Here is a 55448-nt window from a genome sequence, read left to right on the forward strand (position 1 = left end):
GACCCGGGTCGGTCATCGTCACCTGCAACGACATCACCGCTACCTGGGTGGCAGCGCACTGCCCCGAAGCCCATGGAGGCTGAACAAGCTCGGTGCCTCACCCACAAGTCTTGACTATTGCTCCGCGATCCAGGGCATTGACACGCGGCCCCACTCGATCCACAGGTATTGACACATACTCTGAACTTGTGGTTCATCCAGACCCTGGTTGGTCGACTGGTCTACCAGTCGACTGTTCCGTCCTTCCGGAGCATCGGTCGGTAGGCCGTTCCGCTCCAGTCACGGTCGTCGTAGTGCGCCATCGCCTGGGTGATGGCGTGGAGCCATGCGGCAAGGCTCGGCCAGCCGACGAAGTAGGCGGAGTCGTCGTGCGGAGCCCGGCCGAGGTGGTTGTGCCACAGGCCGGGACCAGCGTGAATGAAGTGTTCGTCACCGTCGCCGCCGGCGAACGACACCCACGGCATTCCCCACCACGGATCGTCCTGCTGGTCCGGATCGTCGGCATCCCAGATACTCATCCGCATGTCGCGGATCTCGACAATCCTCTCGGTGGAGTACATAGGGCCGCACGGGAGGACCCCGACGGACGAACCGTCGCCGTTGTGACAGAGCAACGACTCCCGTAGATCAGCGGGAATCGGGAATCCGAGCTGCTCCTCCGCTCTGCTGATGGCTTCGGGCGATGCGGGCGGCTGGAGCTCGGCCAGGCTTGCCGGCGCGTGCTCCGCCAGCCAGGCGTCAATGAAGGTCCAGGACTCGGTCACTGAAGCGATCACCGGGCTGATGCCGATGCGTGGAGGCTCGATCATGGGTCATAGCCTCGCAGGACGCTGTGACACAACCACCTACCCCGTGCGGCGGGGTTTGGTGCCGACCTTGTGGTGGGTCGGTCTGCGGTAGGACTCGCCGGTGGCCAGGAGCAGGCCCACGTCGTAGCGGGTCGCGGGGCGGCGGTTCTTCGAGCCGGGTGGGCGGCCGGGGCCGGGCCGGGAGGGTTTCGGCACTGTTGCCGGTGTTGAGGCTTTGGCACGCAGGTGTCGGAACCCACGGCGGACCCGGGCGGGAGTGAGCCTGTTCGGTTCGGTTGGCTTCTCCCAGGGGCGTCGTAGGTCGGTCGCCAGGGGCCGGGCGAGGCGTAGTTGGGTGTGGGCGGCGACCGTGATCCAGGTCCAGCGGTTCGCCGCCTCGGGGTCGCGGAGTTTCGGTGTGGTCAAGCCGAGCGTCTGCTTGATCATTCTGAAGAAGTGCTCGATGTCGAACCGTCGCAGGAAGGTCTGCCAGGCCAGGTCGGTCTCCGCCGGACCGGCTGTCGGTCGTGACCACCACAGCCACAAGGGCTTGGGGTCGCCGCCGCTGGGCAGGTAGTCGACCTGGAGGCGGGTGACGGTGCCCTCGATGACTGGGAGCTTGCCGGGTGGTCCCGCCAGGCGGCGCGCTGCTGGAGTTCGGGGTGGAGCCGGTCCCAGTTCTGGGCATGGGCGGTGCCGTGGCGGGTGGTCTCCACCTTCGTCCCCGCGTCCGGGGCGCCCCAGGTCCGGGAGTCCTTGAAGATGAACTCGCCGCCGTACTTGGGCGGCCGGCCCCCGGCCGGGTTGGCCAGCGCGAACTCCGCGCGGGTCGGTGCCGGGCCGCGCATCACCCGGTCCGAGCGCAGGCGTCCCGGGATCTCGACGGGCAGGTCGCGCAGGAGCCAGGACAGGCGCATCACGTCGTAGCCGGCATCGGTCACGATCCACACCGCGGGGTCGCCAGGCGCCACTGGCCTGCGGCGATCAGGCGCTCGACCAGGTCCCGCACCTGCGAGGCGGTGACCGCGGCGAGGTCGTCGCCCGGCCGCAGCCGGACGGCGTCCAGCGGCGCGACCCACGAGGTTCGGCCCGATTCCAGGGCGACGACCTTCACCGGTCCGTCAGTGCACAGCAGCGCGTCGGCCAGCTCGAACAGCGCATCGCGCCGTCCGGTCAGGCAGTCGTAGAAGTCCCCCCGGAAGCGTGAGAGTTCCGCGAACGGATCGCCTTGCACGCCCTGTTCCATCACAATCACCAAAACGGCGATCGCGTCAAGTCCTGTCCCCTTTGGTCGAGTTCAGGATCACGCGAAGGCCGCACTCGCGTCCCGTGAACACCCGGACGAGTGATCACAGAGTCCGCCTGTTCGAGCCCAGCAGGTGGCCAAGAGCCGACCTGAGCGAATCCGGTGGCGCCGACTGCCTTCAGAGGACAAGACTGCGTTGGTGAACACCCTGCCGCCGGTACCTGGGCCGTCGCCTCTGCCAGTACCGGACCCGCGCGCCCGCGACGCCGTACTCGACTATGCGGGCATGGACGCCCTGGTTGCCGACCTGGTTCTGCCCAGCGAGGCGTCCATGTACGTCATGAGCGCGTTGGAGACCTCTCGCGAGCTCATCCGGCATTCCTACTACCGGTACGAGTTCGCCACCGTCGCCGTCACGCATTCCCTGTTCGCCCTGGAGCATGTCCTCGCCGAGCGGCTGGCTGTCCACCAGCCGCTCCAGGACCTGATCGAGCGGGCCACCGGCGCGGAGCTCATCCCAGCCGAACTCGCCGCCGAACTCGACCGAACCCGAGTGCTGCGCGACAAGCTCGCGCACGGCGCCGCGACAAGTGCCGCCCTCAGTCCGACCAGGGCCATCGACATGGTGCGTGCCGTCTTCGATGCTGTTGGCCTGCTCCTTCGCCCACCGGCTGCGGCAGCAGCGACAGCCGCCGACATGAGCGGAGCAAAGCCTGAAAGCCGACTCGCCCGGCTGTGGGAGGAACACCGACGCGCGCTGTTCCCCACAGGCTTCCGCGGCGTGGACATCGAGGGCGTGGAGTTGATCCTCCTGGACGCCGACGTGGCCGGCCTCGTCCAGCGAGAGCTGGACGGCGGACTCGACAACAACGGCATTGCCACCCTCTGGGCATGCATCGCCGACCTCGACAGAGTCGTGCCCCTGATCAACGAGGAGTACTGCGCCTCCTATTTCACCAGACTTCGAACGGTGGCCAGGCTCACGGCGGCGCGGTACACCCCCATCGCGACCTGACCAACGGGGACGAGTGGACGCAGCTGCCCGGCGCTGCCGTGCGGTTGCCCACGCGGCGCCCAGCCCGGCCGGCCAACGCCACTGCATCTTCTTCCTGGCTCTGTGGCGGACGACTCTTCATGCGGTGGCCGCAGCAGATCAGTCGGACGCGGCGAGCAACTCTTCGATGGCGGCTCGGATGGCTTCGTCCTGGGTGAATCCCTGCCAGCCGCCGTTGCTACAAAGCCGCTGATCGCTGAACAGCACGCCGCGTAGGAGCTGGATGGTGGGCTGGTCGGTGTGACCGGTCCGGGCCAGGTATCGCACGGTGGGGAGCATGACCGGGAGATGGGTTCCCTTGGCCAGTCCCTGCAGGGCCGTCGTCAGGGCCGGGACGCTGGTCTCGGTATCGCCGGTTGTGGCCCAGAGAGCGTGCGCCGCCTCGATACGGGTCCAGGGCTCGGTGTCAGCTGTCAGCGCTCGGAGATGGTGCACGTAACGGCCGGCGTGCGGGCCGAGGTCAGCGATCATGCGCAGGGTAGGGAGCGGGATGCTGACGTCGGCGGCAACACTTCCGAGTGCTTCCAGGGCTGGCCCGGGCTCGCCACCGACCTTCCAGTAGGCCCATGCTGCGAGTTCTGCGTGCGCTTCGCCACTGCTGGATCGGGCCAACAGCAGACCTCGTGCCCCGTTCCCCGCTATTCCGATCCCTGCCAATGCCCTCGCTGCCGCTGTCCAGGTCCGGTCGTCCTCCAGAAGGCCGAGCAGTTGGGGAACCGCTGCCTTCGCGGCGGTTCCCCAGCCCGCCAGCACCTGGCAGAGCCGGTTGAGCACGTGGTGATCCGTGGCGGTATCGAGCTGTTCACGGACGGCAGGTAGGAGCAGGGCGGCGTGGTCTGGAAGGTGGTCAAGGACCTCGTGGAGCGCGGGGAGAACGGGATAGTGCCAGCCGGCAGTAGCGGGATAGCAGACGGACCCCGTAGCGAAGCCCGATCGTGGTTCGGCCATCACCTTGATCAAGGCCGGTATGCAGCGTGGATCGTTCATACGGGCCAACGCCCACAATGCAGCCTCGTTGACGGTCTCCCGCTTCCGGGTGGCCCGGGCGGCGGTGTCGCCGATCAGGGCGGCGACATCGTCGGCGTGGGCGGTGCCGACTGGGCCGAGGCAGGCCAGCAGCTCTGCTGCGCGGAACCGTACTTCGGGTGCGGGATCGTTCAGCCGAGCTCGGAGAGCGGGAAGGAGTTCGGTGCTCGTGGAGCGCCATTGCGCCAGCAAACCGCCTGTCTGGCCCAGGGCTCCGACCCGCTGGTCGACGTCGGGATGGTCCTGCAGGAGCCCGCGGGTGAAGGCGGGGGACGGCTCAGTGAACAACTTCGCGGTCCAGTGGTGGACACCCGTGACACCGGTGTCGACCGAACTGGTGTGGCGCCACAACTCGACGCTCGGGTCGCGAACTGTTTGCAGCAGAAGATCGATTCGTCGTACGGGAAGGTTCGGGTCGGCCGGGGCGAGCGCGTGCACTGCGGCCAGGCGGATCTGCACTTCCGGGGCGTCGAGCAACTCGCGGAGCAGCTCCAGGACCTCGGCACCCTGCGGGCCGGCGGGTTCGCGTCCGGCCGCCCGGCCGAGCGCGAGGACCAGGTCGAGGCGGGTTGCCGGATCAGCCTCCGCCTGCCAGCACCGCACCAGCGCAGACAGTACGACTTCACCGTGGCTGTCGCAGACTCCGAGGATGTGGGCCGCGTCTCGTCGGACCTCCGGGGCGGGGTCGGTGAGAAGGACGAGTACCTCCGGCAGAACCCGTTCCCAGGCCGGCCGCCAGTCGAGGTCGAGGAACCCCTCGGCAACCTGCCCCGCCTCCTCCGCCAGGCTCGACACCAGTTCCAGCGCCACGCGGCGGCTTGAGAGCAGGACGTTCGGATTCGCGGCCAGCCGCACGAGAAACGGCAGCGTGGCCGAAGCAGCTGAGCAGATCCAGCCGCCTTGGTGGAACAGATGGTTGAGGAGCTCGGACACGGCGCGGGCAGCGTCTTCCGGATCCTGCCCGGCGCACCGACGCAACAGGGCGGGCACGTCTTCGGCGGACCCGTAGTTGTGAGTCAGCGTAGCCCAGTCAACTGCTTCCAACCCCTCCCACATGCCTGTGACCCTATCTCTGGGCCCCACGCGCAGGCGACGACTGCTGCTTCGGGCAGCCTCGACACGCACGTGTCAGCCCCCGCTCGACGTATGGAGTTGTGGTCTCCAGCGGCGAGAACCACCGGAGCTGGCTGTCAGCGGCCCGCGGTTGACTGACACCATGGATGACACCACCGACCACCTGCACCGCGTCGACGTCCTGCTGACCCGCCCGGTCCCGGACATCGCCCGGCTGTCGGCCGACGGCGACCTCACCGCCGCTCACCGCCGCCTCGTTGAGGCGCTGCGCCCGCGTTGGGGGTCGTCGCGCAACCTCGCCACCGGCGGCTTCGTCGACCCGACCATCGAGGAGGACAGCGGGCTGCCGCTGGTCGCCCCGTTCGCCGGGCGCCTGGTCGAGCTGTGCGGGTGGGCGGTGGGCGAGCGCTGGATCGGCTGCGGGATCGTCCGGGACATCAACGGCGGTGCGCCGCACCTGGTCGCGGTGACGGCCCACCGGGCCGACCCGGCGACGGCCTGTTTGCTCTCCGAGGACGGGAACGAGGCTGCCGGTCTGCCGGGTGACCGCTGGGTGCGGCGGCTCGCCGTCGCGACGGGCCGGCCGCAGTCTCGGCAGTGGCCGGTCGACTGGTCGTCGGCCGAGGCCAGGCTCGGCACCGCCCTGCCCGCCGACTACCGGCACCTGGCGGAACACTTCGGCCCCGGTACGTTCGCCGGCTTCCTCGACCTGTCCCTGCCCGGCCCCCCGCCCGGCCGCGACGTCCCCTTCCCGCCCTTCCTGTGCCTCGTCGAGCACGCCCGCCGCCTTGCCGAACTCGCCGCCGCCGACCCCGGTATCGCCGACCTCTACCACCCTCACTGGCTCCACCCCGCCCCGGGCGGGCTCCTCCAGTGGGCCGACTCCGTAAAGGCCGACCAGTTCTACTGGCTGACGGAGGACCCGGACCCGAACCGGTGGCCGGTCATCGCCCGCAACGAGGACGGCGACCTCCAGGCGCGGTTCGACGGTTCCACCGCCGAGTTCGTCCACCGGCTTCTCACCGACCACCGGCACCCCTTCTCCATCGCCGAGCTCATCGACCGCCCCGACTTCGAACCGCACGAGCTCCACGAACCCGACGACCCCTTCGACGACCGCCGACTGCCGTAGTAGGGCACGCAGATCTTGAGGTGTTGGGGCCCGAGATCGGTCGCGCGGGAAGAACGGGCGGCCGACGACCGTCTCCGTTGGCGGACCCGTATACCCCGCCACGACAGCAGCGGCCGGTGACAGGCGGCAGTGGTGCGATCCGGGCGCGGCAAAGGCGAGCCGCCGCCCCGCGGTAGAGACGGCGGCCGAACCGGCAAGGTGTGCGGCTGTCTGCGCCGCCTCTGTTCCGTGGTCGCCTGTCGGCGGGGTTGTCGCAGGTGGCGGGCATAATCGCCGACATTGCGAACACCGCACCAGTCGGAGGCCCACTTGTCCTCGCTGTACGACTTCGAGACCTGGGAGCCGCTGCTGCGGCTCCTGCGGACCGCGCACGCGCAGGCACTTGCCGTGCCGGGCGGCCAGGTGTCGGGAAGCATCGGCCGAGGCTCGTACAGCGTGCCCGTGAAGTGGCGGTACCCGCCGCCCGGTCGGGTCATGCTGTTGTCGGACAACCAAGAGGAGCACGACGCGATCGAACGGGTGCGGGACACGCTCGCCGGGGCCGGAGTGACCGACATCGCCTTCACCGTGGAGATCCCTCCGAACGGAGCGACAGTTCTCCGGCTGTTCGATCGCAGCCCGGCGATCGTTCCCGGCATCGGCAGCAGTGTGGGCGCGCTGACCCTGGTCGAGGACGCCGTCCCCGAGCCGTGGCGTCGCCTGCCCGAGCCCGCAACCGGGGCCCGGCCGGCCCCGTCCGTGGACGCGGCACTGCTGGAACGGACACTCCGCGAGCGGATACCCGACGCGATCGGCGCCACCGAGGAGGAGATCGCCGCCGCCGAGGAGAGGCTTGGCCTTTCGCTTCCCGAGGAGGTCAAGGCGCTCTACCGGGTGACGCGCGCACGGTGGGAGGACTGGCAGGACGACTACGAGGCAGAGGAGCGTGTCTTGGGCGCGGTCGGCTTCGAGCTGTGCTCTCTGGAAGACATCGCCGTCGCCGACCTGTCCTACCGTTCGTACTTCCACTGGGAACATGCGGCAACAGGGGCCGTCCTCACGGGACCTGACGACGCCGTACAGGACTTGGTCGGCTCTCCGGGGTGGATCGTTCTCGGCGGCACCGGCGGAGGGGACATGGTCGCCGTCGACCTGACACCCGGCCCCCGCGGCCACCTCGGCCAGGTGATCGTGCTCGACCACGAGCAGAGCATCGGCGCTTCGCTGTGGGCCGAATCGCTCACCGACCTGGTCCTTGGCCCAGAACGGAACTGGTACACCGGACACCGGTGGGACAAGCGGCCGGTCACGGCCATCGTCCACGACGAGAGCATAGGGAGCATCGAGGCCGCTACCCATCCCGCGCTGGAAGTCCTGATGATCGGAGCTTGGAGTGGCGCGCCCCTGAGCCTCGCCCCCGTCGTTGGGCTGCCCCGCCTGCGCACGCTCTGCGCATACCCCGGCACGCTTGCCGACCCGCTGGAGATCGCCGCGCTGACCGGACTGGAGTTCCTCGAACTCGCGCCCGGGGATTGGCGAGTCCTGCTCGACGCCGGAGCAGTCCCGCGCAGCCTTTCGGCTGCCTCCATCCAGACGTTCGGGAGAGAGGACCCGCGGCCCATCATGGCCCTGGCCGACGAGATCCTCGCCCTCTGGGACCGCCCCCTGATCACCGAGACCGTTGTCAACGGTGACCTCGGCCCCTCGTCATAGCCCCACCTGGCCAGCGAAAGCGCCGCTGGCCCCTCACGGCCGTGCGAGGGACCGATGGCGTTTCTGCACAGCAGACAGCCGGTCAGTCGACCGGCCACATCAAGGCCGCTTCCGCAGTGCTGCGGAAGCGGCCTTCAGAGGTCGTGCGGAGGGCGACCGCGGGCAGTTGGCTGGGTGGCGCGAAAGCCTCAGACCGCTGTGGCGAGTGCCCGGGCGGGCTGTGTCTGCTCGTAGGCGTGGCCGACTCGCAGGAGCGTGGGCTCGCCGAGGGGCCGGCCGAGCAGCTGCATGCCGATGGGCATGCCCGCCGCGTCGTGGCCGACCGGAACGGTCAGGGCGGGCACGCCGGTGATGTTGGCGGGGGCGCAGAGGCGTACGTAGGCGTCGGAGACGCTCTCGGCCGTGCCGTCGGGCCAGGTGACCGTCTCCTCGGCGGCCCCGACCGCGGGCATCGGGACGCTCGGGGCGGCGATCACGTCGACCTCCGCCTGCATCCGTGCCCACTCGGCGCGCATGAGCGCGCGGGAGCGCTGAGCGCGCACGTAGTCCCCGGCGCTCATCAACTCGGCTGCCTCCAGCAGGATGCGGACGTCCTCCTGGTACAGCTCGGGGACCGTTCGCAGGCTGCCCTCGTGGTAGGCGCCGGCCTCCGGCACCATCAGGCCCCACTGGGTGGCCTGGATGTAGCGGGTCATCGGGATGTCGACTTCGACGAGCTTTGCGCCCAGGGCTTCCAACTGCCCGATGGCGTGCCGGACCGCAGTCTCCACCTGCGGGTGGACGTTGTCGAAGTAGTAGGTGCGCGGCACGCCGATGCGCAGCCCGGTCAGGTCCGTGCCGGCACCCGGCCGGTAGTCCGCGGCGGGCACGGCCAGCGAGGCGGGGTCGCGCGGATCGTGTCCGGCCAGCGCGGTCAGGACCAGGGCCGCGTCCTCGACGGTGCGGGTGATCGGGCCGACGTGGTCCAGCGACCAGGACAGGGAGGTGACGCCGTGACGGGGGACGAGGCCGTAGGTCGGCTTGAGGCCGACGACCCCGTTGAGCGCGGCGGGCACCCGGATCGACCCGCCGGTGTCGGTGCCCAGGGCGAAGGTCGCGGTGCCCGACGCGACGGCGACCGCTGAGCCGCCGCTCGAGCCGCCGGCGACCCGGCCGCGGTCCCAGGCGTTGCGGGTCTGCGGGGTGGTCAGGCCGAACGCGAATTCGTGGGTGTGGGTCTTGCCGAGCAGGACCGCACCGGCTTCGCGCAGTCGCGCGGCGACCGTGCTGTCCGCCGTCGCGCGGTGGTCGGCACGTACCCGGGAGCTGGCGGTGGTGGCCATCCCGCTGACGTCGATCAGGTCCTTGAGCGCCATCGGGATGCCGTGCAGCGGTCCCCGGTAACAGCCTTGCGCCGCCTCGCGTTCGGCTTCGGCCGCCGCCCGGCGGGCCTGCTCGGAGACGACCGTGACGTAGGCGCCGAGGTGCGGTTCCGCCGTCTCGATGCGGTCGAGGACGGAGTCGACCAGTTCGACGGGGGACAGTCGCCGGGCGCGGATCGCGTCCGCGGCGGCGGCGAGGGAGAGCTCATACGGCTGCATCGTGGTTCTCCTCTGCGGCGCGGTAGGCGGCGGCGGGCGGCACGTCCGCGAAGTCCAGCTCGCGCAGGACCGCGACGACGCTGTGGATGTGATTGGCGACCGCGGCGACCGCGGCGTGGCGCTCGGCGGGCAGCGCGAGGCCGGCGCGGGCGGCCCAGCGGGCGGCCTCCGGTGGGGTGAGTTCGACGGCGGACATGGCTGTTCTCCCTCTCGGTGGAGGTCGGAGTGGTGGGGTGACCGACGCCCGGAAGGCCGGGGACTCGTTCGGCGCCGGCAAAGGCGGCGGCGGCAGCACGGCGGTCCGGGCGGTCCCGCCGCGCGGGAACGCCGGGTGGGAACGCCGGGTGGGAACGCCGGGTGGGAACGCCGGGCGGGGCCGGTCGCGCGGTCAGGCCGCGCGGTCAGGCCGCGGTGGTCCGGATCTCGCTGCCGTGCTCGGTGAGCAGTCGGTAGCGGCCGTTCTCCCGGCGGACGGTGCCGGCCGTGGGCGCCGGGAAGTGGGTGCCCAGGAGCAGTGCTTCGGTGTCCGCCAGGGTGTCGAGCAGCCGGGCGCGGGTGCGGACGGCCTGGGCGGGGTCGATGTCGACGCAGCTGTGCACGTGGGGGTGGGACAGCTGGACCGGGTGGTGGATGCTGTCGCCGGTGATCAGCGCGCGGCGGTCGCTGCCGCGCAGCTCCACGGCGACCTGCCCCGGGGTGTGGCCGGGGGCAGGGATCAGGAAGACGCCCGGCGCCACCTCGTGCCCCTGCTCGGGCACGTCCACGAGGTCGTACTGTCCGGCGTCGTGGACGGGGGTGACGGAGTCGCGGAACATCTGGCGGCGGGCCTCGTCGAGGTCGGTGGCGGCCCAGTGGTTCCATTCGGTGCGGCTGGTGAGGTAGCGGGCGCCCGGGAAGGTGGGGACCCAGTCCTCGCCGACGAGGCGGGTGTTCCAACCGACGTGGTCGGTGTGCAGGTGGGTGGTGATGACCAGGTCCACGGACTCGGGCGGGAAGCCGGCCGTCGCCAGGCGCTCCAGGAAGTCGGTGTCGAGACCATTCCAGGCAGGGTTGGCGCGTGGCTTGGCGTTGCCGATGCCGGTGTCCACGACGATCCGCAGCCCGCCGGCCTCCACCGCGAAGCTGTGGCTCGCCAGGCGGGGGACGTCGGCGTCGGCGAAGTCGGGGCGCAGCCAGGACGCCTCGTCCAGTACCTCCTTGGTGGCGTCCGGCAGCAGCCAGGGTCCGGTCCCGCGCGGCAGTTCGATCTCGTCGACGCGCCGTACGGTGATGTCGCCGAGGCTCCATCCCGTGCTGGTGAAGGGGGCGGCCGGACGGGGTGCGGCGGTGCTCATCGGTGGTCCTTACGTTGTCGGTCGGACGGCGTCCAGGACGGAGGCGTGGAGGCGGGAGGCGTGGAGGCGGAAGGCGTTGCGGCGGCCCAGCACGGGCAGGCCGCGGGGAGGGGACGGCGGGGCCACGACGCTGAGCATGGAGCACCTCTCGCGCCTGAAGCACCTAAAGGCAAACGCTTTGCGTTAGGGAGAGTACGTCCCACGTCATCCAGAACGCAAATTCTTAGCCTTTAGGCGCAGCGGGAGCGGAGCCCGGGCCGATCGCCGCCGCCACGAGGCGGCCGGTGTAGGCCGCGGACAGGTCCGAGGGGCGGAACAGGATGCGGTACATCAGGGGGGCGACGAGGACGTCCAGCAGGGTCTCCACATCGGGCACGGCCTCCCCGCGCCCGGCCGCGCGCACGCCGATGGCCTTCAACTGCTCGACGGCGTAGTCGGAGCAGCGAACCGCATTGCCCTGCTCAGGGTCGCCCAGCAGGGTGTCGCGGACGTACGTGCGGCCCGCCGTAGAGGACATCTCCTCGGCAAACTGCACCGCCCACGCCTCCAGGTCCGCCCGCAGGCTGCCGTGGTCGGCCGGCGGGGCGTCCGGGCGCAACCGCTCGACGGCCACGTCGGACAGCAGTTCCCGCAGGTCCCCCCATCGCCGGTAAACGGTGGACGGCGTCACTCCCGCACGGGCGGCGATCAGCGGCACGGTGAGCGCATCCCGCCCCAGCTCCGCCTCCAGATCACGGACGGCCTGGTGCACGGACTGCTGGACGCGGGCGCTGCGCCCGCCGGGGCGTGTGGTCGCTCGGGCACTCATGCACACAAGCCTAATGCGAAGAAGTCGCGTCTGGGCCGGCCGACCCCCGGAGCCCCGCCCGGCATCCAGACGCCCGGGCCCCGTCCGCACGGGGCCGACAGGGCCCGGGCCGACAGCGCTGCACACCCGGCCCGGGCCAGGCCGCCGAGGACCGCACGGGTAAGGCCGCCGACCGCCTCCCCCGGCGCATCGGCGATGTCGCATCCCGTCGAGTTCTTCACCTCTCCCAAATTAGCGTGCTTGACGCACGCTTTTCCTGCTACAGTCAGAAGCGTGCTCGAAGCACGCATCTATGGTCGATCCAGTGCGGGCCACTCCCGCACCCAACCGAAGGAATCCCCCATGAACCGCACCGACGCCCGCGCCGCCCTCACCGACCTGCTCCTCACCCCGGGCCTCGACCTCGACGAGGCCGCCGACCGGCACTTCGCCCCCGACTACCGCCAGCGCACCGACGGCGACTGGGCCGACCGCACCGAGTTCCTCGCCCACATCGCCCACCTGCGCACGGTCGTCGCCGGCGGCTCGGTCGAGGTGCACGACGAGCTCTCGTCCGGTGACCGCTACGCCGACCGCCACACGATGGAGGTCATCAAGACCGACGGCTCCACCGTCCGCATGGAGGTCTACCTCTTCGCCGAGTTCGCCCCCGACGGCCGCTTCCGCCGCATCGAGGAGACCACCCTCATGCTCGCCGGCGCCGAGCACGACCGGAACCTCGGCAGCGCCCGCTGAGCCACATTGCCCACCTGACGCCACGAGGCGCGCCGCTGTCCCCGCGCATCGGCGCGCCGGCGTCGTGGCGCATCGTCCCACGAGTGAGAGGAAGTGGTTGTCATGCTCGACGTGCTGATCGCCGGGGCCGGCCCGGTGGGGCTCTGGCTTGCCGCGGAGTTGCGGCTGCACGGGGTGGAGGTGGCCGTCGTGGAACGCCGGGCGGCGCCGGACGGACGGTCGCGTGCGGTCGGCATGCAGGCCGGCACGCTGGACACCTTCGCCACCCGGGGCCTCGCGCAGCGGTTCATCGAACGCGGTACCCCGGTGCCGACCGGCCACTTCGGCGCGGCGACCACCCGGCTGGACTTCTCCACGGTCGGGGCGGTGCACCCCTTCATGCTGGCGCTCGGTCAGTCCGTCACCGAGCAGCTCCTGGAGGAGCACGCGGTCGCCGTGGGCGCCCGAGTGGCGCGGGGGGAAGAGGTGGTCTCGCTCACCCAGGAGCCGGACGCCGTCGAGGTGGTGCTCCGGGCCGGCGGCACCCACCGGACCGTGCGGGCCCGCTGGGTGGTCGGCTGTGACGGCACCCGCAGCGCGGTGCGCCAGGCGGCCGGCATCGGCTTCCCCGGTCAGGACACCACCCTGACCGGGTGGCTCGCCGACGTCGAACTCGACGACCCACCCGCCGCGCCGCTCGCCGCCACCGGGCCGGCCGGTTCGTTCCTGGCAGCCCCGATCGGCGACGGCGTCCACCGGCTGGCGGGCCTGTCCACGGCCACCATGCACCACGGCACCGGCGAACCGCTGACCCTGGAAGAGGTGCGCGAGCAGACCCGCGCGCTGCTCGGCCGGGATCTCGGCATCCGCAACCCCCGGTGGCTTTCGCGCTACGGCAACGCCACCCGCCAGGCCGCGCGGTACCGGGCCGGACGCGTGCTGGTGGCCGGGGACGCGGCGCACATGTTCTTCCCGGCCGGTGGGCAGGGCATGAACCTCGGCATCCAGGACGCGACCAACCTGGGCTGGAAGCTGGCCGCGACCCTCCAGGGCCGGGCGCCCGACGGGCTGCTCGACAGCTACGACACGGAGCGCCGGCCGGCCGCCCGCGCCGTCATCGACAACACCCGTGCGCAGCTCGCCCTGTTCGCGGCGGCGAGCCCGGAGCAGATCGCGCTGCGCGAGGTCTGGTCCGCCGCGCTCGCCGAACCGCAGACCAACCGCCGGTGGGCCCGCCGGATCGCCGGCTTCGACGACCCGCTCCCCGCCGGCACCAAGCCCCGCACGCACCCGCTGATCGGCACCCGGCTGGCCGGCCTCACCCTCGACTCAGCCGGCGAACCCACCGCCCACGCGTTGATGCACCACGGCCGACCACTCCTGCTGGACCTCGGCGGGACCCGGACACCGCGCCCGACGGACGGCGTGGAGCAGCAGGCAGGAACCGTCAACACCAGGACGGCGCACCCGATCTGGTTGGACGTCACCGCCGCCCTCATCCGGCCGGACGCCCGGATCGCCTGGGCCAGCACCGACACCGACCCGCAGCGCCGGGCTGCGGACTGCCTCACCGCCCTGCGCACTCTGTGCCGCTGAGTGCCCAGGGATGAACACCACCCCGGGATGAACACCACCCCGGGGTGATCCGCTGCGCCACTGCCCAGGACGCGACCCCAGAAAGCCGGAGGGCTGCCGGTGACAGAGAGGTGATTGGTCAGTCGCTGATTGCGAGATGCAGGATGGTGGCCCAACTGTCGCTGACCAACAGCAGGTTGCGCCACCATACGTAGCACAGGTGCGGGTCTCCGACATCGCCGCAGCTTCGGACGGGACCCAGGTGCGCCTCGATGAGGTCGGCCACGCCATCGGCGAGTTCGCCGGCCCGCCGGATCTCGTCGGGCGTGCGCAGGTTGGCTGCCGGCCACTTGGCGGCGGGCTGCATGGACCCCTCGGTCACCTGTCGACGGAGAATGTCCCGCCAGGCCCGGGGTGATGGGAACGGACGTATCGGCCCTCCTACCTGGTACCCGCTGCCCCAGCCACCGGCGTCGAAGACGGCCTGAGCGAGACCCTGCATCCGGTCATGATCGGGTGTCGTCCCGGTCACGGGGACCACGTGAAGCAGTTCGATGAACGGCTCGTGGTTGCAGTCCTGGAGCAGGTCCAGAAGGGGTTCCGCTGCGGCTTCCACTGCGTCCGGCGCAGCAAGCGGGTTCAGCATGGATGTCCGGGTCCTCTCGTCCGCTTCTGCGGTTCGGCCCCATTGTGCTGGCTGAGCGCGCGTTCGTGCAGCGGAGTTTCCGCGGCCTCAAAGGTATGGGAGAGCTGATCGGCAGAGCCGGCCCACGCCCGGCGGCGCCGGGCCGATATCCCATGGCGGCGGTACGCTCCGCCGGGGCATCACCCGGTGGCCCTCGGAGTGGTGGGAAGACCTCGGGGAAGTCGCGCGGGACCGGATCGGCGGGGAGCCGGAGCCGCCGTGGTTCACCGAACCGTGGACCCGGTTCGGGATCGAGGTCCAACGCCCCGACCCGGGCCCGCCCCCGCTCGATCTGACCGGCCTCGCCGACGGGGAGCTGCTCGATCTTCTGGCCACACCCGACCTGGAGGCACCCGGCAGGGTCGACGCTCTGCGCGAATTGGCCCGCCGGGATCCGGTAGAAGGGCTGCTCCCACTCGCACCCTCGCTCGGCACCCCGGACGGCCGCCGGCCACTTCCCCGGCTCAGCTGCGCCGTCGACCACCTCGGCGCCCTGGCCATACCGGCCGCCCGCCGCTGGGTGTGCGACGACCGGCCATGGCTTGCCCGGCTCGGCGCGAACGTCCTCGCCGATCACCTCGGCCCCGAGGTGATACCGGCGCTCGTGTCCGAACTCGCCGACCAGCGCGCGGCCCGCGCCTGGTGCGGCCCCGACACCACGGCACGACGGCTGGCCCGCTTCGGACCAGCCGCCACCGCCGCAGTGCCTGACCTGCGCTGGTTCTGGCTGCGCACCCCGCACTCCTACGAGCGGGCCGCCTACCTGAAGGCCCTGGCCGCCATCGGCACACGCGGCCTGGACCAGGCCCACGCCGAGTCCCTCTGGGACTGTGAGGAGCAGGCCCGGCTGCTGGGCATCACCCACGCACCGGACCACCCCGAAACCCTGGACCGGATCGCGGCGCTACGCGACGACCCGATGGAGGAACCGGAGGTACGGGCCGCCGCCGAGGCACGACTGGCTCCACGCACTCATCACCGGGACTGACAACGATCTCAGTGGTTGTTGTCTTTCCGGGCTTGATGGCTGTGTTTCAGCTGGTCAGGCATAGGGTCGGCGGTCCCGTGGCAGTGGTGTCGCGTTGTGTCGTCGCTCTGGTGGAGGTCGGGGATGCCGTCGGTCGGGGGGCTGCTGGAACAGCGGGAGCTCACTGCTCGCCGTCGCGTGGACGAACTGCGTGAGGAAGTCGACCATCCAGGCGGAGCTGGCCGTGGGCGAGGCGGAGTGGAACGAGTGGGTCATCGCCTGCTCACGCGTAGGCGAGGTGCTGGCCCCGGACGGCGCCCGTCGTCGACCTCGATGCCTCCGAGGGTCTGCCGGCTCCCGGTGGACAACCAGGGCGGCCTGAACCGACGGCCGCGGCGAAGCCGAAGTCCGTGGTGCCCGTGTGGCATGCGGGACTGGCCTGGTCGGCGCTGTCGGTGGACTACCAGCGCGTCCTTGCGGACCGGAGCCGGCTCGGGCAAGGGCCGCTGACGTGCCAGGAGATGACCGCTGTTTCGGCCGGAACCCGGTGCCGGGGAAGGTCGAAGCACCAAATGGAGAACCACGCGATCACGTACGACACCGGCCTGCGGTTCAGCCTCACGGGAGAGCTCTTCTGCGGCGTGCCGCCGCACCCAAGGCGGTGTGGCACCGCTGGTAGACGGCACCACACTCACCTCATGACATCAAACGCCTTCACATGAGGCGGAGGATGGACATCGTGGAACTGGCGCCGGGATCGGTCAGCCCCTACGACATCACGAGTTCAGCCTCAGTAGCCAACCGTCCTGGCCTCGGCCCAGCATTGAATACGATGATCGTCGGAATGGCCGGAAACGGCGAACGCGAGGAACTGATGTCCCGATGAACGCAATCGAACCGCTGACCGCCGAGGAGCTCGCCGAGATCGAGGAGATCGCCCAGGCTGCAACCCCCGGACCATGGTACGTCCGCCAGCTCGATGACGACTTCGCTATGAGCCTCGTCGCGATCAGCACCGTTCCCGACACCGGGCTCGGTGAGCGCTGGCCGGCCTTCGACCACCATCAGATCGTGGCCACCACCCTCGTCCAGCAGCCGCGCTATGTCGACGTCGCGGACGAACGCTGGGACGAGAACGCCCATTTCATCGCCAGCTCCCGACAGGTCGTCCCGCTGCTGATCGCCGAGATCCGACGCCTCAACCATCTACTTGAAGCCAAGGAAGAGTGAGGCCGGGGCGAGCTGACGCGGGCAACTCGGCGGGCTCCCCGCAGACCGGGCTACGGGAGGACACCCGGACCACCGGACTGAGCAACCGCACCTTGGAGAGATCACATGTTCGACGATGGGAGCATTCGCGCGTGTCGCACCGCCAACTGCTGCCGGGCCGCCCATCCGCCAGCGCTTGGTGTGCCACTGGCACTCGCCGCCGCCTTACCGCAGGACGACCTCGACCCCGTGGTCGGCGAAGATCTCAAGGAGAACCTCGAAGAAGGTTGCATTGCCCGCGTGCAGCGCACGCTGTCTCACGAGCCGTGTCCTGGCAACCTTCGAGTGCTTCCATTCCAACGTGAACGGCAGAGAGGCACCCCAACCTCCTCCGAGGCAGTCGTCCAACGCGTCGAGGTTCCACCCGAAGTAGCCGCCGGGCCCGTCGACCGCTTCGCCCAGTGCACAGTAGAAGCTGTCGACGTCGATGACCTGATGGCCGTCCAGCCTGAACACGTGCCCCGGCGCCCGGTCGCCACTGTCGTTCCGGTGGCGGTATCCCCGGGACAACATCGCCACGGACAACCACGCAAGGCGGCCCGCCGGGCCCATGGATCTCCACAGTCCATTTCGGTTCAACTGCCCGGTACGGATCAGTTCCCACACCTCAGCGGAGCCAGGAAGCGCATTTTGACACCAGAGCCGTACTGTGACATCGAAGAGGCCCTCACCGAGAGCTGACGGCTTGACCGCGGCCACGGTGACACCTCCGACGAAGTAGGACCCCATCGTGGCTCCAGCGGCGTCGAGCAGGGTCAGGTAGGCGTTCCCGGCGCAGGCGCCACGTCCACCGACACGGCCGAGAGCGGCCAGTAGCTCACCCTTCGGTGCGCATCCGCGCAAGGCGACCAACCGGTGGTCATCCTTGAGCGGTGTGAAGAAGCCTGTGCAGTCGTACGCGAAACCCCAGTGGGTGTCCTCGTCGTCGTCGCCGGTCAGGGAGTACTTGAACTGTCCCCGTGCGCCTGTCGCTTCCATCCACCCTCGTCATCTGCCGTTTCTGGAGGGGCTCAGCCCGGGCCCTTCGACCGAGCTCGCCGCGCGCCCTGTCGGCATGGAGTATCGCCGAGCAGCGCGACGACGGTGCAACCGATTTCGGTGGCACCGCCCGCGCCCAAGCCTGCGATTTCCTCCAAGATCTCTAGCCAGGCGTCTTGCCAGATCCACTTCCAGGAGAGGCTCGGCACTTCGCTTGCCGAAGATCGGGAATGCGTTGGCGATCAGCCCTCCGAATCTGCGCGCTGCTTCGTCCGGCGTCGCGGCGAAAGTGGGGCATGCCGAGGTGAACGGTGGAGGGTCGCGCTGCACGGTCGCGCCTCCAACTTCTGGGCGGCGGCGGCAGGAAATGGCGGGAACGCCCACCTGGCCTGCCGGGTGGACGGCGAAGGTGTCAGAACGAGTTCCGCCCGGGTGCGGGTTCGCCTGTGAGCGGGTCCAGGCCGGACTGCCATCGCATCTGTTCGAGGCGCCAGTGGACGTACCGGGGCGGGGCGCCGAGGAAGTTCGCCGAGAGGTAGAGCGGCCACGTCTCGAACTCGCGGAGGCAGAGGCACCGCAGAAACTCGACCATGCCGAAGCGGTGCACCTGGAAGATCGGATCCGACCGGCGGCAAACCACGACCGGCCAGCAATCGGGGTCGCTGTCGGAGGTCAGCCAGCACAGGATGTCAGGACCCGCCGTGACGCCCCAGGCCAGAAGGTCCAGCGGGTCGACATCGAGAACCGCGCGTCCGCCCTCACGCTCCCACACGTAGCGGACGTTCGCGGTCTCCACCGGGATGGTGCCCGGATCTGCGAACCCCACTTCCCCTGGGGCCGTCGGCACGAGAATGCTCGCCTCGGCGTCGATCCCGCCCCCGCCGTAAACAGCCATGAACGCCTTGTAGTCGGCCGGCAGGCGCCGCCCCAGCTCGGCCTCGACCGTCGGCCAGTCGATCTCCTCGCCACAGCCGTTCTCCGCCGACATCACCTGCATCAGCGCCACGACGCCTGGATGCTCCACACGCTTCCTTCCGGTTCTACAGAGCCCTGCTCGCTCAAGCAGGCACACGGTACAGGCGGCCTGCGACGCACGGCGCCGAAGGCTGAGCGAGGCGGGGCCGCTGCGCGGAGAGCGCTTCGGAGGCCGTCGCCCTCGACGAGCGGGGAGACCAGCGGGTACGCACCGCTGAAGCCGGCTGGCGACGAACGGTCCGGCCAGTCATCGGCCAGGGCGCCGATCGGCTGACGGCCTGTAGGGCTCATGGTCGACACCCCGCCCCCGGCGCGACCACACAGGCAGGGGCAGGCAGCCGGAGGGGAGGTCACGGCGGCTCTGCACCTCCTTGGTGCCGTCGGCAAGGGATACCGTCACCTCGCATCGACCCGGGGCGAAGACGGCCGTGGCGTGGCCCGCCAGAAGGGCATCGACGAGTGCCGCCATGAGATCCAATTCCTCTACGGACCGGCCGAGTTCCCATCTCGCACCACCGGCTTCGACCCCGAGGACGATGTCCGCGGAGTCTCCCGGGACCAGCCAGGAGAAGCCGAGCGGGCCCGCCCGCTCAGGACGGACCGCGACGTCCCGGAACCATCCGTCGTCCCGTTCCTTGATCTCGGCGACCCCGTCGAGCTCCTGCCTCAACCTCTCGACCAGTGCGTTCAGCCTGTGGCGCACCGGATCGCCGTCGGATTCTTCGACTTCATCGTTCTGCATGGCATCGGATGCCGGTCGGACTCCGGTCGGACCCGCCGCGTACGGGAGTCCGCGCTCACCCGGCGATGCGCAGCAGCAGCTTGCCCGTGGACGCGCGGCCGCCGATGAGCCGGTGGGCGCCGGCGGCGTCCTCCAGGGGGAACTCGGCGGTGACGGGAAGGACGACCGTGCCGTCGCAGACGGTGCGCAGGGCGCGGTCGGTGAGCGCACGCAGGGCGTCGGGTGCGGACTGGGCGAGGGCGAGCACGGAGAAGCCCCCGACGGAGCGGCCCTGCGCGTACAGCTCGCCCTGTCCGGCCTGCCAGGGCGCCGCGCCGCCGGCGTTGCCGAAGGACACCAGGCGCCCGAACACGGCCAAGGCCTCCAGGCCGCGGCGCAGGGTGTCCCCGCCCACCGGGTCCAGGACCAGGTCGACTCCCCTGCCGCCGGTCGCCCGGCGGACGTCCGTCTCGAAGGTGTCGGGCCGGAAGACCTCGTCGTAGCCGTGCTTGCGCGCGTAGTCGGCCTTGGCGTCGCTGGAGGTCACGCCGTACACCGCGCCGGCGCCCGCGGCCCGGGCCAGCTGCCCGACCGCCGTGCCGATGCCGCCCGCCGCGCCGTGCACCAGCACGCTCTCCCCGGCCCGCAGCCGCCCCACCTCGTGGACCAGGGCGTGTGCGGTCGGCAGCACGGTGGGCAGCGTGGCCGCGGTCCGCAGGTCCAGTCCGTCGGGCAACGGGAAGACCCTCGCGGCGTCCGCGAGCACCACCTCGGCGTAGCCGCCGGCGTCGACGAGCGCGGCGACCTCCTGCCCCGTCCGCAGACCGTCGACGCCCGCCCCGACCGCCCGGATGCGCCCGGAGACCTCCAGGCCCGGACGGTAGGGCAGCGACGCGACCCGGTACCCGTCGGCCCGCGCCTTCACGTCCGCGAAGTTCACCCCCGCCCAGACGGCCTCGACGGTCACCTGGCCGGGGCCCGGCTCGGGTGCCTCGGTCTGCACGATCCGCAGCACCTCGGGACCGCCGTACTCCTGGAACTCGACCGCACGCATGCGCAGAACCACCCCTCCATGAGTGTTCAACCGGAAGCGAACACTAGCACTGTAAGATGCTCATCGAACACTGACTGGAGGAGGGCATCGCAATGTCGGAGCAGGCTGAAGGCGCAAGTCACCGTCCGGCGCCCGTGCACACGCACCCCGACGACGTCCCGCTGCTCACCGCCCTGTCCGCGCTCGCGGATCCCGTGCGCCTCCAGCTGATCCGCGACCTGGCCGGCCACCCCGACTGGGCGCTCAGCTGCAGCAACTTCGACGTACCGGTCGGCCGGGCCGCGAAGAGCCACCACTTCTCGGTCCTGCGCGGCGCGGGCCTGGTCGAACAGCGCGACCAGGGCCCGAAGCGGCTCAACCGGCTGCGCCGCGAGGAGTTCGACGCCCGCTTCCCCGGTCTCCTCGACCTGACCCTCCGCGCCGACGGCACCGAGTAGCGGCGGCCACTCCCCCGTGCGGCCGTCCGAGCGCCGGGAGGCGCTGTCGGTGCTGCCACGAGGCGAGGGCTCGACAGCCGATGCGGCTGGACGGGTGTAGTTCCGCACCTGACCCCGTCGCCCTCCGCCCGAAGCGGTACGCCGCCGGGTTACATGGGCCTGCGCCTCGGCGCGGGGCGTGCCGGCGCCTTTCACGGCCCCGGACCCGACGAATGAAAGAGCACCATGGCAGAGCGCGACCCTCGCAACCGCACCGGCCGCAGCCCACTATTGCGCGGGCTCGCCGCTGCCGTGCTCGCAGCCGTCACGGTGGTGGCCTCGGCGGGACCCGGCCACGGGACCGGCGCGGCCGCTCTGGCGCCCGGCACGCAGTTCACGCCGCTGACGGCGGCAGTGCTGACCGAACCGACGCCCTTCGACGCCACGGACGGCAAGACGCACCTCTCGTACGAACTGCTCACCACGAGCGCACTGAACAGCAGCACGCCGCTGCGGCTCGACCGTGTCGACGTCCGGAACGCCCGCACCCAACAGGTCATCGGCTCGCTGAGCGGGCAGGCGCTGGCCGAGGCCGCCAACCCGGTGGGCGACCCGCTGCCGGGTGCGGACGGGTACACCCCGCCGCCCCCGGCGCCGACGCCGACCGTCATCCAGGGCTCCCAGCAGTGGATCATCTGGCTCGACCTGGCCCTCGACCGCGGTCAGCAGGTGCCCGAGGTCCTCGAACACCATCTCTCGGGTGCCGTCCTGGCCCCCTCCGGCCCCTCCGCGTTCGAGGAGACGGTGCAGACCACCCCGACCTCCCGCACCGCACCGTTGAACCTGGCCCCGCCGGTCCGCCCCGGCACGTGGTACGCCAGCGAGTCGTGCTGCGGCAACACCCACCACCGACGCGGCCTCGCCCCGATCAACGGCCGGTTCGACGTGCCGCAGCGCTTCGCGATCGACTGGTACCGGCTCGGCGAGCAAGGGCAGGCCTGGGAGGGCGACCCCGCGCAGCTCACCAGCTACCTGAGCTACCGTCAGCCGGTCGTGGCCGCGGCCGGCGGCAGAGTGGTGGAGGTCCAGGACGGAATCCCGGACAACCCGCCGCCCGTCACGCCGCCCGTCCCTCCGATCGAGGACACCGTCGGCAACCACATCACGCTGGAAGTCGCGCCGGGCCGCTATCTGCTCTACGCCCACCTGGAGGCCGGCTCGCTCAAGGTCCGGGAGGGCGACTGCGTCGAACCCGGCCGGCTCCTCGGGCTGATCGGCAACAGTGGCAACTCCACCACGCCGCACCTGCACTTCCAGGTGACGACCACCGCCGAGTTCTTCCCGACCGACAGCCCGCCGTTCACCTTCCAGAGGTTCCGCGTCCTCGGACAGGTCGAACCCCGGATCTGGGACGACAACCTGGGCCTGCAGCCGACCGGCGTCCTGCCGATCACACCCTCGCCGTACGACGGCCCTCACCGTGCGGAGTACCCGCTCGACCGCGAGGTGCTGGAGTTCTGACCGGACTCCGGCCACCCCGCCGACCGGCTGCAGCGCAGGACTCTCACGCGCCGTTCAGCGGGTGGCCCAGGGACGCAACCCCTGGGCCACCCGGCCGCCGGCCCCCGGTCATCGGGTGTCGGACGCCTGCGGCTTCACCGCCGGCAGCCGTAAGGCCGCCATCGCCGTCCTCTCCCCCTGGGTCGACCTCACCCTCGCCGGAGGGAGCGTCCGTTCCAAGGAGAGCGCCGACCCCAGCTTCACAGCGGCCGACATGCACGCCTACGCCGATCTCTACGTCGGCTCGGGCGACAGCGCGCACCCGCTGGCCAGTCCGGTGTTCGCCGACCTCACCGGGCTGCCCCCGCTCCTCGTGCAGGTCGGGGCGAACGAGGTGCTCCTCGACGACGCGGTCCGGCTGGCCGGCCGCACGGGCGCCGACGGCGTCGAGGTCACGCTCGAAGTCGGCCCCGGACTCCCCCACGTCTTCCAACACCACTACGGCCGCCTCGACGAGGCGGACGCCGCGCTCGACCGCGCCGCTCGCTTCCTCACCGCCCACCTGAGCGCCGGGCGCCCGACGCCGGCCGTCTCGAAGCGGTCCACTGACACCGCCCCCGACGGCCTCCCCGTGATGTCGGCCACGGCCGCAGGAGCACCGTCGCCGACATCACAGGGTTCGGGCTCAGAAGCCGCGATCAGCCCTCCTGTGCGTCGCCGATGGCCACGCGCAGGTCGTGAATGCTCTGCTGGATCTCGATGACGGACACCTCCGCCCGGCCCAGGGCCTGCCGCACCCCTTCGACGTCACCGGAGCGGAGGTGGAGGTCGGCGTCCAGGGTGTCCGCCGCGGCGACGACAGCCATGGACGACGCCATCCGGCCCGCTGACGTCTTCCCGTCCGCGTCGCCCTCGTCGATGACCATGAGCTGCAGGGCGGTGCGCTGCAGCCGGCCGGCCATCACGTTGGCGAACAGACCCGGGGCCAACCCCACCTGGTCGTTCCAACCGAGGAGCGCCTCGGCGATGTCCGTGTCCCGGTCGCTTCCCAGCCGGGTACTGGCGACGATCTCCAGCTCCACCACCGCCAGCAGCACGCCGAGCAGCCTCCGCAGATCCTCCTGCTGAGGCCCGTCCGGCCACAGCTCCGGATCGAGGACCGGCTCCCTCCTCAGCGCCACCAGGGCCGCATACACCTGATCAGGACTCACCGGGTCCTCGCTCATGATGCTCACCCATCCAGACTCACTCCGCCCATGAGCCGATCCACGACGCCACGCTCAACGAGCTCGGCCAGGAGTACTTCGACGGCCGGTCGGACTTCGCGGGCGGCACCGAGTGCGGGCGCGTCCCGGCCGGGGAGTCCGTCACAATCCGGTAGTCACCAGCCGTCCGGCCGATCATGTCCGGGACGCGTTCCTGCATGATGACGGGATGAACCACAGCGGCCCGCGCTTCCACGTCATCGTGCTGTCGAACTTCGCCAGGGGCTTCGACAAGTACGCGTTCACCTACGGCAAGGCGGGAATTCCGGAGAGCACCTTTCCGGACCGGTTCCACCTGCTGACCCGTGCGGAGTTGGGAATCGGCATCGGCAAGGCGCGAGGCCTGCTGGAGCGTCTGGCCGTTCCGGGCGACCGGCTGCTGGTGCTGGAAACCACGGTGGACCCCGACAAGCTGGTACCCAACGTGTCGACCGGCCTCGGCGCGGAATGGCACGAGGCCCGCATCCGGCTGTCGGCGGTCCACGAAATCGACCAGGTGGGCGACGAGTTCACTCTGCGCCCGACCACCGTCGAGGATGCGATGGCGGCCTCCCTGCACCTGCACGGATCGGCACTGCATCGCTACGCCGACATGCGGCCGCGCTCGCTCTCGGTTCTGCCGGTCGCCTCCGCCTGCCAGGCCCGGTGTTCGTTCTGCTTCTCCTCGGCTTCGATCTCCAGCGACCAGGCGCCGGCACGCGTCCCGTGGGACGCGGTCGCCCACTGGCTGGAGCGCGCCCGCACGGCGGGTGCCGAGCGTGCGGTGATCACCGGCGGCGGGGAGCCTACGCTCATACCCTTCGAACAGCAGCTGCGGCTGGTGTCCGCCTGCTCGGCGGCCTTCCCGAAGGTCGTCCTGATCACCAACGCGCACACCCTGGCGAAGGGGCAGCACGCCGACCGGGCCGACCGGCTGGCAGCTCTGAGCGCCGCAGGCCTGAACGTGCTGGCGGTCTCCCGCCACCATCAGGACGACGCCGTCAGCGAGCGGCTGATGATGCTGCGGACACCGGTGAGCTCCGTGATCGACACCTGGCGCACGGCACGTGACCGCTGGCCGGGGCTCCGGATACGGCTGATCTGCGTGCTCCAGCACGGCGGCGTGGCCGACGCGGCCGGCGTCGCCGACTACCTGTCGTGGGCCGCGGCTCTCGGGGTCGAGGAGGTCTGCTTCAAGGAGCTCTACGTCTCCACCAGCACCGAATCGCTCTACTTCGACCGAGCCGCCAACGTGTGGAGCCGAGAACACCAGGTTTCGCTGTCCGTCGTCACCCGGTTCGCCGAGCAGCGCGGCTTCGAACCGGCGAGCCGCCTGCCCTGGGGCGCGCCGGTCTACCGTGGCAGCTGGGACGGGCGACCGATTCGGATCGCCGCCTACACCGAGCCCAGCCTGCTCTGGGAACGCACCAGCGGGATCGCCCGCAGCTGGAACGTCCTGGCCGACGGACGCTGTTACGCCTCCCTGGAGGACCGGGCCAGCGAGATCGTGGCGGAAGGTGCAGTGGCATGAGGTTCGACGAGTTCCAGGAATTCCGGCAGCGGCGACTCGATGCTTCCTCGTCGCTTCTGGACGCCGCCGAGACCAACGTGTACCGGGCGCTTGCTCCGCTGCGACCGGAACCGCCGGCCGACACGACCAAGGTGCACCGGTGCGATCTCGCCCGTGCCTGGCTGCGGCGCTTCGAGCTGCCTGAGGACCGGTCCGGCGACGCCATGGTCTGTCGGGGAGTCCGTCACGGGCTCGGTGTGGTGTTCCACTGGCTGCGCACCGTTCAGGCGCGGCTGTGGCTCCCCAGCGACGTGTACCCCGTCTACTTCGAGCTGGCTCGCGCTGCGGGCCTGGCGCCCGCGTCCTACCCGACGCTGCCGGCGCCGGCCCTGCCGAGGTCGCCGGCGGACGACCGGCCCGAATACCTGCTGCTCGCCAACCCCAGCAAGCCGCTGGGCCGGTACCTGTCCGATGCCGAGTGCGACGCGGTGGTTTCGTGGCTGCGGGAATCACCACACCGCCGCCTGCTGATCGACAGCGTCTACGACCTGGGAGCGCCGTTCGCTGCCGGCACGCGGCGGTTGCTGGACACCGGTCGTACGGTCCTGCTGCATTCGGTCACCAAGGGATGGCTGTGGCCACGCACGTTCGGCGTGGTCCTGCTGGGACCGGCACAGGCCGAACTGGCCGGACTGGCCGACGCGTTCCGGGCGGATCCCCCGTCACCGGAACAGCTGAGGCTCGCCGACCGCCTGCTGACCGAGCACAGCGACGTGCCCCGGCAGGTCGTCGGCGAACTGGCCGCACGGGGCGAGCGGTTGTTCGAGCGACTCCCGGACGAGGTGCTCGCCGCGATTCCGGCGGCGAGCCGGACGTGCCCCGGCAACTACTTCTTCCCGGTCGGCATCCCGGCGGAGACGCTCCAGCGCGAGTACGGCGTGCTCGCCATGCCGGTCAGCGTGTTCGGGGAGAGCAGCTGGCCCGGCTCGGTAGTGACCAGCCTCGGTGACGCCTTCGGCCCGACACCAGCGGTGTCGCGATGAACCAGTGATGGACCTGGCCCGACCGAAGGCGACGATGCGGACCTCTGCCCTCAAGGATTTCATCGCGCATAGCCGCTGTTCGTCCGTCGGATCACCACGTGAAATGTTGAAAATCGGTCCACGAGCTGGATCGGCGCGTCGGGGTCCCGCGTCAGGACGCCACCGTTCCTGTCCCCGATTCCTCGTGCGATCCGTACATATCAACCAGCAGACGCTGACGCGCCGCCTTGAGGAGCTCGTCGTAGTCCGGCTTGAAGATCTCGACGAGGCTCTTCTCCAGAGTCCCGGAGATCGTGTAGATCGGAGACCAGACTGCGCGGTCCGTCTTCAACAGCTCTTCCAGCACGTCGGACCGGTCCATCGCCTGATAGAGCCAGTCCGACAGCACAAGAGCCTGATCGCGTGTGAACGTGATGGTTATCGGTTCCTCTTCCACAAGGGAACGGTACCGCCACGCCCGATGAGCCGGCGGGTGGTTTTTGCAGCTGTCGGGGCGTAGGCCCGCCTGGAGTTGCAGTCACCGGCGGGGTGCATGACATGGAGCGCACAGCCGACCGTCCGGGCCAAAGCCCCGATACTGATGGCCAGCCAGAATGGACAGTGATGATGTGATTTGATGTCCGCTGATGATCTTCAAGGTGGAGATCGAAACGGGGGCACCACGATGGACAGGCTGATGCGGCACGGGCGGAATCTGGCACTGGCGGGGGCGGCTGCCGCGCTCACCCTGGGGACAGCTGCGTGCAGTTCGAGCGACGGCGGGGCGGCGTTCCGGGCCAACGTGGTGCTGTCCCAGCCGGACCAGGTGGTGGACGCGCTGCCGAGCCCGTCCTCGCTCCCGTCGGGGTGGCGGCTCGCACCCGGCGCGAAGCCGCCGAAGGCCATCGAGCATGCCGATGTCTCCAGCGACTGCCGGAAGAAGCTGTCCATCGGCTGTTCCGGGATCCAGCTGGGCGGCACCGTCCGGTACGAAATGGCCTCCAACACCGACAACGACATCCGGTTCACCCTGCTGACCTTCGACACCGCGGACCACGCCGGTCCCGCCTTCGAGGCGATGGTGACGGCGCTTGAGAAGGACGACAGCAACGCCCGCCGCATCAACCTGAAGGCGTCCGCCGAGCAGTCGCAGGCTTTCGAGCGGCCCACCGAGTCGAGTGACGCCCCGAGCGGGGCCGTCGCCTCGGTCATGGCGATGCGGATCGGCACGGTCGTGGCCCTGATCGAACTGGACGAGGACGAGCGCGACCACAAGACGCTGCAGCAGTTCACCGCCCTGGAGGCGGACCGGATCAAGAAGGTCCAGCAGGGCACGAACCCGGACGCCTGACGCCCCCGGCCGCGGACCAGGGCAGCCCTCGGAACGAGCAACCGCAGAGAGGATCCGGACGCGCAGGCTGAACGGACGCTCCGAACGCGGTGCCAGCCGCAGCCGAACCGCTGGAGGAATTGCTCGACCGACCGAGCGCGCCCCCTCGACTGGCAGGCCGCGGGCCAAGTGGTCGACGCCCCCGGTCGCCCTGCCGTCAGGCGGACTTGGCGGCGTGGACGAACTCCGCGATCAGGGCCGGGTCCTTCACCCCGCGCCGGACCTCGACCCCGCTGGAGACGTCCACGCCCCAGGGGCTCGCGGCCGCGACGGCAGCGCCGACGTTCGCCGGGCTCAGCCCGCCCGCCAGCAGCCACTTCCCGGTCGGCGGCTTCGCGCCCAGCTCGGCCCAGTCCCACGGCTCCCCGGCCCCCGGCACGGGCGCGTCGAGCAGAAGCAGGTCCTCGCCGAAGTCCCCGCAGTCCGCTCCGGCCGCCGACGCGGCCGACGTGGCCCGGATCAGCGGCAGCCCCAGGTCGGCCAGCTCGGCGAAAGCGGCGGCCGGATGATTCCCGTGCAGTTGCACGGCCCGCACCCCGGCCGCCCGCACCGCTGCCCTCACGTACGCGGCCGGCTCCTCGCGGAACACCGCCACCGTCAGCACGTCCTCGGGCACCGCGGCCACCAGTTCCCGTGCCAGCCCGGGCTCCACGCGGCGCGGGCTCTCGGTGAGCACGAACCCGACCGCGTCGGCACCGGCCGCGACGGCCGCGGCGACATCCGCAGCGGTGCTCAGACCGCAGATCTTCACAAACACGTTCCCGGACGCTCCCCAGTAGACGGCGCCGCCAGCGTAGTGCCGCAGACCGGCGGGCGCACGAGGCACTCGCGCCCGAGGTGTCCGAGAGCCCGCTCCGCGACACGCGGACCCACAGTTGAACATGTTCAAAGTCGTGCGCCATGATGGGCGCGAGCGGAGACGACCGGACCCGATCACGGGCTCCGGCCTGCTTCGCCGTGCCCCGCCGCGCCCTGGCACACGTCCCGTCCGGGCGGCGGCAGAAAGGACCAGCCGCCGTGCCGACACCCTGGCAGACCCGCTGCGCCACCCTCACCGTTGCGCTCATGTGGGGGTACGAGGGCCTCTGGTGCAAGATCTTCCCCGGCCGCGCCGACCAGCGGGCCATCGTCGAGGGCCTGCCCCTGCTGCCGGACGCCGCCGCCCATGCGCTGCTGATCGGCATCGGACTGGCCGAGCTGGCCCTCGGGGCCTGGGTGCTGAGCGGGTACCGGCCGCGGGTCGCGGCGCTGGTGCAGACGGCGCTGGTGCTCGCCTTCAACACCGGCGGGCTGCTCGTCGGCGCCGACCAGATCCCCGAGCCGGGCCGACTGGTCGTCCAGGACCTCGTCTTCCTCGCCCTGGTCTGGACGGTCGCCACCGCGCACCGCCCACCGGACGACGCCCGCACCGCCGGCACCTCCGGCCCGGCCGCCACCACCGGCCCCACCACCACCGCCCGCTCCGGGGCGGCCGCCGTATGAGCGCCACCGCCACCGCCCGGCCGGCCACCCCGTGGGCCGAGGGCCGACTCCTGGCCGTCCAACCCCGGTGCCCGCGCATCCTGTTCGGCCGGATGTACGAGGACCCGGCGGTCGAACTTGCCGCCTTCCCCACGCCCGGCTCCGGTACCCGAGTGCTCTGCATCGCCTCGGCCGGGGACACCGCCGCCGCCCTGGCCGCCGCCGGCCACCGGGTGACGGCCGTCGACCTCAACCCCGCCCAGCTCGACTACGCCCGCGCCCGCCTCCACTACGGCGCCCCGGCCGTCGCCGGGGCGGCCGAGCGGCTCCTCGCCGCCGGACGCGCCACCGCCGGCGCGGTGCTGCCCGCCTGGCGACCGTCCGAGCTGGAGCGCTTCCTGCGCCTCGCCGACCCGGCCGCACAGGGCGAGCACTGGCGGCGCACCCTCGACGGGCCGGGCCTCCGACTGCTGCTCACCGCCGCGCTGCGACCGGCCGGGGCACTGGCCGTCGGGCTCCGGCCGGCGTTCCGCTGCGTCGTTCCGCACCGCTTCGACGCCGTGCTGCGGGCCCGGCTCGCCCGCGGGTTCGCCCGGCACCCGAACGCCGACAATCCGTGGGCGTGGCGACTGCTGCTCGGCCGTGAGCGGCCCGGGCCGGACCTGCCCGCCCTCGGGCAGGAAGCCGACGCCGCCGGAGAAGTGGACGCCGCCGGAGCCGTCCCGATCGTGCGGCTGCTCCTCGCCGATGTGGTCGAGCACCTGGAGCGCTCCCCCGCCGGTCATTACGACGCGGTCACCCTCTCCAACGTGCTGGACGGGCCCGGCCCCGCCTTCGCCCGCCGGCTGCGCGCCGCCGTCCGCCATGCCGTGCGACCCGGCGGGGTCGCCGTGCTGCGCAGCATCCGCGAGCCGGGGCCGGCCGGTCCTGGCGTCGCCGCCGAGGACCGCTCACTGCTCTGGGGCGTGGTCCGGGTGATCCACCTGTGAATCCCGCCCGTGCCGGATCCACCGACGTCCCCGGCGCCACGCCCAGCGCCGCCCCCAACGCCACGCCCGGCACCGCCCCCAACGCCACGCCCGCCGGCTCCCGCACCGCGACCCGGAGATCCTGACCATGCGACACCTGCTGCAACGCCACCCCCTGCCGATGCGCACCCACTTCGCGCACTCGCTCGTCCTCACCTACGCACTGCCGCCCGAGCAGCTGGCGCCGCTCGTCCCGCCGGGGCTCCGGCTGGACACGTACACCGATCCGGAGGGCACCGAGCACGGCTTCGTCGCGACCGCCCTGGTGGACACCCGCAGCCTGCGCCCGACCGGGCTGCCGGCCGCACTCGGGGTGGACACCGTCCTCACCGGCTACCGGGTCTTCACGCGCTTCCCCACCCCCGGCGGCCGCACCATGCGCGGCCTGCGCATACTGCGCAGCGACACCGGCAGCCGGGTGATGGTGGCGGGCGGCAACCTGTTCTCCCGCTACCACTACCGGCTCGCCCGGATCGGCAGCCGGGTGGTGGGCCGGACCCTGGAGTTCAAGGTGGTCAGCGTCGACGGCCGGGCCGATCTCCACGTCAGGGCCGACCTCGCCGACGGTCCGGCGCCGCTGCCGCCCGGCAGTCCGTTCGCCGATGCCAGGGCCGCGCGCCGGTTCGCCGGGCCGCTGCCCTACACCTTCGAGTACGAGCCGCAGACCCGCTCGATGATCGTCGTCAAGGCCGAGCGTGCCCACTGGGAGCCGGTGCCGGTCGCGGTGGAGGTGCCGCGGCTGACCTTCTTCGACCACGGGCCGCTGGCCGGCAGCCGGCCGGTGCTCGCCAACGCGTTCCACGTCGCCGACCTCGACTACGGCTGGCAGGCGGGCAGCCGTCGCGCCCTCGACGGGAGCCTCCGGTGAGCGCCCTCCGACCGGTCGGCGCCCGGGCCGATGGCGACGACGACGCCCCGGCAGCGGTCGCGGAGCAGCCGGCCGCCCCCGCCCACCACCCCTCCGGCGTGGCCGAGGTGATCCGCTACAACTGGCCGCTCTACGCCGCCGGTGCGCTCACCGCCGCCGGCGGCTGGGCGCTGGCCCGGCGGTTGCCGACACCGGCCGCCCGGCTCGCGCGGGCCGGCGTGCTCGCCGCGGGCGGGCTGCTCGTCGCCAGCACCGCCGCGACCTGGTGCGTCTACGACCGCTCCGAACTCCACGGCTACACCTGGCTCGACGAGCTGCTCCCGGACGGCCCCGGCCGCCACCTCGTGGTCTCGACCGGCCTCGACGAGGCGAGCCGCCCGATCGCCGCGCGCCACCCCGCCGCCCCGCAGCGGATCGCCGACCTCTACGACCCCGCCCTGACGGCGACGGGCTCGATCCGCCGCGCCCGTCGCCGGGTCCCGCCGACGCCCGGCAGCCTGCCCGCCCGGCCCGGGGCGCTGCCGGCGGCGTCCGGTTCGCAGGACTCGGTGCTCGCCGTGTTCGCCGCGCACGAGCTGCGCCGGCCGGCGGACCGCGCCGCGCTGTTCGCCGAGGTGGCCCGGGTGCTGCGGCCGGGCGGTTCGCTCGTCCTGGTGGAGCACCTGCGTGACGCCGCCAACACGGCCGTCTACGGGCCGGGCGCCTGGCACTTCCTGCCGCGTTCCACCTGGCTGGCCCACGCCGCCGAGGCGGGCCTGGAGCCGTCGGCCGAGCGCCGGATCGCCGGTCTGGTCACCGCTTTCGCCTTCCGGAGGGCCGCGGCGTGAGCGGATCCCTCGACCTCTTCGACGTGGAGTTCCAACTGCGGTTGGTCGGGGCCGCGTTGGTGGGCCTCGGCCTATTCCACGCGCTGCTCCCCCGGGTGATCGACTGGCCCTCCGATCTGGCCGGGACGAGCCTGATGACCCGTCAAGTCTCCTATGCACACCTCTTCTTCATCGGCCTGACCTGCGTCCTGCTGGGCCTGCTGCCACTCCTCCTGGGCCGTGAACTCCTCGCGGGCACCCCGCTCGGCACCGCCCTGCTGACCGGCCAGACGGTGTTCTGGGGCGCCCGCTGGCTCTTCCAGTTCACCGTCTTCTCGCCCCGCCTCTGGCGCGGCGACACCCTGCGCACCCTGGGCCATGTCGGCTTCTCGGTGCTGTGGACGTGGGTGACGGCGGTGTTCGCCTGCGCGTTGTGGCAGGTCCTCTGACGTCGGCAGGCGCCGGGGCGGCCGCCGCCGGCGACGACACGCCGTCACACCGCCGCGGTGTGGAGAACCTCGCGCAGGCCCGGGACGGACTCCCGGTCCGACCGCCGGACCAGACGCAGGTGGAGCTGCAACTCCCGCGACACCAGCGGGAGTCGGACCAGAGAGCCGACCGCGAGCTCCGTCCGGACGGCGAACTCGGGAAACAGCGCGATGCCGAGCCCCTGCTCGGCGCAGGCGCGGGTGACGGCGACCCCGCCCGTGCGGACGCGATCCATCGCGTGGCCGAGCAGGCGCTCACCGGCGAGCCAGAAGGAGCAGGCGGGGGTGTTCACCAGGAGCCGCTGGCCGCGGAGGTCGGCGAGGGTGAGCGGCCCGGTCCTGGGCTCAGCGGTGGCGGCGGCGAGCGGGTTTCCCGAACGGTGCGTGAGGCCCGGGCTTTGGAGCGGGCGGTGGAGCGGGCGGTGGCGGCCGAGCCGTCAGGCGTCGCCTCCGCGCAGGTCCTCCAGCCAGGAGCCGATGGTGTGGGACAGTTCCAGGTCCTCCTCGTACTGGCGGCGCAGGGGCTCGGGAAGGGTCTGCCGGATCGCCGTGCTCTCCGCGTGGGCCGCGCGGGCCTCTTCGAGCTGGCCCAGGGTGCCCAGGCGGACGGCGAGGTTGTCGAGGATGGCGGCGAAGTCGGGCGGGACGGCATCGGGGTGGTGTCGTGCCGCCTCCCGGAAGAGCTCCACGGCCTCGAAGGTCAAGGCGAGTGCGCTCTCCGCCTGGCCGCCGTCCCCGAGCCGGTTCGCGAAGTTGCTGAGCGCCCTGGCGAGGTCGAACCTGACCTCCTGGGGGTTCAGCCGGTGCAGCTCCCGGTACAGGATCACCGCCTCCGCGATCGCCTCCCGGGCCTCGGCCGGCCGGCCGGCCTCGCCCAGGCAGTTGGAGAGGTTGTTCAGCGTCAGGGCGAGGCCGGGGCGGTAGCTGTCGGGGTCCACCCGGCACAGCTCCCGGTACAGCTCGACGGCTTCCGTGATCGCGTCCAGGGCCTCCGCCCGCCTCCGCGCCTCGCCCAGGCGGACCGCGAGGTTGCTCAGGGCCTGCGCGAGCGAGGGGCGGTAGGCGTCGGGCTCCCGATCCGCCAGTCGCCGGTACAGCCCGACGGCCTCCGCGACCGTGGTGCACGCGTCCTCGCGCCGGCCCGCACGTGCGAGTCGGTCGGAGAAGCGGTACAGGGCGCGGGCGAGCTCGGGCTCGCGGACACCCGGTTGCAGGGTCGCCAAGGCGCGCAACTCGTCGATCATCCGGCGTGCGGTCGCGAGCTCGTCCTCCAGCCGTGACGGCTCGACAGTCCGGTGTGCGACCGCGAGCTCGGCCTCCCGCCGCGAGAGTTCGGAGCGGGCCGACGGGGCGGGATCGAGGGCTTCGGCCAGCTCCGCCGCGGTCGGCCGGTTCGCCGGGTTGCGGTCCAGGCACCTCCACAGGAGTTCGGCGATCCCGGGCTCGACCCCCGACACGGCCAAGGCCTCGTTCGTGTCCATGTCCGCGCGGACGTCCCGCCACCGGCCGGTGGCGAAGGCGATGAGCACGGCGCCGACCGAGTACACGTCGCTCGCCGGTGTCGGGCCGGGGAAGACCTCGGCCCGGCCGAACGGCCGGACCCGCCGGCCACGTCCGCCGTCCGAAGTGGTGTTGCCCGGGCCTTCGACGTAGAGCTGGTCCCGCGGGAAGTCGTCCCGGTGGCGGCTGTGGACCCCGTCGACGGACGCCGTGATCCACCCGATCAGCTGGACGCCGTCGTCGGCCACCAGGACGGCCCTCGGGGTGAGGGATCCGTGCACCAGACCCAGCCCGTGGGCCCGGCCGACCGCCCGGGCCAGGCGGTGGCCGATCACCCGGAAGAGTTCGCCGTTGACGTCGAAGACCTGCTGCAGGTTCGGAGCCGGCTGCCAATCCGCGTCGCCGGTGCGCAGGCAGGCGGCGGCCAGCCACGGGGGGCCCTGCTCGGGGTCGACGCTCCAGTCGAGCAGGGCCGGAGCGCCGACCCCCTGCATGCGCCCGAGGCAGGTCGCCTCGGTACGGATCAGCTCGCGGGCCCGCTCGGGATCGACGCCGAACAGCGGGGCGGGCACGCGCACCGTGACCGTCTCGCCGTTCGGGTCCAGCGCCAGGTAGAGCGGGATGTCGATCCACCCCCGGTCGTTCCGGGCGTACAGCTGGTACGGCCCGAGGCGCTGGGGGTCGGTGGGCAGGATGACCGACCAGTCGCGTGGAATCGCCACCGACCGGACGTCCGGCACGACGCTGTCCGCCCTCCTCGACGGGCCCGGGAGCCCCGGCGCCGTCCCGGCCGCGGCTGCGACGGCACCCGCCGCGGGTACGCCGAGCCGGGTCAGCAGCCGGTCCGTCAGCCAGGCGAAGGAGCGCCCACCGCCCCCGATCACCGCCGAGCCGTCGGGGTGGCCGACCCAGGCCGGGAAGTCCGGGGAGCGGCCGACGGACGCCTCCAGCCGGTCCGCGACCGCCCGCGTCGTGCGCATCAGCTCCCGCGGGGCGGGCGCGCCGAGGAGGATCCGGCGGCCCTCCGCCGAGAAGTCGAAGAGCTGGTGGTGCGGAAGCACGCCCGGCCCACCCGCCCCGGCCTGGCGCATCAGGCCGCCGAGGAACACCTCCGCCACGTGGCCGCCGTCCGTCGGCGGCCCCAGGGCGCCCTGGACCAGCCGCATCACCGGCGGGGTCACCGGTGCCACGGCCGCGAGGTGCGCGGCGAGCCGGTACGCCTCCGGCGACGCGGCGGCCCGGAAGCGCAGGACGGCCTCCGCCTCGTCCTCGTGCCGCGTGTCGGCCACGGGGCGGGCGGCCGGCGACGGCGCATCGCTCCACAGCGGCAGCACCGCACCGGCCCCGGGCGAGGCGATCAGCCGGGCCCACTCCGCGACGGCGGCGGGCGACGGTTCGAGGACCGGTACCGGGACGGAGTCGAAGCCGACCAGGCCGGGGGGAAGCACCGGGTCCGCGACGCGCCAGGCCGCCGTCGGGCCGCCGCGGCGGTGCGAGGTGACGTGCCACGGCCGTGCGGAGATCCCGGAGCCGCGCCAGAGGCGGGCGGGCAGCGCATGGACGACGGCGGTCGGGCCGTGGCGCGCCCAGAGGTCGACGGCGCTGCGCATCCGGCCGTCCCGCCACGCCTCGCCGACGCCGTCGCTGACGACCAGCACCAGGGTGGCGCCGGTGGGGTCGCTCAGGCTTGCGGGCGTCAGGTACGGCCCGCCGCCCCGGTAGGGCCGGGCGGTCAGCAGCGGCGCACGGCTGCCGCGGGTGTCGAGGCCGTGGACGCGGACGTCCCGGAACGCTCCCGCGCGCTCCATCAGCATCCGCACGTCCGAGGCGAGGCGCTGCCAGAGGACCATGGAGACGCCGTCGTCGACCACCAGGGCCAGCGAGAGCCAGCGGCTGCGCTGCGGGCGGGTGGCGGTCACGGGCAGCCCGGTGTCGGCCATGGCCGCGACCGTCCGGGCGATGTCGAGCTCGTGGCGGCGGTGGTCGGGGAAGCGCTGCCGCAGCGGGCGCAGGGACCGTCCGAGCCGGAGCTCCCTGGCGTCCAGCAGGCGCTTGTCCGGGGCGCGGACGCTGTGCGCCCTGGGCGGTGCGGTGCCCGGCGCCGGCGGTTCGCCGTCCGGCGCCGCGACGTGCAGCGGACGCTCGGCCGGGCGGTCCTCGGTCGGCTGTCGGGGGTCCGCCCGGTCCTCGGGGTCGCCCGGGTCGCCCGAGGGTTCGGCGGGCTGCGCGGAGCTGCTCCCGGCGGCGCTCCGGGGCACGGCGGAGGCGCCGGCGGCCCGCGCCACAGGGCCGGCGCCCCGGGGCAGCCGCCCGGCGAGCCACAGCACGTCGAGCAGTTCCTCCTCGGAGAGCTCGACCCCGCTGCCGGCCAGGACCTCCGTCAGCCGTCCGAGCATCTCTCAGACCGCTCCGCCGAGTTGGTGCAGCACGGCCTCCAGCAGGCGGCCGGCGTCGAGGTCCACGCCGCTGCGGCGCAGGAAGACGGCGTTCAGCAGCTGGTCGGTGGCGAGTTCGCCGGGGGCACGGCGGCTGAGGAACTGCTCCACCAGGTCGTCGACGCCGCCCAGGGCGTTGCGGCCCAGGTGCGCGGCGACGATGTCGCGCAACCGCTGCTCGTCCGGCTCCGGCAGGTCGAGCCGGACGCAGCGGCGCAGGAAGGCGGGCGGGAAGTCGCGTTCACCGTTGCTGGTGATCACCACGACGGGGAACTCCCGGCAGCGGATCCGGCCGCGCGTGACGGGCGCGGGGTGGTCGAGGTCGTCCGTCTGGACGTGGACCGTGGCGTCGAGCTCGGCCAGGCGGGTGAGCTCCGGGATGGCGAACTCGCCCTCCTCGAAGACCGTGAGCAGGTCGTTGGGCAGGTCGACGTCGCCCTTGTCCAGCTCGTCGATGAGCAGGACCCTGGGGCGGTCCCGGGCGACGAGGGCGTTACCCAGCGGTCCCAGACGGACGTACTGGCCGATGTCGGGCTCGCGGCCGTCCGCGTCGCGGCGGAGGCCGACGTCGCGCAGCCGGCCGACGGCGTCGTACTGGTAGAGGGCGTCCTGGAGGGTGGAGCGGCTGTTGACGGGCCAGTGCAGGACTCGGCCGAGGGCGAGCTCGTGGGCGATCGCGTGCGCGAGCGAGGACTTGCCAGTACCGGGGTGGCCGGTCACCAGGAGCGGCCTGCGCAGGTGGAGCGCCGCGTTGACGATGTCGGCCTCGTCGGGGCCGATGAGGTAGGGCCGGGGCGCGAACGACTCCCCCGGCTCCGGGGAGGGACCGGTGGTGGCGAAGCGGCGCCAGGGCGGGGCCGGGGGGAACGCCACCTCCCGGACCGCCCCGTCGCCCTGGAACAGCCTCCAGGCCCCGTCGGGCCGCTCCGACCCGCCGGCGGCCCCGGCTTCGGTGATGGTCATCAGACGTGCGCTCCCTTCCGAGGGTCCATCAGTTGCAGCGACTCGGGCTTCGGGTACCGGCTGCCTTCCTCCCAGACCAGGGAGGGTAGCGCCGGGTCTGGCCCGGGAAGGAGGAACGTCTCGCCCCGGAAGACGCGGACCCGCTCGGGGAGGTCCGCCAGGGGGCCGACCGGATCGAGGCGCTGCAGCTTGGCGGCGTCCTCGAAGCAGGTGGCCCCGCGGTCCCAGAGGACGATGGGGACGCCGAGCGCCAGGCAGATTTCGAGCAGCGGCGTGCGCCCTTCGCGGGGACCGTGCAGGACCACCTGGGCGGTGTCGCGGTGGGTCGTCCGCAGCAGCTGGACGAGCTGCCCGGCGGTCGTGTTGCCCTGGTCGGTCGTCAGCGGGGCCGAGGGGCCGGCGTCCCAGCGGCGCCGCTGGTCGAGATCGCGGGTGGCCGCGATCTCGCTGATCTCCGGACAGCTCAGGGTGAGGCGGTACTCGGCGCCGATCGGCCGGCCGGGGAGGATGACGTTGGGCGCTCCGGGGTTCCACTCGTCGACGGCGAGGTGGAGCCCCGGCCGGTCGACGAGGACGGTCACCCACGGCACGCCCGGCCCCTGGCCGGACTCGGCGGCGGCGGACTCCACCGCGTCCCGCAGGCAGCGGGCGACGTCCTCGGGGGTCTTCGGCGCCGTCTCCGGCTCGTGGAGGACGGTCCGGGTGCCGTCCTGACGAGCAAGCAGGATCCGGCAGTGGTAGCGCTCGTCGGCGGTATCGGGGGCCCCGGCGGTACCGGGGGCGCCGGTCAGCTCCAGGACGACACGCGCGACGGGCGAGGCCGGCCGGTCCGCCCACTGGCAGGCGTCGGTGCGCCGCTCGTTGAGGGCCGTCGGGTGGATGCCGGTCCGGTGCGCCACGCCCGTGGACCAGCGGCGCAGCTCGTCGCCGTCCGCGGATCCGAGGACGGCCGCCACGTACTCGACCACCCGCAGCAGGGCCGGCACCGGCGGCGTACCCTCCGGCGCGCGCCCGCTGTCGGGTATCTCCTCCAGCGCCCTGACCACCTCGTCGAGGTCGTCGACCGCCAGGCCCGGACGGGCGAGTGCCTCCGGGAGGAGCGCGTAGCGCAGGGCCTCGCGCGCAGCACGGGGAAGCACCGTGGGGTGCACCTTGCAGATGGCGCGCAGCAGGTCCAGCAGGCGTTCGTACTCGGTGAGGGAGAGCAGGCGGTCGCCCTCAAGGGTCCGGGCCCTGGTGAGCAGCCCGGCCAGGCGGTCCCGCTCGTCCTGGCTGTCGAGGGTGTCGACCAGGGTGCCGCTGAGCGAGGCGAGTGCGCGGGGGTGTGCTCCCAGCAGGGTCATGAGGACGCCGATGGAGGGGGGCCGGTCGGCGGGGACCGGGTAGCCCAACTGTGCGGCGAGCGCCCGGGTGTGGGCGGCGCAGGTGTCCGGACGGCCGAGCCAGCGCCAGAGAGCCTGGGCGATCTCCTCCTCCCAGCGGGTGTACTCGGACGGCGACCGCTCGGCCGGCAGGGCGCCGCCGATCTCGGCCAGGCACGGTGAGCCGTCGGCGTACTCCGCGAGGACCGCCGCGAAGGGGCCGTCCTGGACGAACGAGCGGGCCGGGCAGGCCCGCAGGCGGCGGGTGCCGTAGGACTGGTCGTCCTGGATCACGACGCCGACCAGGTGGTCGCCGCAGAAGACGGCGGCTCCGGAGGCTCCCGCCCAGGGCTTCCTGCGGTCGCTGCGGGGGTCGGGCGCCGGCTCCTGGTCCAGCACGTAGTGGTCCCGGGATCCGGAGGACAGCGGCGGCAGCACGCCGCGCAGGTGCTCCACCTCCCGCTCCTCGTCGGCACTGGCGAGCTGCGGGAAGCCGAGCCCCTCGTAGGGCAGCGGCGCCCGGCCGACGGGACGGCCCCAGCGGACGGCGCCGGGCACGCCCATGTCCTCGTCGAGGAGCAGGAGGGCGACGTCCAGGCTCGGGTGCGTCCACACCCGGTCCGCCCTGGCCCGGCGGATGCCGCCGTCGCGGGGGTGTCCCACGCGCACGCGGATCTCCGGCCGGTGGGTGCCGGTGCCGCGGTCCACCACCACGTGGCGGGCGGTGAGGACGAGCCTCGGGGCGATCAGGTAGCCGGAGCCGAGGCCGAGCGACTGCTGAGCGGTCCCGCTGCGGATCAGCGCCAGTCTGCGCGGATCCATCTCACTCCTCGTCCCAGGACCTGGCTTCGTCGTGGCTGATCTCGGGGCGCTCGCCGGTGGCGCGGTCACGGATCGAGAGCTTCAGCGTCAGCTTGTGCGTCCGGACCCTGGCGTGCTCGCCGGCGGCTCCGACGGCGGCCACGCCGAAGCTGAGCTTGCCGTCGGCCTTCCCGCTGTCGCGCAGTTCGAGGAGGAGCTCCAACTGGGCCTCGTCGACGACGAAGCCGAACTGCTGGTCGGCGCCCAGGTCCTGCGCCCGGTACAGCTCCTGCCGCAGCTCCTCGATCGCCGCGGCCAGCCCGATGCCTGCCATCCCACTCCCCCGGTGCCGTGCGCCGCCTGCGTGAACGGCATCTGACGCTCCGCCACGTTACAGTCTTCCAGCGGCCGGATGCCACGTGGACGGCCGAACTGCCGGATGGCCGGATGACCTTGACTCGCACGGGGCCTCGGCGGTCCGGGCAGAGGTCGAACGGGTCGGTTGGGGGCCGGGGTGGAGCGGGAACGAGTTGCCGCCGTGACCGGGGTGGGCGGGCTGGGGTCGGGGTACGCAGTCGGCGGCAGGTTGGTGCTGTCGTCGGCCCATGTCACCGGGCCGGTCGGTACCCGGGTGCAGGTCTTCCACCCCGGTGGATCCGGCACCGCGGACGCAACCGTGGTGTGGTCCGGCACCCCCGGCGAGCAGGACGACGCCGCCCTCGTGCTGGTCGACGACTCCCCGCACTGGCGCCCGCCCAGCGCGGCGGTGCGGTGGGGCCGGCTGGTCACCGACCGCCCGGGCGTGCAGTGCGAGGCCTGGGGTGTCCCGGCCGTGGCCCAGCGGCCCCGGCAGATGGTGGAGGTCATGCAACTGGCCGGCTGGATCAACCCCGGTACCGGCTTCGTCGACAACCAGTACGTCATGGACTTTGCGGCGGTTCCAGTTCCACGATGGGCGCCCGAAGGATTCTCGCCCTGGGCCGGGTTGTCGGGCGCAACCGTGCACTGCGACCGCGTCATCACCGGCGTGGTCGCCCGCTCGGACCACGACCGCCTCCACATCGTGCCCGCCTACGTCCTCCACTACGACCCGGCCTTCCGCGCCGCGCTCGCCGAACACGACGGCGGTGCGGTCAACGGTCTGGAGGCGGTGGAGTTCCAGGACCTCGCCGACCCCGCCCACGACCCAGTACGGCGGCGCGGGATCTCCAACCCGGAGGCCTTGCTGGAAGCCAGGCGGCAGATCGTTTCGTTCCGCGGCCGCGAGGACCTCCTCGCCGAACTGCTGGCCTGGTGCCATGCGGACGGGTTCCACGCGCAGCTGATCGAAGGGCCCGGCGGCCAGGGCAAGACCCGTCTCGCCCACCAGCTCTCCCATTGGCTCGACACTGCCTACTGGACGGCGCTGTGGCCGCGGGCCGAAGCCACCCCGGAAGAGCTCCTGCAGGTACGGCACGCAATCCGGCCGCTGCTGATCATCCTCGACCACGCCGAGACCCGCACCCGCCAGCTCACCGCCATCGTCGAGGCCGTAGCCGATCGCCGGCATACCAGCCCGCTGAAGCTCCTGCTGTTGGCCCGCAGGGCCGGCGACTGGTGGCACCGGGCCCAAACCTCCATCCGCCTGGCCGACCACCTCGGCACCGCCCGCACCCACTACCTCACTCCGCTGGAGGACGACCCGAGCCGGCGGGCCGACCACTACCGCGAAGCCGCCTACGCTTTCGCCGCCGCCCTCCCGCTCGTCGACGGCATGGAGAACCACGACTGGACCGCAGCCGCCGCAGCCCTGCCCCCGCCGCACGGGCTGGATCGGGACGTCTACGGCAACGTTCGAACCCTCCACATGAGCGCTCTCGCCAACCTCCTCGACAGCACCCGCCTCGGAAGCAACCATGCCGCACCTGCGGCGATCGGCTCTGAGACCGGCGCCCACCGAACCGTCCCGCCGACGAAGGACCTCTACGGGTTGTTCGACTGATCCCGTCCGGTGGGCGAGGGCCGGCAGTGCACCGGCCCTCGCCCATCGGGGCGGCAGTGTGGAGCGGGCGAGCGGAGCGGGACGGCGGCGGCCGTCCCGCTCCGCTCAGGTGGGTGCTACGACTCGGACCCTCAGTAGATCTTGATCCAGATGATCTTGTGGATGGAGGCCTGGCCGGGGTTCCACTGGCTCCACTTGTTGAGCGTCACGGTTTCCAGCCGCGGGTCATTGAGATTCCGCTGGAACTGGAAGGTCACCGCATTGTTTCCCGACTCGATCCAGTTCACGCCGTAGATGGCGACGGGAACCTCGCCGGCGTTCGCGAAGCAGAGGGTCTCGCGGCCGCCATTGTTGTGGATTTCGAGGTAGTCGTTCCGGTTGCAGTCCGTACGGTTGATCGTCACGCTCTCGGCCGTGGTGGTCGCGGCCAGGGCGGGCGCGGTCGTGGCGACCAACGCGGCCGCGGCAGCGGCGGCGACGCCGAGGGAACGGCGCATGGACAGGTTCATTTGCTCTCCCTTACTACGTAGTCAAACCGGAATCCCGGACCCCACTGCTTCGCGGGGCAGCCCCAAATCTATGCGTTCATGACAGGCTTGGTGAGAGAGCATTCTCAGCCAACTTCGTACACCGATGGACCGTACAGAGAGGAGGAATCTCCCGTTCCAGAAATGCATTCCTGCGCCAATTCCGGGAACGCCGGGCCCGGGGCGGCGCAGCCAGCCCGGCACCGGCAGCAGCGGCCTGGCCACCGCCCAGAACGGGACTCCCGTTCGACCGACAGCCCACAGGATCGGAACGCCGCGGTTCGCGAGGATCATCTCGCCCAACACCTCGCACCCTGAACCCGATCGAGGCTCCCGTTCGACCAACAGCCCCCACGCGCGCGCCCATGGCCCCGACGGCCCGTTCGCCGAGCCGGGCCAGTGTGTGCTGCGGCGCGGATGCGGCCTCGTTGTGCCGGCAAGGGGCCTGCCAACCGCCCCGACCGGTACATACCGCCCTTCGCCCGCCGCGCCGGGCAGTCGATCAGTAGGCTGAGCTGCCGAAGCTCTGATCGTGCCATCACGGCGAGGCTTGGGGGGCGTTCGTGTCGGATGCAGTGCTGAACATCGTGATCGGGCTTGTCACGAGCGTCGTCAGCGGCGGCTCCGTATGGATCTGGAAACGGGCGAGCAGTGCCCGCCTCCTGCATCAGAAGCAGGCGTTCCTCGGCCTGCGTCCTGGCGTGCCGTGCGTCATCATCCTGAACAGTCACTGGCAGATGCCCGCTGTCACCGACCACAGCGACGTGTACGCGATCATCGAGCTCGCGATGCTCGCCGAGGAAGCCGGGTGTCCGTTCTCCCTTGTCGCGGCTGACGCGCGTGAACTCAACGGGGAGCGCACCGAGCTCAGCATCGGCGGACTGGGGTCGAACCAGCGCAACGTCGAGTACGTGGCCTCGCACCTGCCGGGCGTTCAGGTCAACCCGGATGGCGACTTCACGGTCGGAGAGCGTCGGTTCCTGCACGATCAGGGGCGGAGAGACCATGCTCTGGTCGCGAAGTTCACCCCTCCGCAGTCCACGCAGCCGGTCCTGGTCATCATGGGGCAGTCGTCGACCGCGAACCAGGCGGCGGTGTACCTCCTCAAACGCGACTACCGGCGTCTGTCGAGAACAGTCGCATCGCTCGATCGGTTCTGTCTCATGCTGCGGGTTGACTCCGCCGACACCTACGGCTACCAGGCGGTCGAAGTAGCCGCTGACCTGTCTGCGGTTGCCTTCTAGAGACACCGGCGCCCACAACACACTCGCCGCTTCGCCAGAAACCCGCAGCTGGGCAATGGTCCGCCATCTGCAGGCATCACAGCCGGCCGGCAGGCGGGCCGCGGGCATCTCCGCGCGCTCTGCACCCTCCGCCCCTGTGTTGAGTGCCGCCAAACTCCAAGATCACCTGGACTTCGAAACGCCCCGGCCTGCCAGGCGGCCGGTCAGCGGCCGGTGAGGCCGTCGACCTCGGCGGCGTAGAGCCGGGCCGGGTCGAAGCCCATGCCCGTGAAGTGGCCGGCGAGTTCCAGTGACAGCACGCCGTGCAGGCGCGTCCAGAAGGCCAGGGCGCGGCGGAGCGCCGGCGCCGGAGCCGGGTGTTCGCCGGCCCAGGCGCGGTGGTCGGCGAGATGCTCGTCGAGAGCTGTCGCGGCGGCATCAGTCGCCGGCGCCTCGATCGCAGCCGAGGCATCGAGCAGGACCGCCATCATCTCGGAGGCGATCTGCGTGGTGTCCGACGGAGCCTGGTAGCCGGGCACGGGGGTGCCGTAGACCAGGAGATACCGCTGGGGGTCGTCGAGGGCCCAGCGGCGCAGGGCGTGCGCCAGGTCGGCCAGGTCGGCACCGGCCTGCGCTCGGGCCTGGAAGGTGTCGGCGAGGCTGCGGTAGGCGTCGCGGACGAGCTCGGTGATCAGCTCGTCTCGGTTGGCGAAGTACCGGTAGAGGGCCGGGCCGCTCACTCCCATCTGCTTGGCGATGGCGTTCAGGGACAGGGCCGAGGCCCCGGCGGTGGCGATCTGGCCCCACGCGTGCTGCTTGACCTCCTCCCGCACCTGGGCGCGGTAGCGCTCCCGGGGAGTCTTCGCATCGGACCCGGCCACTGCGCCTCCAGACCTCTCGACCATCACATCCACGCTCCTGTTAGAGGCTATCACTCTTCCTCTTGACTCTCACCGAAGATCGGAGTTATATCTTCTAACGAACACAACAACCTCTACGAAAGGGGCGGTCATGGAGACCGACCGCATGGTCCAGGTCGTACTTCCCGGCATCGTGGCGCCGGAGGGCCTGGAGATCCGTCATGGACGTGTGCCGCAGGCCGGCCCCGGTCAGATCGTGATCGCGATGGAGGCGAGCGGCGTCTCGTTCGCCGAGCAGCAGATGCGCCGGGGCCGGTACTACGACCAGCCGCCCTTCCCGTTCGTCCCCGGCTACGACCTGGTGGGCCGGGTGCTCGCCACCGGCGAGGGCGTCGACGCGGGCCTGACCGGCCGGCGGGTGGCCGCACTGGTGAAGGTCGGCGGCTGGTCGAGCCACGTGGTGCTGGACGCCGCGGACGCGGTGGAGGTCCCCGAAGGCCTCACCGCGGCCGAGGCGGAGACCGTCGTGGTCAACGGCATCACCGCCTGGCAGATGCTGCACCGCCGGGCCCGGGTGCAGGCCGGGCAGACCGTCCTGGTGCACGGCGCGAGCGGCGGGGTGGGCTCCATCCTCGCCCAGCTCGCCCGGGCGGCGGGCGCGACCGTGATCGGCACGGCGTCCGCCCGCCACCACGACGCGCTGCGCGAGCTCGACGTGATCCCCGTCGACTACCGCGCCGGGAACGTCGCGGCCCAGGTGCGGGAGCTCGCCCCCGGTGGCGTCGACGCCGTCTTCGACCACGTCGGCGGGCGCAGCGTCGTCGACTCCTGGCACCTGCTCGGCCCCGGCGGCTCGCTCGTCGCCTACGGCAGCGCCTCCACCCGCGACGACACCGGGTCCAAGCAGTGGCCGGTGCTGAAGATCCTCGCCCGTACCTGGCTCTGGAACACCCTGCCCAACGGGCGCAGCGCCTCGTTCTACAACATCTGGGCCGGCCGCGCCCTCGCCAAGGACCGCTTCCGCGCCCGGCTCGACGCGGACCTCACCGAGGTGTTCGCCGCCCTGCGCCGCGGCGACATCACCGCCCCCATCGCCGCCCGGCTCCCCCTCACCCAGGCCGCCGAGGCCCTGCGCCTGGCGGAGTCCGGCACCGTGTCCGGCAAGATCATCCTCACCGCGTGACGCCGGCGGGAACGGCGCGCCGCCACAGGACGTACGCCGCTCCGCCACCGGGCCTCAAGGCGGCGGAGCGGTCAGGGGCCGGTGGAAGGTCAGACCGTGCCGAACTCGCCGGCGCGGACGGCCGCGACGAAGGAATGCCAGGATGCGGCGGGGATGACGAGCGCAGGACCGTCGGGGTCCTTCGAGTCACGGACCGGCATCACGCCCGCGAATCCGTCCGCCACCTCGACGCACGCACCGCCGCCCCCGCTGTGGGAGCTCTTCCTCCAACGCGCTTCAGTCAGATCGACGTCCATTCAAAATCCCTCCGTACCGAGCGGATCGTCGCCATCGAGTCGGCCTGGTTCATGGCCTCGATCTGAAGCCGATCGTAGCCCTTGACCAGCGGGAGGACGGCTTCAGCCTCGCGATCGAGGAACCCACGGTGTTCATTCTCGGAGTATCCGAGCAGCTTGCGGTCAGGCATGGTACCGCCGAGCAGCGCCGCGAGGCCGCCCTCGCCGTCGAGGACCTGGTCGCCGTCCTCGCCCTCGGGGAGCCACTCTCCCCTCCGTCGAAGTCGACTGGGACTACGGGCGGTTGACCGGCGCCTACCTCATCGACCTCGGCTCCGCCCGGACCGCCCAGATCCTCCGCGTCACCGACCTCCTGCGGAAGGGGCTCCTGCATGAGCGGGAAGCCGACTCCGGGTGAGGCCCCCCGCGCGGGGGAGGCGGTTCGGTCCGCCGGACGAGGTGGGTGCGGGCCTGCGAGTGCGATCTTCAGTAGCGGGCCGGGCCGATACCCGCCGCGGCCCGCACCACCACCGCTGGAGAGCCACCATGACCCTCGCCGCCGGCCTGCCGCTGCCGCCCGCACGCCCGCCCACGCTCCCGCCCGCACGCCCGCCCCGGGGGCTGCGCGCCGCCTGGGCCGCCGCCCACGCCGTCGTGCCCGGGGCGCCCCGGTGGGCGCGGATCGCCGCCTTCGCCGTCCCGTTCACCGTCCTGCCCTCCAGCGTCTGGCGGATCGCGACGTGCACCTTCCACGCCCCGCTCGACGGTGGCGGGGCGCAGGAGTCCGGGAACCTCGGCTGGCTGCCGATCGAGCTGTACGTGGTGCTGCTGTCGGTGGTCTCCGAGGTGCTGGCGTTCGCCGCGGTCGGGCTGGTCGCCCCGTGGGGCGAGGTGTTTCCGCGGTGGATCCCCGGCCTACGGGGCCGCCGGGTGCCGCTCGCGGCCGCCGTCGTGCCGGCCGGCCTCGGGGCCGTGGTCCTGACGGTCGTGCCGCTCTACAGCGCGGTGATGCTGGCCGGCGGGCGCACGCTCGTGGGGCAGCCGCTGGACGCGGGAGTCCCGCTGTTCACGCACGACTGGCGCGCCGTCGTCCTGGTGGTGTGCTACGCGCCGCTGCTGCTCTGGGGCCCGCTGCTCGCCGCCGTCACCGCCGCCTACTGGCGGAGGCGCCGGCGGACTCACCCGCGCCCCGGGGCGGCCGGTCCCGCAGCGCCCGCCTGCCGTGGAACGCGACGGTGAGCCGGTCCATCCCCAGCGCCTCGACGCCGCCGACGGCCACGGTGCCCCACGGCGTCAGGCCGTCCGCGGTCATGGCGTCGTCGGCCATCTGCCAGCCCGGCGGGACGGCCGCCCCGGACTCCAGGGCGTCGAGCAGGGGCCGGGCCCGGTCGGCGGGCCGCTGGTACCGGTCACGCTCCTCGCGTTGGGCCTGCCGCCGCCCGCGGCCCCGGAACACCGGGGCGGCCACCGCGATCGCCGCCAGCATGCCGAGGATCATGGCCAGCCCCGGGTCGACAGCCGGGACGGCCGCGGCTGCCCGGCCGACGACGATCGTGACGGCCAGCAGCACCGGGGCGGCCAGCCCCACGAGCAGCTCGTCCCTCCGGAGGGCACCCGTCGCGCCCGTCGCACCGGTGCCGCCGACCAGCAACCCCCGGCGGCGCAGCCGCGCCTCCAGCTCCCGGGCCGGCGCGCTCGGGCCGAGCGCGGCGCGCGGGGCGCCTAGCCACGCGGTACCGGACGGGCCGATCGCCGCCAACAGGACGGCCTCCACGTCGTCGTAGGGGCGGGGGCGGATGACCCGCAGCATCCCCTCCCGGTTCATCTCCAGTCGGTTGGTGCGGATCATCCGCACCAAGGCGGTCTCGGCGACCCGGTACCCGCCGCCCACCAGGTAGGCCAGCTCGTACAGCGACAGCTCCTCGTCCGCCGGCCCGCCGTCCGGCCGCGTCCCGTCCGGCCGCCCGTCGTCCGGCCGTCCCGCTCCCGCCGCTCCGCTCCCCGCCGACCGGGGTCCGCGCCCGCCCACGGCTCCCCACCACCCCTCGCGCCCCCGGTACGCCCGCCGCACCGGCATCCGTCACAGTACCCAGGCACCGCTCCGGCCGGCCCAGCCCGGCACCGCCACGGCCGACTTGGCGGGCGGCGGGCGGGCGGAAGGGCCGCACTATGATCAACCGGGTGATACCCACCGCCGTTCACGACCGCGCCGAGCTCGCCGACCTGCTGCGCCGCGATCCCGCGTTGCACGCCTACGAGTTGGGCGACCTCGACGACTTCTTCTGGCCCTGGACGGGCTGGTACCGCCTCGGTGACAGCATCGCGCTGGTCTACCACGGCGCGAGCGGCCCGCCGACGGTGCTCGCGTTCGAGCGCCCCGAAGCGGTGGGCGCGCTGCGGGAGTTGCTCGACGGCCTGACCGGCCTGCTGCCCCGGCGCTTCTACGCACACATCACCGAGGGGGCGGAGGACCTGCTGGTCGCCGGGCTCGGCGCGGAGTCGCGCGGGCTTCACCTCAAGATGGCGCTCACCGACCGGGCGCGGCTGCTGCGCCAGGACGCGCGCGGCGAACTGCTGACCCGTGCCGACCTGCCCGAGCTGCTGGCGCTGTACGAGACGGCCTACCCGGGCAACTGGTTCGACCCGCGCATGCTCGACACCGGCCAGTACGTCGGCGTCCGGGACAAGGGGGAGCTGGTGGCGGTCGCGGGCGTGCACGTGTGGTCGCCCACACAGCGGATCGCCGCCCTGGGCAACATCACGACGCACCCGCGGGTCCGGGGGCAGGGCATCGGCAGGGCCGTGGTCGCGGAGCTCTGCCGACGGCTCCTGGACACGGTCGACGAGGTCGCCCTCAACGTCAGGGCGGACAACGACGCCGCGGTCGCGCTCTACACGTCGCTCGGCTTCGCGACGGTCGGACGCTACTACGAGCTGTCCGTCGGCGGCTGACGGCAGCAGTGGGCGGGCGCAGCGGCGACCGGGCGCAGCGCCCGCCGCAGCCCCCAAGGGGCCGGGTGGCGTCGGGTACCCGGGCCGGGAAGAATCGGAGGGGTCACGACAGGTCCGCGGCCTGCCGCGGACCGGACCACCGGAACCGCCATGGACACCCCGAGCCGAACCACCGCCCCGAGCCTGACCGCGGCACCCCGCGGCGAGGAGAGCGGCACCCGCCCCGAGGAACACGACGTGGTGATCGTGGGCGCCGGCCAGGCCGGGCTCGCGCTCAGCCACGAGCTCGCCGCGGCCGGCGTCGAGCACGTCGTCCTGGAGCGCGGCCGCGTCGGCCAGAGCTGGCGCCACCGCTGGGACAGCTTCTGCCTGGTGATCCCCAACTGGACAATGCGCCTCCCGGGCTCCCCGTACGCCGGCGACGACCCGGACGGATTCCTGCCCCGGGACGCGATCGTGGGCCATCTCGCCGACTACGCGGCGGGGTTCCGGGCGCCGGTGCGCGAAGGCGTGGAGGTCACCCGGGCCGACGGCGGCCCGAGCACCGGCGGCGGGTTCCGGCTCGCCACCTCGGCCGGCCCGGTCCGGGCGCGGCAGCTCGTCCTCGCCTCCGGCGGGTACCAGCGGCCCTACCGCCCGCCCTCCTGGACGACGCTCCCCGCATCGGCCCACGTCATCGACGCCGAGGAGTACGTCCGCCCCGACCGGCTGCCGCCCGGCGGGGTCCTCGTGGTCGGCAGCGGGCAGAGCGGCTGCCAGATCGCCGAGGAGCTGGCCGAGGCCGGCCGGCGCGTCCACCTGGCCTGCGGGCGGGCGCCGTGGATACCGCGCCGGGTCGAGGAGCGGGACATCGTCGCGTGGCTGGTGGAGACGCCGTTCTTCGCCGCCCGGCTCTCCGACCTGCCCGACCGGAGCATGCGGCTGCTGGCCAACCCGCAGTGCAGCGGCCGGGACGGCGGTCACGACCTCAACTACCGGACGCTGCAGGCGCTCGGCGTCACCCTGGCCGGGCACTTCCTCGGGGCGCGGGACGGCGTCGCACACTTCGCCGACGACCTCCCCGCCTCCGTCGCCTTCGCGGACGCCCGGTGGAGCGACATCCGCACGCTGATCACCACCTGCCTGGCCGGCGCCGGCCGGCACGTCCCCCGGCTGCCGGAACCGGCGCCGTTCCGGGCCGATCCGGTCACCGAACTCGACCTGGCCGGCGTCGGGACGGTGCTGTTCACCTCGGGCTACCGCCCCGACTTCGCGAGCTGGACGGGCTTCCCGGGCGCCTTCGACGGGGTGGGCTTCCCGCTCCAGCGGGACGGCTCCAGCACCGTGGTGCCTGGGCTGCACTTCATGGGCGTCCCCTGGCAGCGGACCAGGAAGTCCGCCACCTTCCTGGGGGTCGCCGAGGACGCGGCGGTGGTCGCGGAACGGATCGCCACCGCCGCCCGGCGCCCCCGGCGGGCCGGGTAGCGGTGGCGACCGGGGGCACCGGGCCGGACGGGTCCGCCGACCCCGCCGCGCCCGCTCACCCCTTGACGACCCCCAGCGGCACCAGCCGGGCGACCGGCCGGGCGAGGCCGGCGCCCTCGGTGGCGAGGGCGACCGCGTCGACGTCCTTGTACGCCTCGGGCGCCTCCTCCGCCAGCCCCCGCCAGGAGGACGGGCGAACAGCGATGCCGTGCGCCTCCAGGTCGTCGCGCAGCCGTTCGCCGCGGACCATCTTCAGCGCGTGGTGGCGGCTCCAGACCCGCCCGGCGCCGTGGCACGCGGAGTGGAAGGCGCCGTTGTCCGGCAGGCCGACCATCACGTACGAGACGGTCCCCATCGTGCCGGGGACCAGCACCGGCTGGCCGGCCGCGGCGAGGTCCGGCGGCAGCTCCGGGTCACCCGGCGGCAGGGCCCGGGTGGCGCCCTTGCGGTGGACGCAGAGCCGGCGCGGCTCCCCGTCGATCTCGTGGGTCTCGATCTTGGCCATGTTGTGGGAGATGTCGTAGACGAGCGACAGGCCCGCCTCGGCGGCGTCGGCGAACGCCCGGCGGGCGGCCTCGGAGAGCAGCTGCCGGTTCGCCCGGCCGTAGTTCGCGGCGGCGGCCATCGCGCCGAGGTAGTCCCGCCCGGCCGGGGAGTCGACGGGCGTGCAGGCGAGCTGGCGGTCGGGGACGGAGATCCGGTAGCGGTGCAGGGCCCGGTCCATGGCGCGGACGTGGTCGGTGCAGACCTGGTGGCCGAGGCCGCGCGAGCCGCAGTGGATCATGACGCAGACCTGGCCGGTGTGCAGCCCGAACGCGGCCGCCGTGGCGGGGTCGTGGACGTGGTCGACGGCCTGCACCTCAAAGGAAGTGGTTGCCGCTGCCCAGGCTGCCGACCTGGTGGAGGCCGCGCTCCACGGCCCGGCTGCTGACCTGTCCCGGGGCGGCTCCCACCAGGACGCCGTGGTCCTCACAGCGGTCCAGGTCGCGCGGCACGCCGTGGCCGTGCTCGACGGCGTAGCGGGCGCCGCCGACCAGCAGGTCGTCCAACTCCTCGGTGCCCGCCAGCTTCCACAGTCCGCCGCCGCCCATCCCGCGCGGGGTGGTGCGGTCGAGGATGTCCATCAGGCGCCGCAGCCGGTGGTGGCCGAGCTCCGCGCGGTCGATGCCGGCGGCGAGCAGCCGGACGCCGCAGGAGATGTCGAAGCCCACGCCGCCGGGTGAGACCACCCCGCCGTCGTCGGCGTCCGTGGCGGCCACGCCGCCGATCGGGAAGCCGTAGCCCCAGTGGACGTCCGGCATGGCGAAGGAGGCCCGGACGATGCCGGGCAGGGTCGCGACGTTCGCCACCTGCTCCAGCGCCTTGTCGCCCGCGGCCTGCGGCAGCAGCTCCCGGGACGCGAACACCACGCCCGGCACGTGCATCGGCTCCCGCCGCTCGATGCGGAAGCGGTAGGGACTCTCCTGGACCAGCGTGATCTCCATCTTCCTCTCCTCTCCGTCAGCTCCGTCAGCTCCGTCAGCTCCAGTCGATCGTGAGCCGCCCGGCCCGCTCGCCCACCTCCGTGCCGAACTCGGCGCAGGCGGCGGTGAACCGCTCGCGGATCCACTCCCGTTCCTCGCCGCGCGCGAGCCGGGTGTGGCAGAAGTCCAGGAACAGCGGCACCGCCTCCAGCCCGACCGGCGCGAGGTGCGCGCTGTCCGGCCCGTCCAGGGTCACCAGGAACAGCAGGCCGAGGTCGTTGCGCAGCACCGGGTCGACGGCGTAGTCGTCGACGAAGTCGCCCAGGTCGTACAGCACCCGGTCGGCGACCCCGTGGAAGACGTGGGCGGAGTGGCCGGCGATCAGCGTCGCGCCCGCCGCCAGCAGCTCCGGAGCCGCCCGGCGGACGTGGGCCGGCGGGCGGGTGGTCATGTTCGGGCCCCAGTGGACGGTGACCAGCACGGCGTCGGCCTCCCGGGCGGCGCCGGCGACACGGTCGGTGAGCCAGTCCGGCACGTGGCGCCGGAGGTCGGCGAAGGCCGCGCCGGGGCGGTCCGCGGCGGCCGCGTAGTCCTTCGGGTGGTCCGTGGCGGCGACCACCGCGAGCCGCACCCCGCCGGATTCCAGGACGGCGGGCTCGCGGGCCGCCGTGGCGTCCCGGCCCGCGCCGACCGCCTGCACGCCGGCCTGCTCCAGCAGGGTGCGGGTGTCGGCGAGCGCGTCGTAGCCGTAGTCCAGGGCGTGGTTGTTGGCCAGGGTCACGCAGTCCACCCCGAGCTCCGCCAGGACGTCGGCCGCCGCGGGCGGGGCGCGGAAGAAGAACGCCTTGAACGGGCTCGGCCAGCGGGCCCCGCGGGCGGAGACGCAGCACTCCAGGTTGAGCAGGACGAGGTCGGCCCGGGCCAGGGCCTCCCGCACCTCGGGGGCCAGCAGGGTCTGCGGCGTCGGCGAGCGGCGCAGCTCGACCGCGACGGAGCGTCCGAGCATCGTGTCGCCGGCCAGTGCCAGGGTGAGTGCCATCCTCCCGATCCGCTTCCGGTTCGTACGTCGTGGGCGCGTTCGACGTGGGCCGGCTCGTCGTGGCTCAGACGTCGAGCGTCACCCGGCAGGTCCAGCCGGCCGGGCCGGCGCGCAGGTGGAGGTCGTGCAGCGACACGGCCTTGGGCACCGCGCCGACCGGCTCGGCGGTGCCGGCGTCCGCCATCCGGAACCGGACCGCCAGCGCTCGGCGGCCGTCGACATCCCGGATCGGTCCCAACTCCGTGTCGAGCGGGATCTCCCCGGCCACGTCCATCCGGTAGACGACCTCCTCCAGGACGGACACCACCAGGTCCTCGTCGGTCTCGGCGGTGACCGTGCACGCGTACTCGCCGGTCGCCCGGGCCGCGGAGGTGTCGGCGAAGGCCTCGACCGCGGCGCGCACCACCTCCCGGATGCACCCCTCGGCCGTAGGCGACCACGCCTCGACGCGCAGGTCCGCCGTGTGCGCCGCGGTCCGGTGGCCACTGGGTTGCTGCTGCCGCCCGCTCACCGGCGACGACTCCCGTCAGGTCTCCTGCCCGGCCCGCCCGACTGCACCGCGCGGGCCGTCCCACCCCTCCAGCCTCGACCCGCACTCCCCCGCAGGCAACCCCCCGACCCCGGGGCGCTCACCCGGCGCGACCGCCACCGACGGTGAGTGACGACGCGGCGTCGGAACCTAGAGGCGCCCGGTGTCGAGCTCCAGGTCGAACGGGGCGGGCAGCCGGACCGGCACACCGAAGGGGTGGGGTCCGTCCTCGGCCGCGTAGCCGAGGCGGGTCGGCTCGCTGAAGAGCGCGCAGGAGCGGTTCTGACGGTCCACCAGGAGGTAGAGCGGAGCCCCGTACTGGCCGTACCGGCGACGCTTGACCACCCTGTCCGTCTCCGTGTTCGAGGGCGAGCCGACCTCCACCACCAGGAGCGTCCGCCGCCGGCACCAGGCTGTTCGCCTTCGGTGCGTCCGGGTCGTTCTCGTAGTCGCGTCCGGCCATCGCCCCTGCACCTCCCGGGCCGATCGTAGTGGGCGGCGGGCGGTACGGGGGGCGCGTCGGTGACGGGGGCTCAGGCTCCGGCCAAGCCGTCCGGCTCTCCGGTCAGGGCGTGGCGGCCGGGTCGGGGCGCAGCCCGGCCAGGAGGACGTCCAGGGTGAGGTCGGTGGCGTCGGCGAGCGGGGTGTCGTCGAGGAGCGAGCCGACGGCCAGCATGGCGAGGCCGTGGGTGGCCGAGAAGGCGACCAGGGCCAGGCGGACGGGGTCTCCCTCGCGGACGACTCCGGCCTGCTGCGCCTCCGTGATCAGCCGGGCGACGATCTCCAGGCAGTCGTGGCCGAGTTCGCGCAGCTCGGGGCTGGAGTCCTCGGCGTGCTTGGCGGTGAACATCAGGTCGAGCAGGGCCGCGTGCCGGACGGCGAAGCCGAGGTAGGCGCGGCCGAGTTCGGCCAGGCGTGCCGTGACCGGGCGGTCGGGGGCCGCGGCCGCGGCACGCATGGCTCCGTTGAGGGTGGCGAAGCCGCTGACGGCGAGCGCGTCCAGCAGGGCCTGGCGGTCCCGGAAGTGGCGCGACGGGGCCGCGTGGCTCACGCCGAGGTCGCGGGCCAGGCTCCGCAGGGACAGTCCGTCGGCGCCCGACTCGGCGAGGACGGCCTCCGCGCGTTCGAGCAGGGCGGTCCGGAGATTGCCGTGATGGTAGGACCCCTCGGCCAAGGCGGTCTCCCTTCTCCCAATGTTGTCGTTGACTACAATGATGGCACTGCCTACATTGATGGCGGAGCAGCCCGTAGCAGACCGCTCGGAACAGTCTCGTGGAAGTGGAGCAGCCGATCATGCCTATGACCTACCGGGGCACTGTGGCCCTGATCACCGGCGCCAGTGCCGGCCTCGGCGTCGAGTTCGCCCACCAGTGGGCCGAGCGGGGCGCCGACGTGGTGCTGGTCGCCCGGCGGCTCGACCGCCTGGAGGAGCTGGCCGAGCAGCTGGAGAACCGCTACGGCGTGCGCGCCACCGCCGTCGCCGCCGACCTCGCCCTGCCCGGCGCGAGCACCGGGCTGCGCGCGGAGCTCGACGCCCGCGGGATCACCGTCCACACGCTGATCAACAATGCCGGTTTCGGCCACTACGGCCCGTTCGCCGAGCAGGACCCGGCGCAGATCAACCAGATGATCCAGCTCAACATCACGGCCGTCGCCGAGCTGACCCGCGCCTTCCTCCCGGAGATGGCGACCGACGGCCGGGGCGCCCTGGTCACCGTGGCGAGCGCCGCCGCCTACCAGCCGACCCCCGCGATGGCGGTCTACGGGGCGAGCAAGGCCTTCGTGCTCAGCTTCACCGAGGCCGTCGCCTACGAGACCCGCGCCTCGGCGCTGCGCGTTCTGGCCGTCTCGCCCGGAGCGACCCGGACCGAGTTCTTCGACGTCGCGGGCAGCATGAACGCCGCCGTGGGCCGGATGGCCACGGCCGAGCAGGTCGTCACGGCCACCCGGCGCGCCCTGGAGCGCGGCAAGACCCCGCCCAGCGTCGTCGCGGGCCTCGGCAACCGGATCTCGACGATCGCCAGCAGCCTGACCCCGCGCCGCGTCACGCTGGCGGTCTCGGGTCGCCTCCTGAAGGCCTGATCCGACCCCCGCCCCTCCGCACACCGCAACACAGCGACACACCGACCCAGGCCCCGGGCGGCGATCCCGTTTCGCCCCGCCCGGGGCCGCCGCGTCCCCCGACGGGCGCGATCCGGTGGACCGGTCGGCCGCCCGACCGCATGCTGGAAGCAGGAGGCCTGGCCGCGAACCCCCGAGCGCGGCCAGGCCCCTTTCCCCCGCCGGTCCGCCGCGCCGAGGTCCGCGACCCGAGCCCTGGGGCCCGCGCCCCTCCGCCCGCACCCTCCGCGAAGGGTGCTCAGTCGAGACAGAACTCGTTGCACCGCGTGGTCGAAGTCCTCCCACGCGGCGAACCCCTCCGGCGGCGGCGGTGCGACGTACCCCAACACCTCGCACCGGAACCGGGCGAGGCGCCCGGGCGCCGCA

56 protein-coding genes and 4 pseudogenes (1 of these 60 running past the window's edge) are annotated in these 55448 nt (G+C 72.5%); 27 read left to right on the forward strand and 33 right to left on the reverse strand.

The window, feature by feature from the left end; all coding sequences use genetic code 11:
- Positions 1–221: 221 nt before the first annotated feature.
- Positions 222–809: an SMI1/KNR4 family protein gene (locus tag ACIPSC_RS28765; RefSeq protein WP_400829342.1), complete on the reverse strand. Its 588-nt coding sequence runs from the start codon at positions 807–809 to the stop codon at positions 222–224.
- Positions 810–845: 36 nt separating this feature from the next.
- Positions 846–2034 (reverse strand): annotated as a pseudogene (locus ACIPSC_RS28770) (transposase).
- Between the two features lie 199 nt (positions 2035–2233).
- On the opposite strand from ACIPSC_RS28770, the gene ACIPSC_RS28775 reads away from it, so the two are divergent.
- On the forward strand, positions 2234–3049 hold the full coding sequence (locus ACIPSC_RS28775) for a hypothetical protein (protein ID WP_400829344.1): 816 nt from the start codon (positions 2234–2236) through the stop codon (positions 3047–3049).
- A 138-nt stretch (positions 3050–3187) separates the two neighbouring features.
- Here ACIPSC_RS28775 and ACIPSC_RS28780 read toward each other — a convergent pair whose 3' ends face one another.
- Positions 3188–5170 (reverse strand): HEAT repeat domain-containing protein, encoded by a 1983-nt coding sequence (locus ACIPSC_RS28780; RefSeq protein ID WP_400829346.1) that lies wholly within the window; start codon positions 5168–5170, stop codon positions 3188–3190.
- A gap of 160 nt (positions 5171–5330) precedes the next feature.
- On the opposite strand from ACIPSC_RS28780, the gene ACIPSC_RS28785 reads away from it, so the two are divergent.
- Complete coding sequence (locus tag ACIPSC_RS28785; protein ID WP_400829348.1) at positions 5331–6320, forward strand: hypothetical protein; 990 nt, start codon at positions 5331–5333, stop codon at positions 6318–6320.
- A gap of 309 nt (positions 6321–6629) precedes the next feature.
- Positions 6630–8012: an SMI1/KNR4 family protein gene (locus ACIPSC_RS28790; protein ID WP_400829350.1), complete on the forward strand. Its 1383-nt coding sequence runs from the start codon at positions 6630–6632 to the stop codon at positions 8010–8012.
- A 188-nt stretch (positions 8013–8200) separates the two neighbouring features.
- Here ACIPSC_RS28790 and ACIPSC_RS28795 read toward each other — a convergent pair whose 3' ends face one another.
- The 5 genes from ACIPSC_RS28795 to ACIPSC_RS28815 form a co-directional block, all read right to left on the reverse strand.
- The gene (locus ACIPSC_RS28795) at positions 8201–9592 is read right to left on the reverse strand and encodes an amidase (protein WP_400829352.1); all 1392 of its coding nucleotides are present in this window, start codon (positions 9590–9592) and stop codon (positions 8201–8203) included.
- Positions 9579–9788, reverse strand: a complete 210-nt coding sequence (locus ACIPSC_RS28800) for a hypothetical protein (protein WP_400829354.1) — start codon at positions 9786–9788, stop codon at positions 9579–9581. The genes ACIPSC_RS28795 and ACIPSC_RS28800 overlap by 14 nt, the downstream gene beginning before the upstream one ends.
- Before the next feature lie 205 nt (positions 9789–9993).
- Positions 9994–10926: an MBL fold metallo-hydrolase gene (locus tag ACIPSC_RS28805; protein WP_400829356.1), complete on the reverse strand. Its 933-nt coding sequence runs from the start codon at positions 10924–10926 to the stop codon at positions 9994–9996.
- Positions 10927–10935: 9 nt separating this feature from the next.
- Complete coding sequence (locus ACIPSC_RS28810; protein ID WP_400829357.1) at positions 10936–11064, reverse strand: hypothetical protein; 129 nt, start codon at positions 11062–11064, stop codon at positions 10936–10938.
- Positions 11065–11149: 85 nt separating this feature from the next.
- Positions 11150–11734 carry a TetR/AcrR family transcriptional regulator gene (locus ACIPSC_RS28815; protein ID WP_400829359.1) on the reverse strand — a complete coding sequence of 195 codons (585 nt, stop codon included), beginning with the start codon at positions 11732–11734 and terminating at the stop codon, positions 11150–11152.
- Between the two features lie 342 nt (positions 11735–12076).
- Between ACIPSC_RS28815 and ACIPSC_RS28820 the strand changes: the two genes are divergently transcribed.
- Together ACIPSC_RS28820 and ACIPSC_RS28825 are read left to right on the forward strand one after the other, a co-directional pair.
- The gene (locus tag ACIPSC_RS28820) at positions 12077–12469 is read left to right on the forward strand and encodes a nuclear transport factor 2 family protein (protein WP_400829361.1); all 393 of its coding nucleotides are present in this window, start codon (positions 12077–12079) and stop codon (positions 12467–12469) included.
- A 102-nt stretch (positions 12470–12571) separates the two neighbouring features.
- Positions 12572–14044 (forward strand): FAD-dependent monooxygenase, encoded by a 1473-nt coding sequence (locus tag ACIPSC_RS28825; protein ID WP_400829363.1) that lies wholly within the window; start codon positions 12572–12574, stop codon positions 14042–14044.
- 118 nt (positions 14045–14162) lie between these two features.
- On the opposite strand, the gene ACIPSC_RS28830 is transcribed toward ACIPSC_RS28825, so the two are convergent.
- Complete coding sequence (locus ACIPSC_RS28830) at positions 14163–14669, reverse strand: hypothetical protein (RefSeq protein ID WP_400829365.1); 507 nt, start codon at positions 14667–14669, stop codon at positions 14163–14165.
- Positions 14670–15087: 418 nt separating this feature from the next.
- On the opposite strand from ACIPSC_RS28830, the gene ACIPSC_RS28835 reads away from it, so the two are divergent.
- From ACIPSC_RS28835 to ACIPSC_RS28850, 4 genes and pseudogenes are all read left to right on the forward strand, one after another.
- Positions 15088–15696: a hypothetical protein gene (locus ACIPSC_RS28835; protein ID WP_400829367.1), complete on the forward strand. Its 609-nt coding sequence runs from the start codon at positions 15088–15090 to the stop codon at positions 15694–15696.
- Between the two features lie 123 nt (positions 15697–15819).
- Positions 15820–16354 (forward strand): annotated as a pseudogene (locus tag ACIPSC_RS28840) (hypothetical protein).
- 51 nt (positions 16355–16405) lie between these two features.
- Positions 16406–16561, forward strand: a complete 156-nt coding sequence (locus ACIPSC_RS28845) for a hypothetical protein (RefSeq protein WP_400829369.1) — start codon at positions 16406–16408, stop codon at positions 16559–16561.
- Complete coding sequence (locus tag ACIPSC_RS28850; protein WP_400829371.1) at positions 16558–16905, forward strand: hypothetical protein; 348 nt, start codon at positions 16558–16560, stop codon at positions 16903–16905. Before ACIPSC_RS28845 ends, ACIPSC_RS28850 begins: the two co-directional genes overlap by 4 nt.
- 204 nt (positions 16906–17109) lie before the next feature.
- Here ACIPSC_RS28850 and ACIPSC_RS28855 read toward each other — a convergent pair whose 3' ends face one another.
- From ACIPSC_RS28855 to ACIPSC_RS28870, 4 genes are all read right to left on the reverse strand, one after another.
- Positions 17110–17922 (reverse strand): barstar family protein, encoded by an 813-nt coding sequence (locus ACIPSC_RS28855; protein ID WP_400829373.1) that lies wholly within the window; start codon positions 17920–17922, stop codon positions 17110–17112.
- A 412-nt stretch (positions 17923–18334) separates the two neighbouring features.
- The gene (locus ACIPSC_RS28860; RefSeq protein WP_400829774.1) at positions 18335–18919 is read right to left on the reverse strand and encodes an SMI1/KNR4 family protein; all 585 of its coding nucleotides are present in this window, start codon (positions 18917–18919) and stop codon (positions 18335–18337) included.
- A gap of 225 nt (positions 18920–19144) precedes the next feature.
- Complete coding sequence (locus tag ACIPSC_RS28865; RefSeq protein WP_400829375.1) at positions 19145–19639, reverse strand: hypothetical protein; 495 nt, start codon at positions 19637–19639, stop codon at positions 19145–19147.
- 55 nt (positions 19640–19694) lie between these two features.
- Positions 19695–20672: a zinc-binding alcohol dehydrogenase family protein gene (locus ACIPSC_RS28870; protein ID WP_400829377.1), complete on the reverse strand. Its 978-nt coding sequence runs from the start codon at positions 20670–20672 to the stop codon at positions 19695–19697.
- A 92-nt stretch (positions 20673–20764) separates the two neighbouring features.
- Between ACIPSC_RS28870 and ACIPSC_RS28875 the strand changes: the two genes are divergently transcribed.
- The 3 genes from ACIPSC_RS28875 to ACIPSC_RS28885 all read left to right on the forward strand — a co-directional run bounded on the left by ACIPSC_RS28875 (position 20765) and on the right by ACIPSC_RS28885 (position 23351).
- Complete coding sequence (locus ACIPSC_RS28875; protein ID WP_400829379.1) at positions 20765–21109, forward strand: ArsR/SmtB family transcription factor; 345 nt, start codon at positions 20765–20767, stop codon at positions 21107–21109.
- A gap of 225 nt (positions 21110–21334) precedes the next feature.
- The gene (locus ACIPSC_RS28880) at positions 21335–22609 is read left to right on the forward strand and encodes a M23 family metallopeptidase (protein ID WP_400829381.1); all 1275 of its coding nucleotides are present in this window, start codon (positions 21335–21337) and stop codon (positions 22607–22609) included.
- A 115-nt stretch (positions 22610–22724) separates the two neighbouring features.
- A complete protein-coding gene (locus ACIPSC_RS28885; RefSeq protein WP_400829383.1) occupies positions 22725–23351 on the forward strand; it encodes an alpha/beta hydrolase fold domain-containing protein in 627 nt (208 codons plus the stop codon).
- Here ACIPSC_RS28885 and ACIPSC_RS28890 read toward each other — a convergent pair.
- Positions 23287–23823 carry a hypothetical protein gene (locus ACIPSC_RS28890; RefSeq protein WP_400829385.1) on the reverse strand — a complete coding sequence of 179 codons (537 nt, stop codon included), beginning with the start codon at positions 23821–23823 and terminating at the stop codon, positions 23287–23289. The genes ACIPSC_RS28885 and ACIPSC_RS28890 overlap by 65 nt on opposite strands.
- A gap of 199 nt (positions 23824–24022) precedes the next feature.
- On the opposite strand from ACIPSC_RS28890, the gene ACIPSC_RS28895 reads away from it, so the two are divergent.
- Positions 24023–25363 carry a radical SAM protein gene (locus ACIPSC_RS28895; RefSeq protein ID WP_400829387.1) on the forward strand — a complete coding sequence of 447 codons (1341 nt, stop codon included), beginning with the start codon at positions 24023–24025 and terminating at the stop codon, positions 25361–25363.
- Entirely contained in the window at positions 25360–26385 is a 1026-nt protein-coding gene (locus ACIPSC_RS28900) for an aminotransferase class I/II-fold pyridoxal phosphate-dependent enzyme (protein ID WP_400829389.1), read from the forward strand. The genes ACIPSC_RS28895 and ACIPSC_RS28900 overlap by 4 nt, the downstream gene beginning before the upstream one ends.
- Before the next feature lie 151 nt (positions 26386–26536).
- Here ACIPSC_RS28900 and ACIPSC_RS28905 read toward each other — a convergent pair whose 3' ends face one another.
- Positions 26537–26821, reverse strand: coding sequence for a hypothetical protein (locus ACIPSC_RS28905; RefSeq protein WP_400829391.1), 285 nt, complete (start codon positions 26819–26821; stop codon positions 26537–26539).
- Between the two features lie 228 nt (positions 26822–27049).
- Here ACIPSC_RS28905 and ACIPSC_RS28910 point away from each other — a divergent pair, with 228 nt between their 5' ends.
- Entirely contained in the window at positions 27050–27715 is a 666-nt protein-coding gene (locus ACIPSC_RS28910; RefSeq protein ID WP_400829393.1) for a hypothetical protein, read from the forward strand.
- Between the two features lie 196 nt (positions 27716–27911).
- Here the strand turns inward: ACIPSC_RS28910 and ACIPSC_RS28915 are convergent, their stop codons facing one another.
- Positions 27912–28511 (reverse strand): phosphoribosylanthranilate isomerase, encoded by a 600-nt coding sequence (locus ACIPSC_RS28915; protein ID WP_400829395.1) that lies wholly within the window; start codon positions 28509–28511, stop codon positions 27912–27914.
- Positions 28512–28771: 260 nt separating this feature from the next.
- On the opposite strand from ACIPSC_RS28915, the gene ACIPSC_RS28920 reads away from it, so the two are divergent.
- The 5 genes from ACIPSC_RS28920 (at position 28772) to ACIPSC_RS28940 (ending at position 32366) form a co-directional block, all read left to right on the forward strand.
- A complete protein-coding gene (locus ACIPSC_RS28920; protein WP_400829397.1) occupies positions 28772–29236 on the forward strand; it encodes a DoxX-like family protein in 465 nt (154 codons plus the stop codon).
- Positions 29233–30204, forward strand: a complete 972-nt coding sequence (locus ACIPSC_RS28925) for a DUF3419 family protein (RefSeq protein ID WP_400829399.1) — start codon at positions 29233–29235, stop codon at positions 30202–30204. Before ACIPSC_RS28920 ends, ACIPSC_RS28925 begins: the two co-directional genes overlap by 4 nt.
- Before the next feature lie 127 nt (positions 30205–30331).
- Entirely contained in the window at positions 30332–31111 is a 780-nt protein-coding gene (locus ACIPSC_RS28930) for a DUF2071 domain-containing protein (RefSeq protein WP_400829401.1), read from the forward strand.
- Positions 31108–31938 (forward strand): class I SAM-dependent methyltransferase, encoded by an 831-nt coding sequence (locus ACIPSC_RS28935; RefSeq protein WP_400829403.1) that lies wholly within the window; start codon positions 31108–31110, stop codon positions 31936–31938. Before ACIPSC_RS28930 ends, ACIPSC_RS28935 begins: the two co-directional genes overlap by 4 nt.
- Entirely contained in the window at positions 31935–32366 is a 432-nt protein-coding gene (locus tag ACIPSC_RS28940) for a hypothetical protein (protein ID WP_400829405.1), read from the forward strand. Before ACIPSC_RS28935 ends, ACIPSC_RS28940 begins: the two co-directional genes overlap by 4 nt.
- 44 nt (positions 32367–32410) lie before the next feature.
- Here ACIPSC_RS28940 and ACIPSC_RS28945 read toward each other — a convergent pair.
- The 5 genes and pseudogenes from ACIPSC_RS28945 to ACIPSC_RS28965 form a co-directional block, all read right to left on the reverse strand.
- Positions 32411–32734: pseudogene (locus tag ACIPSC_RS28945) on the reverse strand (LysR substrate-binding domain-containing protein); the annotation flags it as partial.
- 108 nt (positions 32735–32842) lie between these two features.
- On the reverse strand, positions 32843–36301 hold the full coding sequence (locus ACIPSC_RS28950) for an SAV_2336 N-terminal domain-related protein (RefSeq protein ID WP_400829407.1): 3459 nt from the start codon (positions 36299–36301) through the stop codon (positions 32843–32845).
- Positions 36302–36304: 3 nt separating this feature from the next.
- Complete coding sequence (locus ACIPSC_RS28955; RefSeq protein WP_400829409.1) at positions 36305–37303, reverse strand: AAA family ATPase; 999 nt, start codon at positions 37301–37303, stop codon at positions 36305–36307.
- Positions 37303–39486 (reverse strand): trypsin-like serine protease, encoded by a 2184-nt coding sequence (locus tag ACIPSC_RS28960; protein ID WP_400829411.1) that lies wholly within the window; start codon positions 39484–39486, stop codon positions 37303–37305. Before ACIPSC_RS28960 ends, ACIPSC_RS28955 begins: the two co-directional genes overlap by 1 nt.
- A 1-nt stretch (position 39487) precedes the next feature.
- Positions 39488–39799: a trypco2 family protein gene (locus tag ACIPSC_RS28965; RefSeq protein WP_400829413.1), complete on the reverse strand. Its 312-nt coding sequence runs from the start codon at positions 39797–39799 to the stop codon at positions 39488–39490.
- Positions 39800–40003: 204 nt separating this feature from the next.
- Here ACIPSC_RS28965 and ACIPSC_RS28970 point away from each other — a divergent pair, with 204 nt between their 5' ends.
- A complete protein-coding gene (locus ACIPSC_RS28970) occupies positions 40004–41446 on the forward strand; it encodes a hypothetical protein (RefSeq protein ID WP_400829415.1) in 1443 nt (480 codons plus the stop codon).
- 131 nt (positions 41447–41577) lie between these two features.
- Here the strand turns inward: ACIPSC_RS28970 and ACIPSC_RS28975 are convergent, their stop codons facing one another.
- Positions 41578–41955: a beta/gamma crystallin domain-containing protein gene (locus ACIPSC_RS28975; RefSeq protein WP_400829417.1), complete on the reverse strand. Its 378-nt coding sequence runs from the start codon at positions 41953–41955 to the stop codon at positions 41578–41580.
- A gap of 593 nt (positions 41956–42548) precedes the next feature.
- On the opposite strand from ACIPSC_RS28975, the gene ACIPSC_RS28980 reads away from it, so the two are divergent.
- Positions 42549–43217 carry a hypothetical protein gene (locus ACIPSC_RS28980; RefSeq protein WP_400829419.1) on the forward strand — a complete coding sequence of 223 codons (669 nt, stop codon included), beginning with the start codon at positions 42549–42551 and terminating at the stop codon, positions 43215–43217.
- Between the two features lie 203 nt (positions 43218–43420).
- On the opposite strand, the gene ACIPSC_RS28985 is transcribed toward ACIPSC_RS28980, so the two are convergent.
- Positions 43421–44077, reverse strand: coding sequence for a TetR/AcrR family transcriptional regulator (locus ACIPSC_RS28985; RefSeq protein ID WP_400829421.1), 657 nt, complete (start codon positions 44075–44077; stop codon positions 43421–43423).
- Positions 44078–44207: 130 nt separating this feature from the next.
- On the opposite strand from ACIPSC_RS28985, the gene ACIPSC_RS28990 reads away from it, so the two are divergent.
- The gene (locus tag ACIPSC_RS28990) at positions 44208–45239 is read left to right on the forward strand and encodes a medium chain dehydrogenase/reductase family protein (RefSeq protein ID WP_400829423.1); all 1032 of its coding nucleotides are present in this window, start codon (positions 44208–44210) and stop codon (positions 45237–45239) included.
- Positions 45240–45328: 89 nt separating this feature from the next.
- Here ACIPSC_RS28990 and ACIPSC_RS28995 read toward each other — a convergent pair whose 3' ends face one another.
- Together ACIPSC_RS28995 and ACIPSC_RS29000 are read right to left on the reverse strand one after the other, a co-directional pair.
- On the reverse strand, positions 45329–45535 hold the full coding sequence (locus tag ACIPSC_RS28995; RefSeq protein ID WP_400829425.1) for a DUF397 domain-containing protein: 207 nt from the start codon (positions 45533–45535) through the stop codon (positions 45329–45331).
- Positions 45520–45705 carry a hypothetical protein gene (locus ACIPSC_RS29000; protein ID WP_400829427.1) on the reverse strand — a complete coding sequence of 62 codons (186 nt, stop codon included), beginning with the start codon at positions 45703–45705 and terminating at the stop codon, positions 45520–45522. The genes ACIPSC_RS28995 and ACIPSC_RS29000 overlap by 16 nt, the downstream gene beginning before the upstream one ends.
- A gap of 355 nt (positions 45706–46060) precedes the next feature.
- Here ACIPSC_RS29000 and ACIPSC_RS29005 point away from each other — a divergent pair, with 355 nt between their 5' ends.
- Positions 46061–46753: a hypothetical protein gene (locus tag ACIPSC_RS29005; protein WP_400829429.1), complete on the forward strand. Its 693-nt coding sequence runs from the start codon at positions 46061–46063 to the stop codon at positions 46751–46753.
- On the opposite strand, the gene ACIPSC_RS29010 is transcribed toward ACIPSC_RS29005, so the two are convergent.
- On the reverse strand, positions 46659–47543 hold the full coding sequence (locus ACIPSC_RS29010; protein WP_400829431.1) for a TIGR04222 domain-containing membrane protein: 885 nt from the start codon (positions 47541–47543) through the stop codon (positions 46659–46661). The two genes, ACIPSC_RS29005 and ACIPSC_RS29010, sit on opposite strands and share 95 nt — an antisense overlap.
- 152 nt (positions 47544–47695) lie before the next feature.
- Between ACIPSC_RS29010 and ACIPSC_RS29015 the strand changes: the two genes are divergently transcribed.
- Positions 47696–48466, forward strand: coding sequence for a GNAT family N-acetyltransferase (locus ACIPSC_RS29015; RefSeq protein WP_400829433.1), 771 nt, complete (start codon positions 47696–47698; stop codon positions 48464–48466).
- A 150-nt stretch (positions 48467–48616) separates the two neighbouring features.
- Positions 48617–49930 carry an NAD(P)-binding domain-containing protein gene (locus tag ACIPSC_RS29020; RefSeq protein WP_400829435.1) on the forward strand — a complete coding sequence of 438 codons (1314 nt, stop codon included), beginning with the start codon at positions 48617–48619 and terminating at the stop codon, positions 49928–49930.
- A gap of 55 nt (positions 49931–49985) precedes the next feature.
- On the opposite strand, the gene ACIPSC_RS29025 is transcribed toward ACIPSC_RS29020, so the two are convergent.
- The 6 genes from ACIPSC_RS29025 to ACIPSC_RS29050 all read right to left on the reverse strand — a co-directional run bounded on the left by ACIPSC_RS29025 (position 49986) and on the right by ACIPSC_RS29050 (position 54135).
- Positions 49986–50789, reverse strand: coding sequence for an RtcB family protein (locus tag ACIPSC_RS29025; RefSeq protein ID WP_400829437.1), 804 nt, complete (start codon positions 50787–50789; stop codon positions 49986–49988).
- A gap of 1 nt (position 50790) precedes the next feature.
- A complete protein-coding gene (locus tag ACIPSC_RS29030) occupies positions 50791–51414 on the reverse strand; it encodes an RtcB family protein (protein WP_400829439.1) in 624 nt (207 codons plus the stop codon).
- A gap of 34 nt (positions 51415–51448) precedes the next feature.
- Positions 51449–52432, reverse strand: coding sequence for a CapA family protein (locus tag ACIPSC_RS29035; protein WP_400829441.1), 984 nt, complete (start codon positions 52430–52432; stop codon positions 51449–51451).
- A 64-nt stretch (positions 52433–52496) separates the two neighbouring features.
- A complete protein-coding gene (locus tag ACIPSC_RS29040; protein ID WP_400829443.1) occupies positions 52497–52943 on the reverse strand; it encodes an archease in 447 nt (148 codons plus the stop codon).
- A 168-nt stretch (positions 52944–53111) separates the two neighbouring features.
- Positions 53112–53498: a Uma2 family endonuclease gene (locus ACIPSC_RS29045; RefSeq protein ID WP_400829776.1), complete on the reverse strand. Its 387-nt coding sequence runs from the start codon at positions 53496–53498 to the stop codon at positions 53112–53114.
- Between the two features lie 28 nt (positions 53499–53526).
- Entirely contained in the window at positions 53527–54135 is a 609-nt protein-coding gene (locus tag ACIPSC_RS29050) for a TetR/AcrR family transcriptional regulator (protein ID WP_400829445.1), read from the reverse strand.
- Positions 54136–54254: 119 nt separating this feature from the next.
- On the opposite strand from ACIPSC_RS29050, the gene ACIPSC_RS29055 reads away from it, so the two are divergent.
- Positions 54255–55043: an SDR family NAD(P)-dependent oxidoreductase gene (locus tag ACIPSC_RS29055; protein ID WP_400829447.1), complete on the forward strand. Its 789-nt coding sequence runs from the start codon at positions 54255–54257 to the stop codon at positions 55041–55043.
- Between the two features lie 302 nt (positions 55044–55345).
- On the opposite strand, the pseudogene ACIPSC_RS29060 reads toward ACIPSC_RS29055, so the two are convergent.
- Positions 55346–55448, reverse strand: a pseudogene (locus ACIPSC_RS29060) (VOC family protein); its annotated part runs 38 nt beyond the window's last position; the annotation flags it as partial.

The organism is Kitasatospora sp. NPDC090091 (assembly GCF_044747365.1).
Taxonomy (GTDB): domain Bacteria; phylum Actinomycetota; class Actinomycetes; order Streptomycetales; family Streptomycetaceae; genus Kitasatospora.

Coding starts and splice junctions, on each gene's coding strand:
- ACIPSC_RS28975 (WP_400829417.1), bottom strand. CDS start 41,955: ATGAACCTGTCCATGCGCCGTTCCCTCGGCGTCGCCGCCGCTGCCGCG.
- ACIPSC_RS28960 (WP_400829411.1), bottom strand. CDS start 39,486: ATGGATCCGCGCAGACTGGCGCTGATCCGCAGCGGGACCGCTCAGCAG.
- ACIPSC_RS28930 (WP_400829401.1), top strand. CDS start 30,332: ATGCGACACCTGCTGCAACGCCACCCCCTGCCGATGCGCACCCACTTC.
- ACIPSC_RS28895 (WP_400829387.1), top strand. CDS start 24,023: ATGAACCACAGCGGCCCGCGCTTCCACGTCATCGTGCTGTCGAACTTC.
- ACIPSC_RS28860 (WP_400829774.1), bottom strand. CDS start 18,919: ATGCAGGTGATGTCGGCGGAGAACGGCTGTGGCGAGGAGATCGACTGG.
- ACIPSC_RS28910 (WP_400829393.1), top strand. CDS start 27,050: ATGGACAGGCTGATGCGGCACGGGCGGAATCTGGCACTGGCGGGGGCG.
- ACIPSC_RS28855 (WP_400829373.1), bottom strand. CDS start 17,922: ATGGAAGCGACAGGCGCACGGGGACAGTTCAAGTACTCCCTGACCGGC.
- ACIPSC_RS28880 (WP_400829381.1), top strand. CDS start 21,335: ATGGCAGAGCGCGACCCTCGCAACCGCACCGGCCGCAGCCCACTATTG.
- ACIPSC_RS28875 (WP_400829379.1), top strand. CDS start 20,765: ATGTCGGAGCAGGCTGAAGGCGCAAGTCACCGTCCGGCGCCCGTGCAC.
- ACIPSC_RS28805 (WP_400829356.1), bottom strand. CDS start 10,926: ATGAGCACCGCCGCACCCCGTCCGGCCGCCCCCTTCACCAGCACGGGA.
- ACIPSC_RS28950 (WP_400829407.1), bottom strand. CDS start 36,301: ATGCTCGGACGGCTGACGGAGGTCCTGGCCGGCAGCGGGGTCGAGCTC.
- ACIPSC_RS28815 (WP_400829359.1), bottom strand. CDS start 11,734: ATGAGTGCCCGAGCGACCACACGCCCCGGCGGGCGCAGCGCCCGCGTC.
- ACIPSC_RS28965 (WP_400829413.1), bottom strand. CDS start 39,799: ATGGCAGGCATCGGGCTGGCCGCGGCGATCGAGGAGCTGCGGCAGGAG.
- ACIPSC_RS29030 (WP_400829439.1), bottom strand. CDS start 51,414: ATGGAGATCACGCTGGTCCAGGAGAGTCCCTACCGCTTCCGCATCGAG.
- ACIPSC_RS28820 (WP_400829361.1), top strand. CDS start 12,077: ATGAACCGCACCGACGCCCGCGCCGCCCTCACCGACCTGCTCCTCACC.
- ACIPSC_RS28925 (WP_400829399.1), top strand. CDS start 29,233: ATGAGCGCCACCGCCACCGCCCGGCCGGCCACCCCGTGGGCCGAGGGC.
- ACIPSC_RS28795 (WP_400829352.1), bottom strand. CDS start 9,592: ATGCAGCCGTATGAGCTCTCCCTCGCCGCCGCCGCGGACGCGATCCGC.
- ACIPSC_RS28825 (WP_400829363.1), top strand. CDS start 12,572: ATGCTCGACGTGCTGATCGCCGGGGCCGGCCCGGTGGGGCTCTGGCTT.
- ACIPSC_RS28780 (WP_400829346.1), bottom strand. CDS start 5,170: ATGTGGGAGGGGTTGGAAGCAGTTGACTGGGCTACGCTGACTCACAAC.
- ACIPSC_RS29000 (WP_400829427.1), bottom strand. CDS start 45,705: ATGCCTGACCGCAAGCTGCTCGGATACTCCGAGAATGAACACCGTGGG.
- ACIPSC_RS29055 (WP_400829447.1), top strand. CDS start 54,255: ATGCCTATGACCTACCGGGGCACTGTGGCCCTGATCACCGGCGCCAGT.
- ACIPSC_RS29005 (WP_400829429.1), top strand. CDS start 46,061: ATGACCCTCGCCGCCGGCCTGCCGCTGCCGCCCGCACGCCCGCCCACG.
- ACIPSC_RS28995 (WP_400829425.1), bottom strand. CDS start 45,535: ATGGACGTCGATCTGACTGAAGCGCGTTGGAGGAAGAGCTCCCACAGC.
- ACIPSC_RS28830 (WP_400829365.1), bottom strand. CDS start 14,669: ATGCTGAACCCGCTTGCTGCGCCGGACGCAGTGGAAGCCGCAGCGGAA.
- ACIPSC_RS28900 (WP_400829389.1), top strand. CDS start 25,360: ATGAGGTTCGACGAGTTCCAGGAATTCCGGCAGCGGCGACTCGATGCT.
- ACIPSC_RS28765 (WP_400829342.1), bottom strand. CDS start 809: ATGATCGAGCCTCCACGCATCGGCATCAGCCCGGTGATCGCTTCAGTG.
- ACIPSC_RS29020 (WP_400829435.1), top strand. CDS start 48,617: ATGGACACCCCGAGCCGAACCACCGCCCCGAGCCTGACCGCGGCACCC.
- ACIPSC_RS28955 (WP_400829409.1), bottom strand. CDS start 37,303: ATGACCATCACCGAAGCCGGGGCCGCCGGCGGGTCGGAGCGGCCCGAC.
- ACIPSC_RS28800 (WP_400829354.1), bottom strand. CDS start 9,788: ATGTCCGCCGTCGAACTCACCCCACCGGAGGCCGCCCGCTGGGCCGCC.
- ACIPSC_RS28785 (WP_400829348.1), top strand. CDS start 5,331: ATGGATGACACCACCGACCACCTGCACCGCGTCGACGTCCTGCTGACC.
- ACIPSC_RS28810 (WP_400829357.1), bottom strand. CDS start 11,064: ATGCTCAGCGTCGTGGCCCCGCCGTCCCCTCCCCGCGGCCTGCCCGTG.
- ACIPSC_RS29035 (WP_400829441.1), bottom strand. CDS start 52,432: ATGGCACTCACCCTGGCACTGGCCGGCGACACGATGCTCGGACGCTCC.
- ACIPSC_RS28850 (WP_400829371.1), top strand. CDS start 16,558: ATGAACGCAATCGAACCGCTGACCGCCGAGGAGCTCGCCGAGATCGAG.
- ACIPSC_RS28865 (WP_400829375.1), bottom strand. CDS start 19,639: ATGCAGAACGATGAAGTCGAAGAATCCGACGGCGATCCGGTGCGCCAC.
- ACIPSC_RS28870 (WP_400829377.1), bottom strand. CDS start 20,672: ATGCGTGCGGTCGAGTTCCAGGAGTACGGCGGTCCCGAGGTGCTGCGG.
- ACIPSC_RS28990 (WP_400829423.1), top strand. CDS start 44,208: ATGGAGACCGACCGCATGGTCCAGGTCGTACTTCCCGGCATCGTGGCG.
- ACIPSC_RS28845 (WP_400829369.1), top strand. CDS start 16,406: ATGGACATCGTGGAACTGGCGCCGGGATCGGTCAGCCCCTACGACATC.